The organism is Rhizobium sp. C104 (assembly GCF_022354505.1).
GTDB lineage: Bacteria > Pseudomonadota > Alphaproteobacteria > Rhizobiales > Rhizobiaceae > Rhizobium > Rhizobium redzepovicii.
In genome coordinates this window covers 1,023,928-1,079,854 of sequence record NZ_CP092348.1, presented here as the reverse complement: position 1 = coordinate 1,079,854, position 55,927 = coordinate 1,023,928, and the positions used below count along the sequence as shown (strand labels likewise).

Genomic DNA, 55,927 nt, shown 5'->3' with positions numbered 1-55,927 from the left:
GCCAGTCAAGGTAATGGCGGAAGGCTTGCTCTTCCGCCATTTTTGTTTGACAAAGATGGCAAGATCAAAACGGCAAAAGCCGTGAGGGGAATTCACGCATGGGCGGATTATTTTCCGCGCTCGGCTCCTTCTGGAGCGCACTTGTGCACATTTTGGATCCGCTGTGCGGACCCGTCGGCATCTTCACCTGGCTCGGTCAGTCGACGATCCTTGCCTGTAGCGACACCGGCTGGGGCGACGAGATCGCACTTGGCCTGCAGGTTACCGTTTCGGTGGCGATCGTCACCCTGCCGATCGGCCTCGCCATCGGCTTCCTGGTGGCGCTCGGCCAGCAGTCGGAAGAAAAAGCGCTGCGGCTGGCGGCAGGCATCTACACGACCATCTTCCGCGGCCTGCCGGAGCTCCTGACGCTCTTCATCATCTATTACGGCATGCAGATGCTCATCCAGTCTCTGCTGACCTTCGTCGGCTATGACGGACCGCCGGTCGAGATCAACGCCTTCCTCGCCGGCGTCATCGCGCTTTCGGTCGTTTTTTCAGCCTACTGTTCGGAAGTTCTGCTCTCGGCCTTTCGCGCCATTCCCAAGGGACAATATGAAGCCGGCGACTCGCTTGGCCTGCATCACGGCCGAACGCTACGTCTCATCATCTTGCCGCAGCTGGTGCGCATCGCGTTGCCAGGCCTGACGAACCTCTGGATGGTGCTCCTGAAGGACACCTCCTACGTCTCGATCATCAGCCTTGCCGATATCCTGCGCCAGACGAGCGTCGCGGTGCGCGTGACCAAGGAACCCTTCTTCTTCTATGGCCTGGCCTGCTGCCTTTATCTGGTGCTGGCCATCCTCTCCTCCTTTCTGCTCGTCTATGTCGAGCGCTGGGCCAAGCGTTCGGAGATCCGCCGATGAGCTACGCCGAAACGCTGATCCCGCCGCAGCCCGCACCGCGCGAAGTGATGAAGCCGGTCACGCCGGCGCGCATCGCCGGTTATATTCTCGTCGCCTTCTGGGCGGTATTCGGCGCTTTGCTGATGATCTCCGTGATAAACGGCTGGGATCCGGAAAAATTCGCTCGCTACGGACCGCGTTACCTCCACGGCCTCTGGGTCACGCTGAGCCTCGTTTTCATTTCCGTCATCTGCGGCGCAGTTCTGTCGCTGCCGCTTGCGGCGGCGCGCATGTCGAAGAACCGGGTGCTGAATGCGCTCGCCTATGGCTACATCTATTTCTTCCGCGGCACGCCGCTGCTTGCCCAGCTGTTCCTGGTCTATTACGGCCTCGGCGTATTCCGCCCGCAGCTTGAGGCCGTCGGCATCTGGTGGTTCTTCCGCGAAGCCTGGTATTGCGGCCTTTTTGCCATGACCATCAATACCGCGGCCTACCAAGCGGAAATCCTTCGCGGCGCTGTCGAAAGCGTGCCGCACGGACAGCACGAAGCGGCCGCGGCCCTTGGCATCCACAGGTTCATCGCCTTCCGCAAGATCGTCCTGCCGCAGGCTCTCATCGTCGCCCTTCGCCCCTACGGCAACGAGATCATCCTTTTAATCAAGGGTTCGGCTGTTGTCGCCATCATCACCGTGCTCGACCTGATGGGCGAAACCCGCTACGCCTTCTCCCGCACCTTCGATTACCAGACCTATCTCTGGGCGGCGATCTTCTACCTCGCCATCGTCGAAGCGCTGCGCCATCTCTGGGCCTGGATCGAACGCCGCCTGACCCGGCATCTCAAGCGCTGACCCCTGCGGTCCGGCTTGGCAGCACTCTCGGAGAGATGCTGCCAAGCCATTGATATCAAAAATAAATTGTCCTTTTATGAAGTATCTGTAAAGCTTCCGTTAACCACTCGCATGTTTCCATATCATGTAGCGCTAATAAGCGCGCGAGTGGGGACGAGAAGAAGTGAACACGATGCACAAGGACATGGAAAAACAACTGCAGGGCTATGGTCTGACGACCGCCCAGATCCTCTACCACCTGCCGGATCATCCGGCAATTCTGCAGACTTATGTCTGGCAGGAATATGATCTCGCCCCCGATTTCCCCGAAATGCGCGGATTCCTGAAATTCTGGGAAGAAAAGCTCGACGGACCGCTGCACTCGGTGCGCTACATCCACCGCAAGCTGATCTCGGCAACCGAGTGGCGGGCGCTGAAGGGAGAGTTCATCCTGCACTGATCCGGCTTGCGCAGCATCAGACATGCGCCTCGCCATGGCCGAATTCGCCTTGGTCGCGGACTGGGCTGAGCGCAAAACAGAGGATGCCGAGGTAGAAGACGGCAACGATGACAATGACCGCAAGGCCTGGAATGGGCCCCAGCACGGCATTGTCGATGACATAGGTCCAGGACTGCGCCTGCAGCGCCGGCATGCCCTCCGTCTGCAGTTTCGGCGTCGAGATCTTCAGGCACCAAGCAAGAAACAGGATGGAATACATCCAGACGTAATTGCGTTTGAGCCGGCGGTGCATCGCGTCCCGATAGCTGAGCAGGAAACGCGGTTTGCGCAGGCTGCTGGCGACCACCGCGGCCCATTCTCTGCCGGCCCCCGCGTCTGGCGCCAGAATCTGCGCAAAATAGCTGCGCTCGATCTGGCGGATGCGGGCGCGGTAGATGTCGAAGAAGCGGTAGCGCCGCGCCTCGATAATCAGAAGCAGCGTCACCAGCATCATCCCGAACAGCAGAACGCCGTGATGCGAGGTCGGCGTCGACAGCGACACCGAAAGCAGCGCCGCCACCACGGTGATCGCCCAATTGGATGTCCGGTCGATGCGGTCGCGCCAGCTCGTCATCCGTCCGACTTCGCCGCGGTAATAATGGCTGAGCGTATTGGTAATCTCGCCCGGCGTACCAGGCAGCAGCAACGCCCGCGCAGCCTCTCCTTCCAACACCGATGACGTCCGTTCTTGCTCCGATTTCATGGCTTTTCCTCCCTTCGTCTTGTTTTTGGCCATTCTGCGCCCACAGCCACGCCATTGCAAAACATCGAAAGCCGCCTTAGACGCATGCGTGAAACAAAAGGACGGCGGACTGTTATGGCAAAGAAGATCGACGAAGAAGCCCTTGGCGAGGCCTATAACCGCGCTCTGGCGCTGGAAAAGGCCGGCGATGTCGACGCGGCCGTTGCAGCCTATGAGGAGGTCCTGGCGATCGATCCCGACGACCACGGCGGTGCAGCGGTGCGCATCGCCGCGATGGGTCGGGGCGAGACGCCGGTCAGGGCGCCGGACGCCTATATCGAGACCTTGTTCGACCAGCATGCCGAGGTTTTCGAAGACGTGCTCGTCGAGCAGCTCGGCTATCACGTGCCGATGCTGGTGCGCCAGCGGCTGCAGGCGCTGAAGCTCGGGCCGTTCAAGCGGCTGCTCGATCTCGGCTGCGGCACGGGCCTCACCGGCGGCGCGCTGCGCGACCTCTGCGCGGATATGACTGGGCTCGACATTTCGGAGAAGATGGTCGAGATCGCCCATGAGAAGGATCTCTACGAGACGCTCTTCGTCGCCGAGGTCGAGGACTTCCTCGACGACAATGATGAGGAAGCCTTCGACATCATCACGGCCACCGACGTGCTGCCCTATCTCGGCGCGCTCGAACCGCTGTTCTTCGGCGCAGCCGAGAACCTGACCTCCGGCGGCCTGTTCATCTTCTCCTCGGAAACCCTGCCGGAGGAGACCCTTGCAGGCCGCGCCTACATGGTCGGCCCACACCAGCGCTTCGCCCATGCCGACGCCTATGTGAAAGAACGCCTGGCGGCTACCGGTTTCGAACTCGTCGAGATATCGGATATCAACGTGCGCATGGAAGACGGCCAGCCAACGCCCGGCCATCTGGTGATCGCGAGATATATCGGTTGATACAATAGTTTCACGATCGACGAACTATCTGTTGCGCATTCCTTTCCGACCTGATACTTAGTCGGTCGGTAAAGTTTCCGCCTAACAGGAAAGGTCGCCGCATGTCGCTCGTGTTCTATGGGCATCCGCTCGCCTCCTTCTGCCACAAAGTGCTGATCGCGCTTTACGAAAACGGCACACCCTTCGAAAACCGCCTCGTCGATCTCTCCGACGAGACCTCGCGCGCTGATCTTTTCCGCTTCTGGCCGATCGGCAAGATGCCGCTGCTGCGGGACGAAGCGCGCGACAGCACGGTTCCCGAGACGTCGATCATCATCGAATATCTCGATCACTATTATCCCGGCCCCGTTTCCCTGCTGCCGCTGGAAATCGACCGGGCACTGCAGGTCCGCCTCTGGGATCGCTTCTTCGACAATTATGTCCAGGCGCCGATGCAGACCATCGTCAGCAATCGCCGGCGCCCCGAGGGCAAGGAGGACGAGACAGAGGTGGCCGGCTGCAAGGCAACGCTTGCCACCGCCTATGCGATGATCGAAAAACAGCTCTCGGAGAGCTCATGGATCTCGGGCGAGGCCTTCACCATGGCCGATTGCGGCGCAGCACCCGCCCTCTTCTACGCCGAGACGCTGGTCCCGTTTTTAGAGGAGCAGCCGAAGCTTCGCGCCTACTACGACCGGCTGCTCGCCCGCCCATCCTTTGCAAGGGCGCTGGAAGAGGCCCGCCCCTATTTCAAGTTCTATCCCTACCATGACAGGCTGCCCATCCGCTTCCGGGATGCCGCGGGATGATTGACGGCCAGGCGGGTCTCGACCGCATGTTCCACGCGCTTTCCGATCGCAGCCGCCGCGGCATGATCGACCGCCTCGGCCGCGGCCCGGCTTCCGTCACCGAGCTGGCCGCGCCGCTTGCGGTTGCCCTGCCGACAGTAATGAAACATCTGCAGGTGCTGGAGGAAAGCGGCCTCGTACTCTCCGAAAAATCCGGCCGGGTGCGAACCTACCGCCTGCAGCAGGGCGCGCTTGCCGCCGTCGAGCGCTGGGTGGAACAGCGAAAGAGCCGCTGGAACGCTACCTTCGACAGGCTGGATCAATATCTCGCCGAAGAGCCGGAGACCTTTTCCGAATGACAACACGATCCGCCGAACACACCACCCTCGTCATCGAGCGGCGCCTGAAGGCGCCGGTCGCCCGCGTCTTCCGCGCCTGGTCGATACCGGAGGCCAAGCGCCAATGGTTCGCCTGCCACGGCGAATGGGCGCCGCTGGAATACGGGACTCGACTTCCGTCCCGGTGGCACCGAGCGGAATCATGTCGCCGATACCGACGGACTTTTGCATGCTTTTGACGCCCATTACATCGATATCGTGCCCGATGTCCGCATCATCTATGCCTATGAGATGAAGCTCGGTGAAAGGCGTATCTCCGCCTCGCTCGCCACCGTCGCCTTCGAAGCCGACCCCGAGGGCACCAGGATGATCTTTACTGAACAGGTGGTCTTTCTCGACGGCTACGCCGACAACGGCGCACGCCTCCAGGGCACGGAAATCGGCCTCGACAATCTGGAACTCTTCCTAGATGTGAGCTTCCAATAGGTTGTCCATTCGATCCGGACCGGGAAAGCTGAGGTTGTCGAAGCTTCAGTGATTCTCGGGGGACCGAATGGACATCCATATGAATGCCCGCCTCACGCCGCTCAGTCGAGCGGTAATTGCGCACCGCGTGCTGATGGAAGGACAGCGACCGATGGCCGTCGCTGCGGCTTTCGGCGTCTGCGTGAAGACTGTCTATAAGTGGGTAAGACGCTATCGACGGGAGGGCGAGGCCGGTCTCAATGATCGCAGTTCCCGACCGCACCGCCTGTATCATCCGACCTCGCAGGCCACCGCCGCCCGGATCGAGACGTTACGCCGCCTGCGCATGACCGGCCAACACATCGCCAAGGAGACGGGTGTCTCGCCAGCCACAGTCAGCCGCATTCTCAAGCGCCTTGGCCTGAACAAGCTCAAGGCCTTGGCCCCGGCTGAGCCGGTGCGGCGCTACGAACGCGACCAGCCCGGCGAACTCATCCATATCGACATCAAGAAACTCGGCAAATTCAACCGAACCGGCCACCGCATCACCGGCGATCGCACGGGGCAGAGCAACAGCCGCGGCATCGGTTGGGAATACGTCCATCTGGCCATCGACGACCACTCACGCCTGGCCTATTTGGAAATATTACCCGACGAGACGCGACGCTCCTGTCTGCGCTTTCTCTTCAATGCTTTGCGCTTCTTCAAAGCCCATGGCGTCAAGGTCCAGCGCGTCATGACCGACAACGGCACAAGCTTCCGCTCCCATCGATACGCCAAGGCGCTGCGGCGGCTCAGCATCAAACACATCCGCACCAAACCCTATACGCCGAAGACAAATGGTAAGGCCGAACGCCTCGTCCAGACCGCACTGCGCGAATGGGCATATGCCAAGGCCTACGAAACCTCGCAGCAGCGCGCCGCCGACCTGCCGCTCTGGCTCCACCGTTACAATTGGCATCGCCCGCACGGCAGCCTACAATCCAAACCGCCCGTCAGTAGACTCGGCCTGATCAAGGACAACCTGTTGAGGCTCCACACCTAGAGCGCGAGGCGAACCCGATCCACTGATGCATGTCGCCCGGAAGTGTGCAGCGGTTCCGGGATAGCGACATGCATCAAAACAAAGAGCTAAAGCGCGTCGCATGAATCAAGTTTGATGCGACGCGTTTTAGAGCATTTTCGCTTTTCTGCTAATCACGACGATTTCTTCCCGGAGGCGGCGGCCTTTGCTGACATATTCAAGGCTGCGGCGGCGCGAAAGAGCGTCTTCAACGCCTCCTCGTCGATCTCGTCGCCCTCATGGAAATCGATGGCCCGCCTCGTGTTGCCGTCGAGGCTGGAATTGAAGAGACCCGAGGGGTCCTGCAAAGAGGCGCCCTTGGCGAAGGTCAGCTTCACCGCGTTCTTATAGGTCTCGCCGGTGCAGATGATGCCGGAACGCTCCCACACCGGAACCCCTCGCCACTTCCATTCCTCGACCACCTCGGGCTCGGCCTGCTTGATGAGCGCACGGATTCGGGCGAGCATTTCGCCGCGCCAATCGCCGAGTTCCTTGATCCTCGCGTCGATCAGTTGAGACGGCGAGGCTCCCCCATTTGCGTCCCCGGAATCCCTCGTCTTCATGGCTGCTGTCGCTTTCTTCATAGTTCCTCCCGCCCTCATGCGAGGGGTATTCGTTGTTACATCCGTTCGCCGGGCAGTTGGCTGGCCTGCTCCACCCAGGCGGCAAGCTGGGCGTCATCGATTTCGTCGTCCTCGCGGATATCGAGGTAGCGGACTTCCTTCTGCTTGGAATAGCCGGGCGGCAGAGGCTGCAGCGACGCACCCCGGAAGAATGCCACCTTGACGTATTTCGTGAAGCAATGAATGCCGAGGAACCAGCCCTGCCCTTCGATGCCGTAGAACGGCGAGTTCCATTTGACTGCCTTATGCACGTTGGGCACGGTACGCGTGATCAGTGCATCGAGGCGGCGCCCGACATCGCTTTTCCAGCCCGGCATCGCGGCGATATAGGCCTGCACCGGAGCTTCGCCGTAACCCTTGGCGATCTGCGGATTGCCGCCCGAAAGAAGGGTCGGCTCTGCAGCGGCCGGCTTGGCGGCGGTCTTCTCGGTGAGTGTCACCTGGGTCTTGGACGTCTTGCCGGCCATTGCGTCACTCCTATCTCCCACGCCATCTGGCAGCATAAGGCAGCGGGAAGAGGTAAGGACCGGTCAGCAATAGCAGGCCAAGCGGCAGCGATGCCAAGACGCCGCCCCAGACGGTCGATTTCTCCTGTACCATGGCGATAATATTGACAATAACCGCCACGGTAAAGGCAACGGACAGCCACCGGTGGCGCTGACGCAACCAGCTGTTCCGGTTCAATGGGACCTCCCCCGTTTGCATCAGCCGAAGCGACGGGCGGCCTCACTCCATTCGCGCCAGCACCTGCTCCAGATTTGCAAGGAACTGCGTCCACCCGCTCCTGGCGCCGCCGTAAGCCTGCCGCTGATCCGGCCGGAAACCCGACTGCTCCATGCGCAGATGCGTGCCCGTACCGGTCGGAGTGAGAGTCCAGGTGACGGTGCTTTCAAGACCGTAGGCATCCCAGCTATAGGACAGGGTCTTGTTCGGCTCGACCTCCAGAACCTTGCAGTCGACCGAACCCCAATCAGCGTTGAAGCTGAAGCGATGATCAACGGCCGGCTTGAAGTCGCTTTTCATCAGCCACTCCTGGATCAGGTGCGGCTGCGTGAGCGCCCGCCAGATCTTTTCCGAAGGAAAAGGGATTTCCCGTTCGATGACGACGGAGCGCGTTTCTGTCGATATGTCGGTCATTGATCCATCCTTTTCAGCAAATCTTCGAGATCGTTGAAGCGGTTTTGCCAGAACCCGGCCATCTCGCTGGTCCAGTCGACCAGCGGAGCAAGCGCACCGAGCTGCGCGCTATAATGCGTCTGGCGGCCCTCGTGGCGGTCGCGTACCAATCCGGCCTGCTTCAATATGCCGAGATGTTTTGAGACGACCGGCTGCGAGACCCCGGCCCGGGCCGTCAGAGCCCCGACCGTCTTCTCCCTTCCCGGCACAACCGCTCGAACAGAGCCCGCCGGGTCGGATCAGCGAGCGTTTTGAACAGCGTGTCTTGAACATCGGACATTTTAGATCAATACCTATTCAGCTATGGATTAACGTATAGCTACGCAGGTATGCGTTAGTCAAGGGCTAAAACGAAAAACACTGAATAGGTGAGCTTGCTGACCAGAGCCCGCAACGAACTCGCCGCTGGAGAAAAAACCGTCAGCGATTTAAACATAGCTCATTGACTATACATCGACGCGTCTCCGCTAGCTCACGCGCGCCGGGACGATTTCCGCTAGGCTGGCACGAGGAGCCGAAGTGGGCATAGCCACATACACCTGCACGTCAGTTGGCAACAGGACGCCAAAAGCCGCGAGCGGCTTCCGGCGATGTCGGACTTACCCGCTTCGTTCGACCTCAGGAACCGGAAACGACCTTCAGATTGCCGCCATGGCTGCCGCCTGCGAAAACCTGCTTGCGGCCGAACTCGTTGTTGAAGGCCAGGCGCTGCTGCTCGCGGGTAATGCCGAGTTCGGGGAAGAGCAGCTCGGCGACGCGATAGGCTTCTTCCAGGTGCGGATAACCGGAGCCGATGACCGTATCTATGCCGATGTCCTGATATTCGGCAAGGCGTGCGGCCACCGTCTTCGGCGAGCCCACAAGCGCCGTGCCCGCACCAGCGCGAACCAGGCCGACGCCGGCCCGAAGATTCGGCGAGACCTCAAGTTTGTCGCGGCGGCCGCCGTGAAGGGCAGCCATCCGCTTCTGGCCGACCGAGTTCGAACTCATGAACGAAGCGCTCCTGCGCCTCGCGGATCGTATCGTCGTCGAGATGACGGATCAGCCGTTCCGCCGCCTCCCATGCCTCCTCGTCGGTTTCGCGCACGATGAAGTGCAGGCGGATGCCGAAGCTCACCTCGCGGCCGCGCTCGGCGGCGGCCTTGCGCACCTTGGCGACCTTTTCGGCCACTTGCGCCGGCGGCTCGCCCCAGGTTAGATACTTGTCGACGCGGCCGACCGAGAAATCGATGCCGGCATCCGACGAGCCGCCGAAATAGAGCGGCGGACGCGGGTTCTGCACCGAGGGAAAGCCGAGGCGCGCATTGGTCGCCTTGATATATTTGCCGTCGAAACTTGCCGTGCCCTTGTCAAGCAGTTCCTCAAAGACGGTGAAAAACTCCTCGGCATGGGCATAACGCTCGTCATGCTCGAGATGGATGCCATCACCGGCAAGCTCTGCCGGACTGCCACCAACAACGATATTAAGCAGCAGGCGGCCGTTGGAAATGCGGTCGAGCGTCGTCGCCAGACGCGCGTAATAAGCCGGTGAGGCCGTGCCCGGGCGGATCGCCACCAGGAACTGCAGTTTGTCGGTCTTAGCCGCGAGCGCCGCCGCCGTCACGAAGGACTCCTCGCAGGCAACCCCGGTCGGCAGCAGCACGCCGGAATAGCCGAGACGATCGACAGCCTGGGCGATCTGCGTGAGATAGCCGATTTCGGGCGCGCGATTAAGATCGGCGGAACCGAGATAGGTGCCGTCGCCCGACGTCGGGATGAACCAGAGGAAGTTGATGGGATCGGATGTGGCGGTCATGGAAACGGTCCTTTGCTGTGAAATTCGAAAGTCGGCCCGCGCGGTTTAGCTGGCCCTTGGCAAGCGTGCAGAACGTGCGCCGGCCTGGGAGGATGGCGGTGCGGCGGGAGGGGAATGCCGGGCTCATCTGCGCGTGAACATCTGAAATACCTGTCGATCGATGGCGCGGCCGGATGCCTTGAGCCATCGCTCGTCGGAATACTGGCATAGACTATAAATTATATCGACAATATCAACTTGCCATTGTTGTCCGCTTGGGGAATAATTTTCCCAGTTCCGTCGCTTGCCGGCAAACGCCTGCTGATAGCAGCCTTCCGCCGCTATCCTTCTTGACGTTCGGCGGCCAGCCGCTCCCGGATAAAGCCCGCCCCACCCGCAAGACGCGTTGCCAAGAGGCTCATGGGATCGACCATGCGCCAATAGGGCGTGACCATTGAAACCGGTTCTCCCTTTTGTAGGGCGAGGAAAGACAGATCGGCAATCGCGCGCAGATGTCGCTCCACGGTAACGGGACAACAGGCGTCCGCCCCGTATTCGGCAGCGAGGCGGCGGCGAAGGACGCCAAGCTCGGTGAAAACACCTTGCTGTGCCGATCGAATCTGCTCTGCGACCATCTGCTGCGATGGAATAAGCATCGACTGCATTCCACTGCGGCCTTTGCGCCGCGGCTCGATCGTCGGAGTTTCGCGCATGTCACCCCCGGAAACATTTGCCTGATCTCCATTTAGGGCTGAGGCGAACGGCGACCAGCCTCATATCCGTCTATCGCAAGGAACTCCGTCTTCACGGCTTTTCTGGCCCGGCCGTTTCGGTTAATCCTCAGGGTCTCGCACTCCGGATAAGGACAGGACATATGACTAAAGTCGCATTCATCGGTCTCGGCGTAATGGGTTTTCCCATGGCCGGTCATCTGAAGACGAAGGGCGGCCACGATGTCACCGTCTATAATCGTACGGCCGAAAAAGCCGTCGCCTGGGCAGAAAAATTCTCCGGCAAATCCGCCACCACGCCGGCCGAGGCTGCCGCGGACGCCGATTTCGTCTTCGTCTGCGTCGGCAATGACGAAGATCTCCGGTCGGTGACATCGGGCGAAAGCGGCGTCCTGCACGGCATGAGGCCGGGGTCGGTGCTGATCGACAACACCACCGCCAGCGCCGAGGTTGCGCGCGAACTTTATGCCGCAGCAAAGGAAAAAGGCGTCGATTTCATCGATGCTCCCGTTTCCGGCGGCCAGGCCGGCGCTGAAAACGGCGTCCTGACCGTGATGTGCGGCGGCGACGAGGCCGTCTTCGATCGTGCCAGGCCCGTCATCGACGCCTATGCCCGCATGGTCGGTCTGATGGGACCGGCAGGCTCTGGCCAGTTAACCAAGATGGTCAACCAGATCTGCATCGCCGGCCTCGTCCAGGGGCTTGCCGAAGGGCTGCATTTCGGCAAGCGCGCCGGCCTTGATATCGAAAAGGTCGTCGAGGTGATCTCCAAGGGGGCGGCCGGCTCCTGGCAGATGGAAAACCGCCACAAGACCATGAACGCCGGCAAATATGATTTCGGCTTCGCGGTCGACTGGATGCGCAAGGATCTCGGTATCGTGCTCACCGAAGCCCGCCGCAACGGCGCCAAGCTGCCGGTTACCGCCGTCGTCGACCAGTTCTACGGCGACGTCCAGGCGATGGGCGGCAATCGCTGGGATACATCCTCATTGCTTGCACGTCTCGAAAAATGATTGACGCCTCCTCCGATGCGGCAGAACTGATCGCGCATCTCGAAACGCTGCGTTCGGAGGAGAACGTCGCCGGCATGGCGCGCTTCGGCATCGTGACCACACACGCCCTCGGCATCTCCAATCCCGATATCAGGGCGGTCGTCAGACTGGCGAAGAAGAATCACGCCAGAGCGATCGAACTCTGGCGAAGCGATATCCGTGAAGCCCGCCTGCTCGCCCTCTGCACTGCCGAGCCGAAACGGCTGACGGCGGAAGAAGCCCGGAATTGGGCCAATGATTTCAATTCCTGGGAGATCGTCGATTGCGCCGCCGATCTCTTCGTCGAGGCCGGACTGGACGCACTCATCTCAGAATTCGCCGACGACGAGCGTGAATTCGTCAGGCGCACTGCCTTCGCCATGATTGCAGGCGCCGCCGTCCATCGCAAGAACGAACCCGACACGACCATCCTTGCCTGGCTGCCGCTGATCAAGGCTCATGCCACCGACCCTCGAAACTTCGTGCGCAAGGCGGTCAATTGGGCACTCCGCAGTATCGGCAAGCGCAATCTCGCCTGCCATTCACCCGCCCTCGCCCATGCCAAGGGGCTGGCGGAAAGCCCTGACAAAACCGCCCGCTGGATCGGCAAGGATGCCGTCAAGGAACTGACTGGCGAAAAGCTGCTGGCACGGCTGAAATAAGCGCATTCCGGTTTCGAGGCGAAGGCCCTTGTTCGTCAATGCCGCTTCACTAATGCTGTCGGGATTTTTCGACGAGGAAATCGATCAACACTCGCGCTGCCGGCGGCATGCCCTTGGCGGTCGTGAAGACAATATAAAAGGGCTCTCCTCCGACTGCCAATCCGGCAGCACCCGCACCAGCTTGCCGGCCTGGAGATCGGCCTCGCAGGCGCTTTCGAACAAAAGCCCGAAGCCGAGACCCGCCCGGGCCGCGTCGAGGATGGCGGTCATGCTGCGGCAGGTGAGCCGCGGCTGATGCCGAATCACTCGTTTGGCGTCATTCGGAGCGATCAATTCCCAACCATGAAAGGACACCCATGACGTCATTGCCAACGTCGGAAGGTCGGCGAGCTTTTCCACGCAATTCAAACCGCCGGTACGCTCGACCAGCGAGGGACTTGCGACCAGGATGCGCCGCGCCCGGTCGAGCTTGCGCATCGTCAGGCTCGTTGGTCGCCCTCACATCAAGATCGATCCGTTCGTTGATGAGGTCGGCGCGCCGGTTGGAGCCGATGATGCTATCGATCAATCCAGCTCACTTGAAAATTGAAAATGGGAGTGCCTCGAGAGGCAATGCTGGCAAGAAGCCGCCGTGCAATATGCAGCATACCGCTTCGGTTCACCTGAAAGGCTGTGCTGAAAGACTGCCGGAGGACTGTGCGTAAAAACGCTGCAAGGACGGCCCGGCAGGGAAGACCGGACTCGTCCCCGTAGCTGATCGGAGGTCACTCGGATCAGAAACTGATTTGAAGTGCTCCCGGCCCGAAGACCGGGAGCATCAATAGGCAGATTAGAACGAACGCTGCAGGCGGAAGTAGCCCGAAGTGGAGTCGTCTGCATCTTCCGGATCGAGGTACTGAACCGAAGCCTTGGCGTAGAAGTTGTCGACGATCTGGTAATCAACCGTCAGACCGACCTTCCAGGCATCGCCATCGCTGAAGTCGTCGCCAGCAACGTAGTAGTCACCGTAGTACTGGACGCCAGGAGTGATCTTGAGCTTGTCGGTTGCCTTGATAGCGTATTCGGCAGCGACAGCCCATTCAGCTGCGGAGTAGTAGGAGTTCGGGCCGGAAGAGTATACGGCAGCGAGGCCGAGCGTACCGGGACCGATTTCAACCGTACCCATTGCACGGACAGCGCCGTCTTCGTTGTCGAAGTCCCAGCCGCCGGTGATCTGGTAGCTGAACGCGCCGGCAGTGCCGCCAACGCCGAAGGCAACGCCGACGTTGTTCGGCTCTTCGTCCGTCTTGTAGAAGCCGTCTTCCAGTTCGTCGACGCTGATGCCGGCGTAGAAGGTGCCGCTTTCGTACTGATAGCGGAGGGAGTTGTGCAGCGTTACGATCGAGCCGATGTCGTCGGTTTCACCCGAGAGACCATCGTCCCACCAGCTGTAGAACAGACCGGCGCGGAAGCCCGCGACGTCGAGGTAAGCGGAGTCGAGGATGGCGTCCTGATCCGAGGCGTTGTCAGCATTGAACTGCATGACGATGACGCCGGTCAGCGGACCATACTCGGTGTCGCTCTTGGCCGTGAACTGAACCTGACCGCGGGTCTTGGCATCCCAATCCGAATCGTTGCTGACCGAGCCATTGAGCGGCTGATCACCAACGTCGACCTGGAAACGGATGTAGCCTTCGATCTTGAGGCAGGTTTCGGTGCCCGGGATGTAGAAATAGCCGGTGCCGTAAGCGTCGCAGACGCGAACATATTCAACCGGTTCCGGCTCAGCAGCAACGATAGCGTCAGCTGCAAGAACCGGCGTCGATGCAGCAAACGCTGCTGCTGATGCAAGCAAAACCATTCTGATGTTCATTTACCAATCCATTCCTTTGTCGATCGGGGCTGGCTTCCAATCGGGTAGTCGATTTGAAGCCGGCCCAGTTTGAACAGCCATCTCGGCGTGCGGATCGATCGAACCGCCAAACCGTCATCACATACCAAGCTTTATCAAGCAATTCTTGATACACGCCGGATGGCTGCCGCAAAGCAACTTTCCCCAACAGCGTGATTTTTATACAACAATTTCAATTATATAGAGAGAAAAACACACCAAGCGGCTCCGCGACGGAAATCCTCCATCGCAAGCCGCAAATGCTATACCCCATTTGTCAAATCTTCACCGTTCGACCCCCGTCGAACATTATTGGTGAAGTGCATAAACTCTACCGCCGGCTAATCAACACATACAAGGCAGCGGTTTGGAACATGGTGTCCTGAATTCGATACCAATGAGACGAAATAATGACATAGCGCTCGTTGGCTGTGTTCAACATAGCGCCGTATTCCTTACCAGGCTATGTATTTTTTCGGAATCTTGGTGGGATTCGAGCGTTTTTTCGCTATTTCCTGGGCTTTTTTGCAGTCAGGATGACATTCCGCTGCTACCCTTGCCGGATCCGTGAAATCAGAATGTGGCGGAATCGACCGAGACAGCACACTCTTCGCGTCTCTGGACCGTGCGGCTGCAAGGCCGCACGGCGATTTCAATCCTCGTTGGATTTGGCATTGTCGAGAATCATGTAGTCGAGCGGCAGTTGCGTCGAATACTTGATCTGCTCCATCGCAAAGGCGGAGGAGACGTCGCGAATCTCGATCTTGGCGATCATCCGCTTATAAAAGGCATCATAAGCGGCAATATCGGGCACGACGACTCGCAAGAGATAGTCGACATCTCCGCTCATCCGATAGAATTCCACCACTTCGGGGAATTCGGCGACCACTTCGGAAAAGCGCCGCAGCCACTCGATCGAATGGGTGGCCGTGCGAATCGACACGAACACGGTGACCTTGGTGTTGACCTTCTCCGGATCGAGGATGGCGACCCGGCGCTTGATGACGCCGTCTTCTTCCATTTTCTGGATGCGCCGCCAGCATGGCGTCGTCGAAAGCCCGACTTTTTTGGCGAGATCGGCCACGGCAAGGGTCGAATCTTCTTGCAGCAGACGCAGTATTTTTCGGTCGAGGCGGTCCATTCGCGCAACAGTCCTTTCGAATTATTTTCTTTGTATAACGCGATTCCGCACGACGAAAAGAATTTTGTTTCAGGAAAGCAGCATTTTCGTTCGATCCTGCAGGACTGGGAGCAATTCCTTCTCGAACCATGGATTGCGCTTCAGCCACCCGCTGTTGCGCCAACTCGGATGCGGCAGCGGCAGCACCGCCGGTGACCGGTTAGACAGAAGAGCGTCCCGCCATGCCCGCACCGTTTCGGTCATATTGCCCCGCCTTTCGCCCTCCATGTGCCAGGCCTGCGCATATTGGCCGATGACCAGCACCAGTTCGATCTGCGGCATGGCCGCAATCACCTTTTCCCGCCACAACGGCGCGCATTCGCGACGCGGCGGCAGATCTGCACCCTTGTCGTCATAGCCGGGAAAGCAGAAACCCATCGGCACGATGGCGAATCGATCGCGGTCGTAAAAGCTTGCCCTGTCAACGCCGAGCCATGTCCGCAGCCGGTCGCCCGAAGCATCGTCGAACGGCAGGCCGCTCTCATGCACTCGGAGCCCGGGCGCCTGCCCGGCGATCAGGATGCGTGCGTTCGACGAAATCACAGCCACAGGCCGTGGCTCGTGCGGCAGCCGATATGCAAGGCCTTTTGCCGGCGCGTCACGACAGATGCGGCAGGAGGCGATCTCCAGCCGCAGCATCTCCAGCCTGGCTTCGTCGCTCATCGCTTCACTCCCATCCGACGATCCGCCTGATGAAGCGTAGCGGGCCGTGGAAATCGGAACTCTGGCGCGCATGGTCGCGCACATCGCGCGGCCGCTCGAAAGTTCCGGCCCAGAGGCCCGCCTTGGCAGCCCTCGCCTCGGCCTCCTCCCTGCCATAACCGCCATAGGCGATGGCCATGCCCCGGCGCACCATAGCCGCGTTGATGTCGCCGCCCGTCCCGCTCCGGCAGATGACGAGCAGCCTGTCGTAGCGGTCGCGCCGGCTCCCCTGGCAAAGCGTTCCCGATGCCACGACCATGCCTTGCAGCGCCTCGCGCGCCGCCCGCCCGCAGGCCCAGGCATGTCCCGCCCGCTCGCAGCTTTGGTTAAGCTCCGGTGCATCGATGCCTTCAAGGCGCAAACGTACATCTCCCAAGCTTAGACTGTCGCCATCGGCAGCATGGAAAGCGCCCGCATGCTCAATTTTTGCTGCATCGTTGAACTTGGCGGCGATCAGCGCCAGGAGCGCCAGCAGAGCAAAAGCGGTCACGCCGTCGCGAATCAGGCGCAGGCTCCGTGTCACGCTTTCGCCTCCTTAAAAAACAAATCCTTGGCAAAGATGGCAAACATCTTCTTAAGAATTGCCGGTTAAGCTCTTATCCACCCTGGGATGAAGTTTCAACGTGCACATGAGTACCGGCGTCAGCACATCGACCGACAAGATTATCGTCGACAGGTCGCGCAGCCACCGCAACAAGGCCGTTTCCAAGGCCGTGCGGCAAACGCGCGAACGTCTTCAGTCCGGCCATGCGTCCAATTCTTCCTTCGATCGTGACGTGCTCAAGATGTATGTAGCGTCGATGCTGCAGGGCGCGACGATCATGCCGCTCTTCATCGTCCTCATCACCGCGCTTGGCGTCTATATCACTGAAGATACGCAGTTGCTCTTCTGGGCGCTGCTGACGCTCACCTGTCAAACCGGCAATATCCTGCTTGCCCGGCGCGCGCGCCGGCAGGAAATCACCCCGGAGAGCGCCCGCAAATGGCGCCGCCTGCTGCTGCTCGGCCAGTTCCTGCTCGGCTGCTGCTGGGCGGTCTTCGCGCTGCAGGGCTGCGACACCTGCGAGCCGTCCAGCTTCATCCTTTATAAGGGCGCGACGCTGCTGATCGCGCTCTCCGTCACGGCGATGTCCAATTTCATGCTGACGCCCGCCGTGCTTGTCGCCTTCTCGCCGGCGATCCTGGCGCTTGCCGCCAAGAGCGGCCTGTCGCGCGATCTCCTCGAAATCAGCCTGACGGGGCTCTTCACCAGTACCCTCGTCTTCTTCAACTATATCAGCGATCGGCTGTTCAAGTCGAACCTCAGGATCCTTTCCTACCAGTCGGAGAAGGACGACCTGATCGCCGAACTTGAAGTGGCGAAATCGATGTCGGACGAGGCGCGTCGCCGCGCCGAAGAGGCAAACCTCGCCAAGTCCCGCTTCCTTGCCTCCATGTCGCACGAGCTCAGGACCCCGCTCAACGCCATCCTCGGCTTCTCCGAGGTGATGTCGGCGGAAGTCATGGGGCCGCTCGCCAATCCGACCTACAAGGAATATGCCGGCGATATCCACCGCTCCGGCCAGCATCTACTCGATCTCATCAACGAGATCCTCGACCTCTCCCGCATCGAGGCCGGCAAATACGAGCTCAGCGAGGAGGCGATCTCGCTTCTCGATATCACCGAAGATTGCATCGGCATGGTCCAGCTGCGGGCCCGCGCCAAGAACATCGCCATTTCGGATCAATTCGAACGTCAGTTGCCGGCCATCTGGGCGGATGAAAAGTCTATGCGCCAGGTGGTGCTCAACCTTCTCTCTAATGCGGTCAAGTTCACGCCGCAGGGCGGCGAAATTCACGTCAAGGTCGGCTGGACCGCCGGCGGCGGACAGTACATCTCCATCAAGGACAACGGCCCCGGTATTCCGGAAGAGGAAATTCCCGTCGTCCTGTCGGCCTTCGGCCAAGGCTCGATCGCCATCAAGAGCGCCGAACAGGGCACCGGCCTCGGCCTGCCGATCGTCCAGGCGATCCTTGCCAAGCATGACGGACAATTCCTGCTGAAGTCGAAGCTGCGCGAAGGCACCGAGGTCATCGCCATCCTGCCGGCCAAGCGCGTGCTGCAGAGCCTGCCGGCCGTGGAAGAGGCTCAGGCGGTCGCGCGCAAGCGCAAGAGTTTTGCCTGATTCAGCTAAAGCATGATGCCGAAAAGTGTGAGCGGTTTTCGGACGACATCATGCGGATCCAAAGAAGATATGTTTGCCGAGGACGAAGCCGAGATAGAGGCAGCAGGCGGCAATCATGCAGCTCACCGCGAAGGAGCCGAGATCCTTGGCATGTTTGCCGACGATCGAAATCTCCGGCGAAATCCGGTCGATCACCTCCTCGACAGCGGTATTCATTGCCTCCATCGAAAACAGCCCGAGAAACAGAACCACCGCTACGACGATCTCGCCGGCGGTCGCCCCGACCAGCGCCAGCGCCGCGATCGAAACGACGAAGAAACCGAGTTCCTGGCGGAAGGCTGCTTCTCTCAGAACGCGCAGGAAGCCTGCCCAGGAATAGCTGGCGGCGGCGGTGAAATGCCGAAATCCGGTCTCTTTCGTCACCGCACGCTTCGTCAAGGCGCCCCTCTCCTCTTGCAGACCGGGAAAGGCTTTGCCGCCCCGCTTGATGACCGAATACGCAGATACCGAATCCATCTGGGCGGCGCAAGCGAAGCCGCGTGCGGATAAAGCATGTCGCGCAAAAGCGTGCAGCGGTTTTGCGGCAACGACATGCGTAAAAACAAAGAGCTAAAGCAGGTCGCATGCATCGAGTTTGACGCGACGCGCTTTAGGCGGCGCCGACCGCGGCGTCAGTCTTTGTTGGTCACGCCGGCCTGGGCAAAGGTCGCCATGCCGGAATGGCAGGCAGCGGCTGCTTTGACGATGCCGGCGGCGAGTGCCGCCCCGGTACCTTCGCCGAGCCGCATGCCAAGCGCCAGAAGCGGCGTCTTGCCGAGCATCTCGATCGCGCGCAGATGTCCGGGCTCGGCGGAGACGTGGCCGATCAGGCAATGGTCGAGCGCAGATGGATTGGCGGCTTTGAGGATCGCCGCAGCGGCGGTTGCGACGTAACCGTCGATCAGCACCGGGATGCGCTCCATGCGGGCGGCAAGGATGGCGCCGGCCATCGCCGCAATCTCACGGCCGCCGAGCCGGCGCATGATTTCCAGGGGATCGTCGAGATGATCGCCGTGGAGTTCCACGGCCTTTTCCACCGCCGCGACCTTGCGCTCCAGCATCTCGCCTTGCGAACCGGTGCCGGGTCCGACCCAGTCCCGTGCCGAACCGCCATAGAGCGCATAGTTGATCGCCGCGGCAATCGTCGTATTGCCGATGCCCATTTCGCCGATGCAGAGCAGGTCGGTGCCGCCGGCGATTGCCTCCATGCCGAAGGCCATAGTCGCGGCGCAATCGCGCTCGGAAAGAGCTGCCTCCTCGGTGATGTCGCCGGTGGGATAATCGAGCGCCAGATCGAAAACCTTCAGCCCGAGATCGTAAGCGACGCAGATCTGATTGATCGCAGCGCCGCCGGCTGCAAAGTTCTCGACCATCTGCTGTGTCACGGCCGGCGGAAAGGGTGTGATTCCCTGCCTGGTGACGCCGTGATTGCCGGCGAAGATCGCCACCAGCGGCCGGTTGACGGCAGGGGGCGGCCAGTCCAGGCGGCAAGCCAGAATGCGATTTCTTCAAGCCGTCCGAGCGCGCCCGGAGGCTTGGTCAGTTGCGCGTCGCGTTCGCGTGCGGCCACCAGCGCACGGGCATCCGGCCCCGGCAGGTCGCGGAGCAGGGTACGGAAATCGTCGAACGGCAGGCCTGAAACGCTCATCTGTGCGGCTTTCCTATGAATCCGGGTATTCTTGTTTTCACGCAAACCACTTGTTTGCGTCGGGCAAATCAGCTTCTTTGCGGGTCGCAACCCTCTTAAAGCGGCCAGCCGGGGCGAACAACAGCAAAAGCGCCGCCGCGACCATAAGCCGGGGCCAAAAGCCGAAACCTTGGACAGAACGAAGCAGAATGAAGATCAAGGACCATGCGGTCGATACCGCCCGCGCCGTCGCCTTCCTCAGCCGCATTCCCATGCCGCCATCGCTGTTCAAAACCTACGACGGCAGGCTCGGCCGGCTGGTGCGCGCCTTTCCCTTCGCCGGCATCGTCATCGGCCTTGTTCCCGCACTCGCCCTGCTCCTCCTTCTGGGGCTGCGCGCCGATCCGCTGATGGCTGCCCTGATCGCGCTGTCCACCCAGGCTGTCGTCACCGGCGCACTGCACGAGGACGGCCTGGCCGATACTGCCGACGGCATCGGCGGTGGCAAGAGCCGCGAGCAAAGCCTCGAGATCATGAAGGACAGCCGGATCGGCAGCTACGGCGCGATCGCGCTGGTCCTCTCCTTCGCGATCCGCGCGGCAGCACTTGCCGCCATCGCCCGCCACGCCTCGCCGCTCACTTCAGCCCTTGCCATTCCCGCCGTCGCAGCACTCAGCCGCGGCGCCATCGCCTGGCACTGGCAGCGGCTGCCGCCGGCTAAGGCCGATGGCGTCGCCGCCTCTACCGGCCAGCCGGATGAGGCGGCAATGCAGTTTGCCCTCGCCTCGGCCGGCCTTGTCGCAGCGCTTCTGATCTGGCCTGCCCTCGGCCTGCGTCCGCTGGTCGCTAGCCTGCTTGCCACCGGCATCGCTGCGCTTGCCTTTACCGCTTTCATCCGCCGCAAGCTTGCCGGCCACACCGGCGACACGCTGGGCGCGACGCAGCAAATTTGCGAGATCGCCACGCTTTGCGCCCTTGCCACGGCTCTTTGAAACTCCGATATGTCCTTCATGCAAACACCCTGCATTCACGTCTGCTCCATGGTTTCCGCCACCGGATTTTGCGCCGGATGCGGCCGGACTCTTCAGGAAATCGGCAGCTGGATGAGCTACTCCGACATCGAGCGGAGACGGATCATGGCCTTGCTGCCGGCAAGGCTTGCGGGCGCCGCTGCGCTATCGAACGACATGAAAACAGGCCACGCCAGCGGGCCGGAGCGACCTTCATGATCCGTTTGACCGTCTTCCTCGTCGTGATAGGCATCGGCCTTGCGGTGCTGATCGTCAACAATGACAGCAGCCGGATCCTCGGCCTGCAGAGCGATGACTTCGTCCGCGTCGTCTATCTGCTGCCGATCGCGCTGATGCTGTCGGCCGGCATCTGGGCGCGCCGGAACAGCGTTAGTGAGACGATGCGCCAGATGATAATCTGGCTGGTGATCATCCTGGCGCTCGTGACCGTCTATCTCTATCGTCAGGAAGCGCTCGGCGTCGGCAACCGGCTGCTCGCCGGCCTCGTTCCCGGCCGCGCCGTCGTCGCCACCACAAGCGAAGGCGGCCAGGAGATCATCCTGCACAAGCTGCTGAATGGCCATTTCGAAGCCGATGTCGCCGTCAACGGCCAAACGATCGAGATGCTCGTCGACACCGGCGCCAGCATGGTGGCGCTGTCCCACGAAGATGCCGAGCGGATCGGCATCGACCTCTCCGGCCTCAGCTATTCGATGACTGTCATGACCGCCAACGGCCGCGGCCGCGCAGCACCCGTCACGCTCGACCAGGTGGCAATCGGCCCGATCGTCCGCAACAATGTCGCAGCCAGCGTCGCCGAGGACGGCCGGCTCGACCAGAGCCTGCTCGGCATGAGCTTCCTGGAAACGCTCGGCTCCCTGCAGATGCAGACCGACGAATTGCGCATGCGCGACTGAGCCGCAGCGCTCGCGATCCGCAGTCGGCACGGCTTTACGGCAGCGTTCGCATCTGTCACCTTCAGGCGCAACAACAAGACCACAAAGAGCAAAAAGAAACTCCTAGTCTGGTGGCACCCCGCATGCTCGACCGGCCTTGGCCTGCGGCAAAGGCCCTGACCCATGGGTGCGACAGGAGTTTCGCGATGAATTCACTCTGGCCGATCATCATCGGCGGTATTCTGCCCGCCATTTTCTGGGGCATCACCGCTATCTTCCAGAAGCAGAGCGCCACCGCCGCGACCGGATCCGCCGTCTATCTGATCGCCTTCGGCGCCGCCTGCGCGCTTGCCGGCCTGATTGCCGCGCTGATCTGGCGCCCTGCCCCCTGGACCGCCGAAGGCCTCGGTTTTGCCGCCACCGCCGGCGCCTGCTTCGCCGTCGGCACCGGCCTCATCAGCTTCGCGCTCTTCGCTTATGGCGTCCCGGTGTCGAAACTCGCGCCCATCTGGAGCTGCAACGTGCTGGTGACGCTGGCAATCGGCGCTGCGTTTCTCGGCGAAGCTGCCGAACTCGACATTGTGAGGCTCGTCGCCGGCACCCTCCTCATCCTGTCGGGTGCTTTGCTGGTCAGCAGCGCCTGAGCGGAAAGGGCACAACACAGGCGGGCCCTTCGTCGCCAAAAATGCTCCCGCGTTGCAGCAGGTTCCGCTTTGTTGATATCCTGCGTCAAGGCGCCTGCGCGACCAGCGGAGCTTGAGATGAATCCACGACAATTAAAGACATTCCTCGCAGTGATACGGCATCAAAATCTCACCCGCGCCGCCGCCGAGGTCAACCTCGCCCAATCGAGCCTCAGCGACCAGATACAGGCGCTGGAGGAAGAGCTTGGCGTGGAACTCTTTCTCCGCTCCCGCCAGGGTGTCGCCCCGACGCCGGCAGGTGCGGCGCTAAAAGCCTATGCGGAGGAGATCCTGGCGCTGAATGACGAGGCAAAGGCCGCCGTCTATGCTGCAGCCGGCAGAAGCGAGCAGTCCATCTTCCTGGGCACGCTCGAAACCATCGCCGCCGAAAGGTTGGCACCCTGGCTCTCTCTCTTCCGCAGGCAAAACCCCGGCCTCGTTCTCAAACTCAAGATTGGCGGCAGCGGCGAGCTGCTTGCCCAATTGCGGCACGGCTCGATTGACGTCGCCTTCACCTTCGATCGCGGTGAGCAGGACGAACGCTTTGCGACGCGCCGCATCTCCATCGAACCGCTGGTGTTGATCACGGGCCGCGATTCGCAGGTCCCGTCATTTGAAAGCCTTGCGGCGCTGAGCATGGCGCCCTTTGTCGCGACCGAAACCGGTTGCGTCTATCGCCACCTGTTCGATACAGCCTTTGCAGAGGCGGGCGTGACTGCGCCGCCCATCGTAACGGAAGCTGACAGTATCGCGACGATCATCCGGCTCGTTGCATCGGGCGCCGGTTACGGCCTCGTCCCGCGTATTGCAGTCGGCCCGGACGCTGGGCGCAGCGATGTCGTCGAATTGCCGTGGCCGGGCGAACCGCCCACCGCTTCGCTGGTGATGATGTGGCGGCGCCGGCGCGTGCAGCCGCCGACGCTCGCTCTCCTCCTGCAATCGGCCAGCGAAGAACTTTTGCCCCTCAGACCAGCCGATGCCCGCCTTCGACATGCAGGATAGTGCCTGTGGTGAAACCGTTGCCGATCAGGAAGCGGATCGCATCGGCGATATCCTCCGGCTGGCCGACACGTCCGGTGGGCAGGCGCTGCGCCATCGCATCCAGCGTTGCCTGCTTGGCGTCCCCAGCAACGAAGCTCCAGATCGGCGTATCCACCCATCCCGGTGACACGGCATTGATACGGATTGGCGCCAATTCGACGGCGAGCGCCCTGACCAGACCTTCAAGCGCCGCATTGACGGCGGCGACCACCGATCCGCGCGCTGCCGGTCGATAGGCAGCGACTCCAGAGGTAAAGGTGATCGATCCCGACGGCGGCAGGTGGTCGGCGCCGTATTTCGCCAGCAGCAGCGGCCCGTAAAATTTGCTCGCGACCACGCGCTGCGCCGCGGCAAGCTCGATCGACGGCAGCAATTGATAGGCGCCTTCAATATCGGCGGCCGTGCTGACGATATGGTCGACCGCCCCGGTGATGCGAAAGAGTGCCGCGACTTCCTCCTCCTGCGATATGTCGAAAGCGTGGGTTCCAAGTTTCGGGTTGTCGCCGAGCTGGCGGCAAGCTGCCGCAAGCCTCTCTTGACTGCGCCCCGCGATCGTCACCGAGGCGCCCTCATCGAGCAGGCGCCTGGCAAGCGCGAACCCCATGCCCGAGCTGCCGCCGACGATCAACACCTTCGCACCTTCGATCTTGATTGTAGTCATCTCGCATCTCCATTTGAATGGGAGAGCAGATGCCTCGACTCGAAGCAGAAGAAAAACGGAAGAAACCGATAGCATCATCGGCTTTCCCGATGATGCTGTTCAGGAAACGATCAATTGCGCAGCCGGTAGCCGGTCTTGAAGATCCAGCCGAGCGTGCCAAGGCATATCGCCAGGAACACCGTGATCATCGCCAGGCTAATCGCCGGGTTGACGTCGGCGATCCCGTAAAAACTCCAGCGGAAGCCGCTGACGAGATAGAGCACCGGGTTGAGATGGCTGACCGCCTGCCAGAAGGGCGGCAGCATATTGACAGAATAGAAGCTGCCGCCGAGGAAGGTCAGCGGCGGCACGACCAGCATGGGAATGAGGTTCAGCTGCTCGAAATTGCCGGCCCAGATGCCGATCATAAAGCCGAACAGACTGAAGGTGACGGCCGTCAGCAAGAAGAACAGGATCATCATGAAGGGATGCTCGATCCTGACGTCGACGAAGAGATTGGCCGTAAGCAGGATGATGAAGCCGATGATCATGCCCTTGGTGGCGGCGGCCCCGACGTAACCGAGCAGGATCTCGGTCATCGCCACCGGCGCGGAGAGCACTTCGTAGATCGTGCCGGTGAATTTCGGAAAATAAATGCCGAAGGAACCGTTGCTGATGCACTGGCCAAGCAGCGTCAGCATGATCAGGCCCGGCGTGATAAAGGCGCCGTAGGACACGCCCTCCACCTCCTGGATACGCGATCCCACAGCCGCACCGAAGACGATGAAATAGAGCGAGGTCGAGATGACGGGCGAGATGACGCTCTGCAGCAGCGTGCGGCGCGTGCGCGCCATCTCGAAGAAATAGATCGATTTGATCGCCTCGACGTTCATTTGTCCGCTCCTACCAGCGCCACGAAGATGTCTTCGAGCGAACTCTGCCGCGTCGAGAGATCTTTGAAATGGATATTGTTTTCACCCAGCCGGGTCAGCAGCGCCGCAATGCTTTCCTGCTCGTTGTCGGCGTCAAAATCGTAAGTCAGCCGGCCGCCGCCGGCTTCCAGCGTCAACCCGTTGCCGGTAAAACAATCCGGAAGCCGTTCGAGCGGTTCGGTGAGATCGAGGATGAGCTGCTTGCGGCCGAGCTTTGCCATCAAAGCCGCCTTGTCTTCGACGAGCAGCAATTGCCCGCCGTTGATCACGCCGACGCGGTCGGCAATTTCCTCGGCCTCCTCGATATAATGGGTGGTCAGGATGATGGTAACGCCCGAGGCCCGAAGCTCCTGAACGACATTCCACATGTCCTTGCGCAACGTCACATCGACACCGGCTGTGGGTTCGTCGAGGAAAAGGATATCCGGCTCATGTGAGAGCGCCTTGGCGATCAGCACACGCCGTTTCATGCCGCCGGAGAGCTGGCGCAGCATATTGTCCTTCTTGTCCCAGAGAGAAAGCGCGCGCAGCACTTTCTCGATATGGGCGGGATTGGCCTTCTTGCCGTGCAGCCCGCGCGAAAAGCTCACCGTATTGAACACCGTCTCGAACTGATCGGTGGTCAGTTCCTGCGGCACCAGCCCGATCATCCCGCGTGTGGCGCGGAAATCCTTGACGACATCGTGGCCGGCGACCAGCACCTTGCCGCCGCTCGGATTAGCAATGCCGCAGATGATCGAAATCAACGTCGTCTTGCCCGCGCCGTTCGGCCCGAGCAGCGCCAGGATCTCACCCTTTTCGACGTCGAGGTTGATGCCTTTCAGCGCCTCGAACCCATTGGCGTAGGTCTTGGTAAGATTCTGAACGGAAATGATGGGGGCCATGCGTTACTCTTGAGGATTATCGAAGTATTTCGGCCCGCTATATAATGCCTTCATGACGCTTTGACATCCTTGGGAACGTGAACACTGCATTCGCGCCTTGCCAACACACGGCTGCCCACTGGCGTCGGATCTTTTGCGAGAGCCGCCCCGTTCCGGTGAAAAGAAATATAGCCGCCGTCGATGTCATCATCCGGTGATCTTCGTGCCCGATAAAGGAACCGAGGCCAGCACCGGCATCCGCCCCGCCGCCCATTCCTTGCGGAGCCGTCTTCGGGTGTTCTCGTTGCACCCATTTTCCGCTGCCTCGGCATGTAGTGAAAGTTATTGTTCAGTCACGAAGTGCTTGGAACCGGCCAGCATCCCCTGTTCAGCCGCGTTCGTCTTAGCCGGCCCTGCGCCGGCTTTCTTTTTGGCAGGTCGAAACTTCAAAGGCGTGGGCGGGCGGTGAGCAGTGCTCCCTCACAATTCGTCATAGTTGAACCAGTCGAAATCCGCGATCTTCCCGCGTCCCGACGTATCGAAGGCAAACACACCGGTGAAGGAGCCGGTGAAGGAGCCATGTTCGCCGCGTCCGCCCTCGTCGGAAATCATGCCGGCGTCGAGGATCGGGCCGATCGGCTGCCAAGCGCCCTTGCCCTCGGTCTGCCAGAAGAATTGCAGATCGTTCTCGCGAATTTCCATGGCGAGCTGGACACGGCCCTCAGCAGCGATCGCCACACCGCTTTCGGCGGGGAAGCTGAGGCGTCCGTTCGGATAATCGCCATTGCAGGAGAGGATCGTCACGCAGCGGCCGAGTGTTTCGTGCAGCGTCACGGCAACGGCGTGGAATTTATGGCGGTTGTAATAATGCGTCAGCCCCGCGACCTGCTGATAGGTGTCGGGCGCGAACTCGACAACGGTCTCGGCGCGGAAGCTGTGATGCTCCTGCCGACGGGCGACCAGCGACTGCTCGAACCAGGAGCCGATACTTTCGCGGGCAATCAGCCTGAGATGGCCGGGGCGGTCCGTCAGGTTGAAAATGCGCTCGGGCTCGGGCGTGCGCAGCCATTGGAAATCGGCCGGCAGCGTGCCGCCGTCGAAGCTGTATTCGCTGCGCATCGGCTTTTCCGCAGGCACGGCGCCGAAGAGGCCGGGCACATCGACATCGGGCACCGAGGTGCCATTTTCGAGATAGAGCCAGTCGTCATCGCCCCAGACGCATTTCTGCAGGCTCGTCTCCCGCCCCAGCGTGCAGCGCCGCTTCGGCGGCAGCGGTCGGCCGCAGAGATGGGTGTGATAGGCCTCACCCTCCGGCGTCTCGACATATTGGCCGTGTCCTGCCCGTTGCAGCACCGCGCCGGGATGATCCTTGGAGGTGATGAGATGCATGTTCGGATGCATCTCATAAGGCCCTTCGATGCGGCGCGAGCGCGCCATGGTGACGGCGTGGTCGTAGCCCGTACCACCCTCGGCGGTCGTCAGATAATACCAGCCGTTCTTCTTGAAGAGATGCGGGCCTTCGACGAGGCCGAGCGGACTGCCGGCAAAGATATTCTTGATCGGGCCTTTCAGCGCCTTGGTCGCCGGGTCCCATTCCTGCAGCAGGATGCCGTCGAAGGCCGGCGACTTCGGCGAGCCGCCATAGCTTTCGGTGCGGTGGTTCCATTGCATGTTGACGAACCACTTGCGGCCGTCTTCGTCATGGAACAGCGAGGGATCGAAGCCGGAGGAATTGACATAGACGGGATCGGACCATTCGGCCTCGATCGAGGGCGCGGTGACGATATAGTTCGGTGCATCCTTGAAACTGCCATCGAAGCGCTTGACGTCGGTATAGACGAGCCAGAATTGCCCGTCGGCATAGGAAAGGCACGGCGCCCAGATGCCGCAGCTGTCGGGATTGCCGCGCATGTCGAGCTGCGATCGGCGCTCCAGCGGCCGCCGCACCAGCGTCCAGTTCACCAGGTCGCGCGAATGGTGGATCTGCACGCCGGGATACCATTCGAAGGTCGAGGTGGCGATGTAATAATCCGCGCCGACGCGGCAGATTGACGGATCGGGGTTGAACCCGGGCAGGATGGGATTGCGGATCATGAAGGCCTCCTCCTAGCTATTATTGTGGTACGTACGTCAGATACGGGGCCGAGATATCTCACGTCTCGCCCACATTCCTGTGCTTGTCACAGGAATCCAGCCGCCGCGCGTCTGCGCGGCGAAAGAATCCTTTCACCCCATGGACTTGGGCTGGCTGGATCTCTGTGCCGAACTCCGGGTCTTAATTGCCCCGACCTTCCCTACTCCCGCTCCGCCGACTTCGCCCACAGATTGATATCAGCCTCCCGGGCATAAACATCAATCTCCGCAAGCTCCTCGGCCGTGAATTCCAAATTATCCAGCGCCTTGACGCAATCGACGATCTGCGATGAGCGGCTGGCGCCGATCAGCGCCGAGGTCACGCGTCCGCCGCGCAGCACCCAGGCGATTGCCATCTGCGCCAGCGTCTGACCGCGCTTCTCGGCGATGTCGTTGAGCTTCTTTATATTGTCGATGATCGAGGGACGGATGAAGTCGCGCTTTAGAAAATGGTTTTGCGCCGCGCGGCTGTCGACCGGGATACCGTCGAGATACTTCGTCGTCAGCATGCCCTGGGCAAGCGGCGAGAACACGATCGAGCCCATGCCGACCTCGTCGAGCGCGTCGAGCAGACTGTCATCCTCGACCCAGCGGTTGAGCATCGAATAACTCGGCTGGTGGATCAGACAGGGTGTGCCGAGTTCCTTGAGGATGGCGGCCGCTTCGCGCGTACGCTGCGAATTGTAGGAGGAGATGCCGACATAGAGCGCTCGGCCGGAGCGGACGATATGATCGAGCGCGCCGCAGGTCTCTTCCAGCGGCGTGTCAGGATCGAAACGGTGGGAATAGAAGATGTCGACATAGTCGAGGCCCATGCGCTTCAGGCTCTGGTCGCAGGAAGCGATCACGTATTTTCGGCTGCCCCATTCGCCATAAGGCCCCGGCCACATGTCGTAACCGGCCTTGGAGGAAATGATCAGCTCGTCGCGAAGTCCGGAAAATTCGGTGCGCAGGATCTCGCCGAAGGCAGTCTCGGCGCTGCCGGGCGGCGGGCCGTAATTGTTGGCGAGATCGAAATGGGTGATGCCGAGGTCGAAGGCCGTGCGGCACATGTCGATCTTGCGGTCATGCGGTGTGTCGCCGCCGAAATTATGCCAGAGGCCAAGGGAAACGGCCGGCAGCTTCAGGCCGGAACGACGCGTGCGGTTATATTTCATTTTCGAATAGCGGTCTGCGGCTGGTTGCCAGCTCATCTGAAGGTCTCCTGAACCTATCTAAAGGCGCCTCTCCTTCTTACCCGCGCTTAACGGCGGCCGAAGGCTTAAACATCTCCGCCGTCAATCCTCGGCCTTTGTGCCGAGGATCTGCCAACAGAACGTTGTAGATGCTCGGGACAAGCCCGAGCATGACGAAACTATTGAAACAACCGCGCCGATACGGCAAGCGTACGACGCGAGCTCCGCTATCTCAACAGCGCCTGCGCCTCCTCGATGCCGAGAGCGGCCGGCTGCGTGCAGGTCGTGGTGAGGTCGATGAAACGCCCGTCCTCGCCCGATTTCAGGATCGAGGTCATGACGTCGACCCCGTGCAGCGTGCGGTCGAGCGAGCAGCGCGCGTCGCGGCCTTCGATCAGCGCCATCGCCATGTCGGCAAGGCCGGCGGTGCGGTAGTTGGCGCGCGCTCCGTTCGGGTTTTCCTGATTGATCTTGCCGAATGGATGCTCCCAGTCATCGAGCGGCTTGATGTTCTTGTCGCGGCCGCTTGCCTCGACCGTGCCGCCGAAGAAGTTCGGATCCGGCACGTAGAGCGAGCCGTCGGTGCCGTAGAGCTCCATATTGGCATGGCGATGCGACCAGACGTCCCAACTCGCCGACAGCGTCACGGTGGCGCCGCTGACGAATTCGAGCAGCGCCTGGATCGTCGTCGGTGTCTTCACAGGGATGATCTCGCCATTGCGCGGCTCACTGGTGATGGTGCGGGTCGGCGACGCCATCGAGGTCATGGCGCCGACGCGTTTCACCGGACCGATCAGGTTGATCAGATTGGCGATGTAATAGGGGCCGAGATCGAGGATCGGGCCGCCGCCCGGCAGGAAGAAGAAATCCGGGTTCGGATGCCACATCTCCATGCCGGGGCTCATCACGTAGCAGGCGCCCGACGTCACCCGGCCGATGCCGCCGTCGTCGATGAACTTGCGGGCGAGCTGATGGGCGCCGCCGAGGAAGGTGTCCGGCGCGCAGCCGACGGCAAGGTTCTTTTCCCTAGCGATGTGGCGAAGCTCTTCACCCTCCTCAAGCGAAAGCACCAGCGGCTTTTCGGAATAGACGTGTTTTCCAGCCTCGAGGATCGACTTCGACACCCGGAAATGCGCATCCGGGATCGTAAGGTTGACGACGACGTCGATCTCGTCATTGGCGAGAAGCGCGTCGATCGTCTGCGCCTTGACGCCATATTCCTTGGCGCGCGCCTCGGCCGCCTGCACGTTGATATCGGCGCAGGCCAGCACCTTCAGCCCCTTGAAGAGCGGTGCCAGCGAAAAGTAGGTGGTGGAGATGTTGCCGCATCCGATGATGCCGACGCCAAGTTCCCTGGTCATGATGTGCCTCAATAAGTCTGGAAGGATGCAATCGAGCGGCTGATGTTGCGGTCGATATCTTTGGGATTGTCATGTTCGACGACGAAGTGCTTCGCCTTGGTGGCGCGCAGGGCCGTCATCAGCTTGCCCCATTCCACCTTGCCGTGGCCGACATCGGCCCAGCCGTCTTCGTCCTTGGCCTCGCCAGCCGGCGCGATGTCCTTGACATGCACGGCAGTGATACGCGAGCCAAGCTTTTCGATCCAGGCGAAAGGATCGGCATTGCCGCGAATGACCCAGGCGATATCGGCTTCCCAGGAAATATCAGGCGCCCCCTCGAAGAGGCGCTCGATCGGCAGCGAGCCGTCGGCCAGCTTGACGAATTCGAAATCGTGATTGTGCCAGCCGAATTCGTAGCCGGCTTCCTTGTACGGCTTGCTCATCTGCTGCAGGTGTTTGCCGAAGGCGACCCAGCCGGCAGCGTCGGTAGGGCGCTGCTCAGCGGCCAGATGCGGCGCATAGATGGAATCAATGCCGAGAATCTTGGCAATGTTCAGCGACTTCTGCACGTCCTTTTCCAGGAAATCAGGGCTGAAATGGCCGGTCGCCATCACCAGGCCGTTCTTGTCGAGATCGGCGCGAAGGCTCTTCAGCCCCGCATCGTCGAGATCGGCATAAATGCCGCCGAAGCCCTCGACTTCGGCATAACCCGCCTTGCCGAGCTTTTCGAAAATCGCCGAATAAGGCTGGAAGTTGCGCGCGCTGTACAGTTGGTAGCTGAGTTTCGTCATCATATTCTCCTCGGGCCTCGTGCCCATGCTTGGGAAGGATCAATCCGCCGATTGGCAGGAATGCAGGTCGTAGAACCGGAACTCCGGAAGCGCGCCGCGATCAAGCGGCCGTGCCGGAGTAAAGGTGATGCGGCGGCTGTCGCCGGCTGCAAGGTCGAAGGCATTGTCGGAATATTTGCCGTCCGTACCGGTCTCGATCATCACAAAGAGCGCAAGTCCCCTCGCGGTGACGTTGATATCGATCGCGCCACTCTCCTCGACATATTCGTGAGTGGCGGTCAGGCCCGAAGGCTGCAATTCCAGCGCCTTATAGGTGCCGTTGACATAATGCCCCTCGCCGCCCATGCCGTTCGACGCGGTGAAATGCCAGGCAAGCAGCGTGTCGGCGGGAATTTCGTAGACGTCGATGCTCGCAGCCGTCACCGCCGCATCCGGCGAGCACACGGCTTGCACGTCCTTCAGGTGCAGGCGCTCGCCCTTCATGGTCAGAGCCGAGATCGAAAGATCGATGCTGATATCTTCAAGCGTGTCGTTGACCAGCGAGAGGCGGATCGTCTTGCCGTCCTCGGAAGGAATGGCTGCGACCGCGACCGGCTGGAAGAAGCGCTTGACGAGATAATGCATCGCCTTCCAGCGGCCGCCATAGTCGAGGCTGGACCAGGAGGCGACCGGCCAGGTGTCGTTGAGCTGCCAGTAGATCGTGCCCATGCAATGGGGTTTGAGCGACCGCCAATATTCCACCGCCGTCTTGATGGCGAGGCCCTGCTGGATCTGGGAGAGATAGACGAAATTCGGAAAATCCTTGGGGAAACGGAAATAACGGAACATCGTGCCGGCGATACGCTCGTTGCCGCCGGCATTCTTCTGGTGCAGTTCCATAACGGGTGAAGCGACGTTCATGTCCTTCTCCTCGGCATAGGTCTTGATGACGGGCAGCGAGGTATAGGACTGGAAGCCGAATTCCGAGCAGAAGCGCGGCCGCACCGAGCGGTAATTGTCGAACGACTTGTTCTCGTGCCAGACCGACCAGTAGTGCATGTCGCCTGAGCCGTCGGCATGCCACGCATCGCCGAAATCAAGATAACCCGATGCCGGGCTCGACGGCCACCAGAGCGCGCCGGGCAGCGCCTTCTTCACCGCCTGCTCGATCGTCCGGTTGAGGCGGTCGTAGGAGACGAGATAGCGGTCGCGGTCTTTCCGTGATTCCTCGAACCAGGTGAGCGCTCCCACAAGCTCGTTGTCGCCGCACCAGAGCGCGATCGAGGGATGTGAGGAAAGCCGGCGCACTTGGTAGTCGACCTCAACAGCCACATTGTCGAGGAAGTCCTCGGTCGAGGGATAGAGGTTGCAGGCGAACATGAAGTCCTGCCAGACCATCAGGCCCAGCCGGTCGCACAAATCGTAAAAATGATCCTGCTCGTAAAAGCCGCCGCCCCAGACGCGGATCATGTTCATGTTGGCGGCTACGGCCGATTGCAGCAGATCTTCGGTCTTTTCAGGCGAAGACAGCGAAAACAGCGCGTCGGCCGGGATCCAGTTGGCGCCGCGGCAGAAGATCTCGCGGCCGTTGACCTTGAAGGCGAAGCGGCTGCCTGATGCATCCGGCGTGGTAATCAGCTCGATGGTGCGAAGACCGATCTGCTTCGTCACCTCATCCGTCGGCAATTCGACGGACAGGCTATAGAGCGCCTGCTCGCCGCTGCCGGAAGGCCACCATAGCCGCGGATTGTCGATATGGAAGAGATGGTTGACATGGGTCTCGCCATGGACGCCGACATCGAGGCGCACGCGCTCGCCATCGAGATCGAAATAGACCTGCGCAATACTCGGCCCCTTGGAATAGAGCGTCGCCGTCACCGTCAGATCGACCGAACCGTCAAAATTATGCGTCTGGCGGGTGACGACATGTTCGATGCGCGCGGTCTCGAGCTTTTTCAGCGCGATCGTGCCGTAAAGCCCGAACGGCGCAATGGCGATATTCCAGTCCCAGCCGAAATGGCATTGCGGCTTGCGCAGCATGTTGCCATCCGGGATCGGCGAATTGCCCGTGCTGTAGGGGATATAGAAGGGCTGCTTCTTCTGCCGCTCGGCCCCGACGGCGGGGTTGGAGGCGAAGACAATGCGGATGAGATTGTCGCCAGATTTCAGCATGCTGGACACATCGGGCCGGTAGCGGCGGAAGCTGTTGTCGGCTTCGAGCGCCAGGAAGCCGTTGACGTGGACGCTGGCGACCGTATCGAGGTAGTCGATATCCAGATACCAGTCGCCGTCGACCTCCTGCAGCGTGAAGCTGCGCTCCACCGCCCATTCACGCTCGGCGACCCACTGCACCTTTTCCTCGTTGCGGCCGAAATAGGGATCGGGGATCAGCCCTGCCCGGTGGAGCGCCGTATGTATGTCGCCCGGCAGCATGATCGCGGTTCGAATCTCGCCATCGACGGAGGCGAGCTGCCACGAACCGGAAAGGTCGATATTGGGGTTGGTCGATGAATGCGTCACGATGTCGTTTCCGAATTACGGTTTTGAAATGGACGGCGCATGATCGCCGTCCGGCCATTGTCGTTCGTTGTGACCCTTCTTCCCCGTCATGCTCGGGCTTGACCCGAGCATCCACTCGGCATCAATCGGCAGCCTCGGCATGGGTCCTCGGGTCAAGCCCGAGGATGACGGAGAGCGAAGTTAGCCTCTTGCCAAGCTGGCGCCGGCCTCAGGGAGGGTGGAGCGTTGGTAGAATTCATACAAACAGCCCTACAGCAGGCAGGCGGCCCGATCTCCGGCCCGCCCGCAAATTTCCTTAGAGACGCAGCTCACTCTCGGCGTCGAACACCGAAGCCACCGTCATGTCGAAGCTCAGCTTTACCTTGGCTCCGACGTTGAAGCGGCGCGCACCGTTGACGCGTACCGACATCGTGTGACCGGCATGTTTCAACCACAGGAGATTGTCCGCACCCATCGGCTCCTCGATATCGACGGTCGCGTCATGCTCTTCGCCGCCGACATTCTCGTTGACCTTGATATGCTCTGGGCGAACGCCGAGCACCACCTTGCGGCCGGGCTGCAGCACCTCATTGGCGTCGTAGGCAGCGAGCGAGAAAATGACGCCGTTGGCGGAAAAGGCAATGCCGTCGCCTGATTTGACCAGTTCGCCGCGCAGGAAATTCATCGACGGCGAGCCGATGAAGCCGGCGACGAAGAGATTGCGCGGCCTGTTGTAGATCGTCGTCGGATCATCGAGACTGCTGAATGATGCCGCTCTTCATGATGGCGATGCGGTCGGCAAGCGTCAGCGCCTCGATCTGGTCATGGGTGACGTAGATCATCGTGTTCTTCAGCGACTGGTGCAGGCGCTTGATTTCGACGCGCAACTCCGAGCGCAGCTTAGCGTCGAGGTTGGACAGCGGCTCGTCGAACAGGAAGACGTCGACATCGCGCACCAGTGCCCGGCCGATCGCCACGCGCTGGCGCTGGCCGCCGGAAAGCTCAGCCGGCTTGCGCTTCAGCAGTGGCTGAATCTGCAGGATTTCGGAGGCACGTGCCACCCGCTTGTCGATCTCGGCCTGCGGCACCTTGGCAACGCGAAGGCCGAAGGACAGATTCTTCTCGACCGTCATCTGCGGATAAAGCGCATAGGACTGGAACACCATGCCGATGCCGCGGTCCTTCGGCTCCTCCCAGGTGACGTTCTTGCCCTTGATGAAGATTTGCCCTTCAGAGGCATCGAGCAGGCCGGCGATGCAATTCAGCAAGGTCGACTTGCCGCAGCCGGACGAGCCGAGCAGCACCAGGAACTCGCCGTCGTTGATGTCGAGGTTGAGATCTTTCAGCACGCTCACCGCGCCGAAATTCAGCGACAGATCCTTGATGGAAACGCTTGAGTTGGAGACACTTGAATTCACGTTCATGGGATCAACCCTTCACTGCGCCAGCGGCGATGCCGCGGACGAAAAGCCGTCCCGACACGAAGTAGACGATGAGCGGCACGAGACCGGTGAGGATCGTTGCCGCCATGTTGACGTTGTATTCCTTCACGCCCTGGACGGAATTGACGATGTTATTGAGCTGCACGGTCATCGGATAGGTATCCGGCCGGGTGAAGACCACGCCGAACAGGAAGTCGTTCCAGATGCCGGTCACCTGCAGGATCATCGCGACGACGAAGATCGGCAGCGACATGGGCAGCATGATCTTAAGGAAGATCTGCCAGAAGCCCGCGCCGTCGACACGCGCTGCCTTGAACAGTTCTTCCGGCAGCGACACGAAATAATTGCGGAACAGCAGTGTCAGGATCGGCATGCCGAAGATCGAATGCACGATAACAAGGCCGGTCAGCGTGCCGTAAATGCCGATTTCGCGCAGGATGATGACGATTGGATAGATCATCACCTGATAGGGAATGAACGCCCCGATGATGAGGATCGAGAAGAACAGCTCTGACCCCTTGAAGCGCCAGTTTGCCAGCGCATAACCGTTCACCGAGGCAATGGCGATCGAGATGATGACCGACGGCACGGTGATGCGCACCGAGTTCCAGAAACCGCGTGACAGGCCATCACAGTTCAAGCCTGTGCAGGCCTCCGCCCAGGCCTTCACCCAGGGCTCGAAGGTGATTTCCATCGGTGGCGAGAAGATATTGCCGAGGCGGATTTCCGGCATGCCCTTCAGCGACGTCACGACCATCACGTAGAGCGGCAGCAGATAATAGAGCGCCGCGATGGTCAGCGTTCCGTAGAGCATGATGTTGCGCGACGACAGCGCCGGGCGCGGCTTCGCGCCGCTCGGGCCTTCGCCGAGTCTCGGTGCGACGGCATCGATACCGGCAACGGTGGTGTTGAGAGTTCCTACATCAGCCACGCTTGCGCCCTCCGCCGAATTCGAGATAGGCCCACGGAACGATGATGATCGCGACGGTGACGAGCATCATGGTCGAGGCAGCAAAGCCCTGCCCCAGGTTCTGCGCCTGGAACATGTAGTCGTAGACGTATTTCGCCGGCACTTCCGAGGAAATGCCCGGCCCACCCGATGTCTGCGCCACCACGAGGTCGTAGACCTTGACGATGCCGGAGGCGATGATGACGATTGTGGTGATGAACACCGGCCGCATCATCGGGATCACGATGAATAGATAGGTCTTCCACATCGGGATACCGTCGACGCGCGCCGCTTTCCAGATGTCCTCGTCGATGCCGCGCAGGCCGGCAAGCATCAGGCACATGACGAGGCCCGTTCCCTGCCAGAGCGCGGCGATCAGAATGCCGTAGATGACGATTTCAGGCGTATAGAGCGGATTGAAGGTGAAGCTCGTCCAGCCCATCGAACGCACGACCGACTGAATGCCGAAATCGGGGTTCAGAACCCATTGCCAGACAAGGCCCGTCACGATGAAGGACAGCGCGAAGGGATAGAGGAAGATGGTGCGGAAGGTGTTTTCGAAACGGATCTTCTGGTCCATCAGCGCGGCGAGCATGAAACCGATGACCAGGCTGAAGATCAGCGAGAGCACGCCGTAGAGAGCCAGGTTCTCGATCGCCGTCACCCAGCGGGGTGCCGCCCAGAGGCGCTCGTACTGATCGATGCCGACAAAGCTCAACCGCGGAAGGAGCTTGGAATTGGTGAAGGAATAAAAGACCGTCCAGAACGTGCCGCCGACAAAGATCACCAGCGCTGTCAGGATCATCGGAATGGACGCAATCTTGGCATTCAGATTGCGCAGTAACTTGATTGGCCGGCCTGCTTGCGCTTGACCCGTCATGAACACTTCTCCTCAATTCGCAGCTGCGACCCGTAGCAGAACGGGTTGGCAGCGTTTGCCATCCTGTCCCGGGATTCGCCGGAATGCCGGAGACACGCCGCCGGCCGGACCATTGGTCCGGGGACGATCCGGCTCCTCAAGAGCCGGATCGCAAAGGCAGCGAATCTACCGATCAGTCAGCCGAAGCGATGATTTTGGCGAAACGCTTCTGAGCGTCCTCCGGCGTCATCGACGGGTTGGCGAAGAATTCGGAGAAGAGGTCTTCCTTCTGCTTCTGGCTGTCGGCCGAAAGCAGCTGGTCGGTACCTTGGATCACGTTGCCCTTGGCGAGGATGTCGAGACCCTTCTTCATGCAGTCGTTTGCGGCGGCGAGATCGACATCGCCGCGAACCGGCAGCGAGCCCTTTTTCAGATTGAAGGCAACCTGGGTCTTGGGATCGAGCAGGGTCTTGGCAAGCACGGCCTGCGCCTTGGACTTTTCCTCGTCCTTCAGCAGCGGGAAGTAGAAGGCATCGCCGCCGGTCGAGATGATCTCGTTCACGCCGAGGCCCGGCAGGCATGTGTAGTCGGTTCCGGCCTTCTGACCGGCGAGCGCGAATTCACCCTGCGCCCAGTCGCCCATGATCTGACCGCCGGCCTTGCCTGTGATGACGAGGTTAGTGGCCTGGTTCCAGTCCTGGACGTTGCTGCCTTTGGCCATACGCCGCGCATCGTCGGCGGCCTTGAACACCTTGGCGATTTCAGGACCGGCGGCAACTTCCGCATCCTTGTCCTTGAAAACCTTGTTGAAGGTATCCTTGCCGGCGACGGCGACCATCAGCACGTCGAAGGCGCCTGTCGCCTGCCACGGCTGGCCGCCGACTGCGAGCGGAATGATGCCGGCCTTTTCGAGGGCCGGAGCGGCGGCGACGAACTCGTCCCAGTTCTTCGGAACCTCGACGCCGGCCTTCTTGAAGGCGGCATTCGACAGCCACAGCCACTGCCAGGAGTGGATGTTGACCGGAGCGCAATAGATCTTGCCGTCGATCGTGCAGGAATCGAGCAGGCTCGCCGGGCGGATGATGTCTTTCCAGTGCTCGGCAGTCGCTACGTCGGTCAGGTCGCGCATCAGGCCAGCCTGAACGAGCTCCTCAGCCTGGCGGCCATGGTTGAACTGGGTGGCGCCCATCGGGTCGCCGCCGGTGATGCGGCTGATCATGATCGGACGGGCGGTGCCGCCGGAACCGGCGATCGCGCCGTCGACCCAGTGATTGCCGGTCGCGTCGAACGCCTTCGCCAGCTCGGCCACAGCAGCCGATTCGCCGCCTGATGTCCACCAATGCGTGACTTCGAGATCGGTAGCATTGGCGGCGCCGAGCGGAAGCGCGACCGAAGCGGCAAGCAGAGCCGCCATAATACGAATTTTCATGAGTTTTCCTCCCTCACTGAAACGTTGCCGGAAAAACTTAGATCAATCGATTTCAGCACGCAACCGCCCGCCTTCAAATTTTTCCGCGACAATGGGAATTACTACTTGTGCATGTTTCCTGGCGGCCCGACCATCCCCACCGAACGGGCATTCAGGCGAACGATCTCGCACATGCACTTTCAATTTAAAAAATTGATAATACACAGTAAATTCTGAATAGTTGTATTAAATTCCGCCGCATCCATTTCGCAAGTGCAAAAAATCAGGGCATGAGCCGTGGATTCAACCTATGCACACAATGCCGCAATGCACACAGGAAAAAATTCTCGACATTTCAACTGTATCGTTACAGATTGCGCTTCTTAGGGAGGCGCGATTTCGGCAGGCGGCGGGCTTACGGCGCCTGAAAAAGCCTCTATAAGCGACACCAATTCGCGCGAGGCAGGCCTGCAGGGATGGAAAACAAGGGAAATTTCGGGCAAGCAGCATCGCCAGCGGCGCGCGAACGCCCGACGTTGAAGACGATCGCCTTCATGACCGGGCTCGGCGTGACGACAGTGTCACGCGCCCTGAAGGATGCGCCCGACATCGGGGCGGAAACCAAAGAGCGGGTGCGCATGGTCGCCCGCCAGCTCGGTTACCAGCCAAACAGGGCCGGCGTACGCCTGCGCACCGGCAAGACCAACGTCATTGCCCTGGTCCTCAGCATCGACGAGGAGATCATGGGCTTTTCGAGCCAGATGGTCTTCGGCATCTCCGAGGTCCTGTCCGGCACGCCCTATCATATTGTCGTTACGCCGCACTCCCACAGCAAGGATCCGATGCTGCCGGTGCGCTATATCCTCGATACCGGCTCGGCCGATGGCGTCATCATCTCGCGCATCGAGCCGGACGATCCGCGCGTGCGGCTGCTGACCGAGCGCGGCATGCCCTTCGCCACCCATGGGCGCACCGACGCCGGTCTCACACATCCTTTCCATGACTTCAACAACGAAGCCTTCGCCCACCAGGCGGTGGAACGGCTCGTCAAACGCGGCCGGCGGCGCATCGCCCTGCTGCAGCCGCCGAGCAAGCTCACCTATTACGCCCATATCCGCATCGGCTTTCAGACCGGCCTGCATGATTACGGCGCCGAGGAAGTGCCGCTGCGCGTCAACAGTGACGCGCCACTCGCCGACATTCGCGACGTCGTCGAGGTGATGATGCGCTCACCCAATGCCCCTGACGGCATCGTCTGTTCGGCCGGCAGCGCGGCGATCGCCGTCAATGCCGGCATCGAGGCCGCCGGCAAGGCGCTCGGCCGCGACCTCGACATGGTATCCAAGCAATCGGTGCCGATCCTCAACTGGATCCGCCCGGAGATCATCACCGTCCAGGAAGACGTGCGTCAGGCCGGCCGCGAAATGGCCAAAGCCGTCATCGCCCGCATCGACGGCGTCGAACCGGAACTGCTGCAGAGCATCAGCCAGCCGATCTGGCCGGAGGCTGAAAGATAGGGTGATGGCGCATGGGAGTGAAGACCTGCGGCGTGGCGCGGTGTATATTGCCACGCCGCTAGCCAGTAAAAGCCGCTAGCCGCTTTCGGCCCGAGGCAGTCATTGCGGAAGGATTGAAGTTTGATTCCGTCGTGCTGTGGTAGGCGGTTAGCAGGGGCCGGTTACTTTGTTTGTCACTCGCCAAGCCAAGGACTTTTCCACACGAGCGATGTCGATTCTCGACGCTTTGCCTTTCTCAAGGATCAGCATAGCCGGTGTTGAACCATAGGCACATGCTCTTCGAAGAGCCTTGAGAACAGGGCCATTTATGAGCAGATAATCACCCAGATCAACGCAGTTAGGTTCGCCTGTGTCAATCAGATTGCCGTTGGAATCACACCGCTCAATGTAGTGGAAATTGTTTGCTGCAACTGAAAGCCGATTAACGGCAGCGGTCGCGCTGAACATCTCCCAGAAGAAATATGTGACAATGACGATAAAGCCAACAAGTACGCTGACCTGTAAAGGCCAAGAGCAAGACTAGGGTTGGCTTCATCGTCCCGCATCATGTGCTCCTCGGCTTGGGGCAGACGTAGAATGCTACGGATACTATCGGCTTTGAAGGCGATCGCAATATCAACAATTGGCGCAAACGCGACCGCCGCCAGACTCAAATGAAGAGCTTTCACTCATCGTCAAATATCGGCGTGAGGCCGACCAGGAGGCCCGGTCAGCCCTCCTCCACATTCCTCGGCACGCTCGAAAAAAAGCCAAGATTGCCCGCCATCTCGCAGCGAGCCACGGGGATATCGACAGAATGCAGCAGCAGAGCGGCGTGCCCTATTTCAGCCAATGGGAAACACCCGGCATGACGCTGCCGGTGCTTGCCGAGGGGGCGCAGGCCCTGCTCGGCGATCCGCTCTGGCGCCATTCCGGCGCCGCGACGATCGAGGAATATGCGCGCTGGGCAGTCAATGTCTGCGGCATGGCCTGCCTGAAGATGATCCTTGCCGCCCGCGGTGAGATCCATCCGACCCTTGAGCTTGCCCGCGCCTGCACGGCCTATGGCGGTTATGTCGTCGACGAGATCGATGCTTCGATCAAGGGGCTGATCTACGCACCCTTCGTCCGCTTTGCCGCCGACCGATTCGCGCTGAGCGCGGAGACGGTGACAGGCGTCGAGACGTCTGCCATTCCAGAGCTTCTATCAAAGCGGCGCTTCCTTATCGCCTCTGTGCATTCGGGCATCCGCTGGCCAGAGCGCCAGCCGCCGTCGAAGGGCGGTCATCTGGTGCTGGTGACGGCGGCGAGCGACGAGGCGATCCGCTTCCACAACCCGTCCGGCCATGACGAGGCAAGCCAGGCTGATGTGACGCTGCCGCTTGCCGTCTTCGACCGTTTCTTCGCCAATCGCGGCATATCTGTCGACGCCTGACCCTTTCAAAACCTGACCCTTCCGGAGGCTTACATGACCCCTTCCCCCAACAGGCTGCGCATCGCCGTGCTTTTCGGCGGCCGCTCGGCCGAGCACGAGGTGTCCGTGCTCTCAGCAGCCAACGTCATGGGTGCGCTCAAGCCCGAGAAGTATGACGCCTTTCCTATTTTCATCACCCGCGAGGGGCGGTGGCTCACGAGCAGCTTCGTGGACGGCGCCTTGGCGACACCTTCATCGGGCACGGAAATCTGCCTCGTGCCGGGCGGCTGCGGCCGGGTAATGGCGATCCCTGCTAATGGCGCACCGCATGAGTTGGCGGCGATCGACATGCTGTTTCCCGTGCTGCACGGCCTCCATGGCGAAGACGGATCGGTACAGGGGGTGGCGCAGGTGGCGCGTGTGCCGCTTGCAGGCTGCGGCATCCTCGGCTCGGCCGCAGCGCTCGATAAAGAGATCGCCAAGCGGCTGCTCAGGGCGGCCGGCCTACCGGTCGCCCGCGCCGTGACGATCCATGAAGGGACGACCCCGTCGCTCGCAGCGCTCGAGAACGAACTCGGCCTGCCGCTGTTCATCAAGCCGGCGCGCCAGGGATCGTCGATCGGCGTCGCCAAGGTTCATGCCAGCCAAGAATTCGCAGGCGCTCTTGCCGAAGCCTTCCGCCACGATCGCACCCTGCTCGCCGAGGAGTTTATTACCGGCCGCGAGATCGAATTCAGCGTGCTGGAGGATGCGGCTGGAAAGCTTTTCGTTTCACGCCCCGGCGAGATCGTCCCGGCGGAAAGCCACGGCTTCTACAATTACGATGCCAAATATATCGACGAGAACGGCGCGGCGCTGAAGGTGCCGGCCGAGCTGCCGGCCGAGGTCGAAGCCGCCATGCGCGACGCAGCGGCAGAAGCCTTCCGGGCCGTAGGCTGCGATGGAATGGCGCGCGTCGATTTCTTCCTGACCTCGGATATGCGCTTCGTCATCAATGAGCTCAACACCATCCCCGGCTTCACCGATATCAGCATGTATTCCAAGGCGATGGCGGCAAGCGGCATCAGCTATGCCGAAGTCATCGACCGGCTGGTGGAACATGGCGTGGCGCGCGCGGGCCGGGCCGGCTAAATCATGAACAGGTTGGTGCTCATTTCCGGATGTTCCGGCGGCGGAAAGTCGACCCTGCTTGCTGAACTCGGCCGTCGCGGTCATGCGATCGTCGAAGAGCCTGGCCGACGGATCGTCAAGCAGGAGCTCGAAGGCGACGGCGCGGCCCTGCCCTGGATCGACATCGCGGCCTTCGCCCGCCGCGCGATCGAGATGGCGGCGGCCGACCACGCGGCGGCGCGCGGGCAGGCCGGCTGGACCTTTTTCGATCGTGGGCTGATCGATGCCGCGTCGGCGCTTCAGCACCTGACCGGAGAACCGATCCTGGAAAAATTGAGCGCTTTCCACCGCTATAACACCAGGGTCTTTATCACCCCGCCATGGCCGGAAATCTATCTCACCGACCCCGAGCGCCGCCACGGCTTTGACGAGGCGGTCGCAGAATATAGCCGGCTTGCCGCGATCTACCCAACGCTTGGCTACGACGTCGTCACGCTGCCGAAAATCGCGGTTGCTGAACGGGCGGATTTCATCCTCGATCGCTTGGAAGCAAAGTAACCGCTCCGTCCGCTTTCTCAGCGCCGGCGAAAGACACACCACTGAAAAGACTGCCGGCCGCCGCCGGGTGTCGTGTGCTCCTCACGCCACTCGCGTTCGAGCGCGAAGGCGGACGAAAATTCGGTCGCAAGCGCTGCCGCGTCGTAACGCTGGACCGGCAGACCGCTGCACCGCTCCGGCCCGTCCGGCGCGAAGGTCGCGATGATCATGATGCTTCCCGGCTCCGTACCGGTTTCGAGCGCATGGCGATAGGCCAGCCGCCGCCCGGGATCGGTCAGGAAGTGAAAAACGGCCCGGTCGTGCCATACATCGTACCGGCGATCAGGTTTCCATGCGGTGACGTCGGCAACCAACCAGGTGATTCGAACGGCTTCGTCCCCGAGCCGCGCCTTGGCGACGTCGAGGGCCGGCGCGGCGATATCGAGCACGGTGAGATCGGACCAGCCGCGCTCGACGAGACGGTCGACAAGGCTCGATGCCCCGCCCCCACATCGATCAGCGAAGCCGAGGCCGGCAGTTGCAGCTCATCGAGCACATGCAACGAAGGCCCGGGCGTCTGCTGATACCAACTGACGCTGTCGGCCGCTTTCGTGCGATAGACCTCGTCCCAATGTTCACGCTTCGCGTCCGTCATCCGGCACCCCATCTCTTGCAGAGCCCGATCCTGACCTATCAAGATGTAAGGATTGAGACGTCCGTCAACCGCCTTACGCCTGCGAACTTGATCTCACGAGGCCGAGTGACGATAGACAAGATCGGCAGGAACGGTTCGGGGCGCTGCGGGATCGAGACGCGCCCCAAGCCGCTCCGCAACGGCAACGGATGCGGCATTGCCGGGAGCGATATAGCTTACCAGCGATGGCAACTTGAGCGTCGAAAAGGCCCAGTCCCGCAGCGCCAGGGCCGCCTCGGTCGCATAACCCCTGCCCTCATGGCCCATAGACGAACCACCCCAGTTCCTTTTCCGGAAAGAGCGGCCCATGATTGATCCCCACCTGACCGACGCATTCGCCGCTCTCGGCAAGCGCGATCATCAAAGCCCCATGCCCGAAAAGCTGCCAGAGCGCCACGTCGTGGCAGAACATCCCCCACGCGGCCCTGAGATCGAACGGGCCGCCCATTCCGGCCGACCGCGGCGAAGCCATCAGCCTCGCATAGGCTTCGAAATCATCGATCTCGGGTTTCCGGAGAATTGGCCGCTCGGTTCGGAGAGTGATCGCGCCGGTTCCGGAAATGTCATCGCCTTCTGTTGAACATCTAGCTTTCGAACGCCGGAGCGAACCGAAGCGTACCGCTCGGCGCCGGCCCGTGGAGGACAATGTGTCGGACGAGCCGCGTATCGAGATCGTGATAGCTGAGTCTCCCGTCGCTGCTGAAGCCCGCGCCGCGATAGACGTCGGGATTGCCGATCAGCGCGCATCCGCTGGCGCCCATCTCCTCCAGCAATTCCAGCCCGCTGGCGATCAGCGCCTTGCCGATGCCCTGCCGCTGCCTGTCCGGCTTGACCGAGATCGGGCCGAGCCCGAACCAACCCGCATGGATGCCGTCGATCGTTACCGGCGAAAACGCGACATGCCCGAGAATCTCGCCGTCCTCTTCGGCAACCAGCGACACCGTCAGATCGCCGCTGGCGCGAAGCCTCCCAATGATCGCCGCTTCCGTGCCGTCGCTGTAAGCCATCGGCTCAAAAGCAATCGATGTCAGATCATGGATTGCGTCGATATCATCAGGCGTCTCGATTCGGATGAGCATCTTTGTCAATTCCCAGGCGTGTTGTCTCGCGCAAGCAGTGTCTTACCCCATTGAAACGAAATGTCGTAGATCCGAGAGAATCCTGCGGGAATCCGTTGCCCTCTTCCGCCGGAGATTATCCGAGGATATAAACTAAGGCCCGTGGGCACCGTCCTGCTGATCGAAACATCGGAGCGTAACATCTCTGCCGGCACCGTCCGGAGGCTGTGTGCGTCTTCGCAATCAGAGGTTCTGCGATGAATGATATCGCCGATCACGGTGTTCGTTTCGGACGAATTGCCGCCATGCTGCCAGTCAAGGACATGACCAAGGCCTACGACTTTTACGCCAATGTCCTCGGCTTCAAGAAAATATTCGAGAACGGAAATCCTGTCGGCTTTATGATCCTGAAGCGCGATCAGGGCGAGCTGCATCTCACCTTGCAGCCGACCCACAAGGCTGCGGACTTCAATGTCGCGCATTTGATCGTGGACGATGTCGACGCACTGCATGCGCTTTGCCGACAATATGGGCTGAGGATCATCAAAAGCCTTCAGGACAAGGACTACGGATTGCGGGCCTTTGTGTTCGAAGATCCCGACGGCAACCGCATCGACGTCGGTCAACCGATCTAGCCGGGCCGATGGGCACTGGATGGGGAATGCGGATACAGCCCCATCCAGCGCTGGAAAACACCGGAATTCCGCGGCGAACGCCGGATCAAGACTGGTGCCGGGCGGCTGTGGGCTGTGAAAAAGCCCGACGCAACGGCCGGACTCTTCCTCGATCTCTTCTCGGCAAACCTTAGAAGCTCGCCGCACCGCTGCCCCAGGGGCCGTGGTGGAAATCCTTGCCGTCCAGGCGATCGAAGCCGTGGGCGCCGAAGAAGTCGCGCTGCGCCTGGATGAGGTTTGCCGTGCCCCTGCCCTGGCGGTAGGCGTCGAAATAGGTGAGTGCCGAGGTCAGTGCCGGCACCGGCAGGCCGGCTGAGATGGCGGCGGCAACGACGCGGCGCAGCGCCGGGATCGATTCCTTGACCATGTCGGAGAAGGCGGGCGTGACGATGAGGTTCGCAGCGTCCGGCGCCTTGGTGAAGGCCGAGGTGATCTCATCGAGGAACTGCGAGCGGATGATGCAGCCGGCGCGCCAGATCCGGGCAATGGTCGGCATCGGCAGCGACCAGTTGAACTCACGCGAGGCTTCCGCCATCACCGCGAAGCCCTGGGCATAGGCGCCGATCTTGGCGGCAAAGAGCGCCAGTTCCAGATCCTTGTTCAGCTCGGGACCGTAAGCGATCGGGAAAGAAACGGCCTGCGTGCCGAAGATCTTTTCCGCCGCTTCGCGCTGCGACTTCATCGAGGAGAGGCTGCGGGCGGCGACCGCGGCTTCGATTGCCGTTGCCGGAATGCCCATGTTCTGCGCTTCGATCGCCGACCATTTGCCGGTGCCCTTCTGGCCGGCCTTGTCGAGGATCATGTCGACCATCGGGCCGCCGGAAACCGGATCGGTCGCCGCAAGCACCTTCTCGGAAATCTCGATCAGGTAGGAGTTCAGCCGGCCCTTGTTCCATTCCCCGAAGATGCCGGAGATGTCGGAGGCACTCTTGCCGAGGCCGTCGCGCAGGATGCCGTAGATTTCGGCGATCATCTGCATGTCGGCATATTCGATGCCGTTATGGATGGTCTTGACGAAATGACCGGCGCCGTCATTGCCAAGCCAGGCGACGCAGGGTTCGTCATTGTAGCGGGCGGCAATCGAGGTCAGCACCTTCTCGACGCGCTTCCAGGAGTCTTCCGTGCCGCCGACCATGATCGACGGGCCATGGCGCGCACCTTCTTCGCCACCGGAAACACCCATGCCGATGAAGGTGAGATCAGTGTCCTTGAGGCGGTCGAAGCGCGCGACGGTATCGCGGAAATTGGCGTTGCCGGCATCGATCATGATGTCGCCCTTGGACAGATGCGGGCGCAACGCCTCCATCTGCTGATCGACGGCATCCCCCGCCTTGATCATGATGATGATCGGGCGCGGCGGCCGGATTGCATCGACGAACTCTTCGATCGTCTTGCAGGGAATAATCTGCTTTTTCAGATCGCCGGCGCTTTCGTAGAATTCGTCGGTTTTCTCAGGCGTACGGTTGAAGACCGCAATTTTATTGCCTTTCTCCGCGATGTTGAGCGCCAGGTTGGAGCCCATGACCGCAAGACCGATCAGTCCGATTTCTGCCTTTTCCACGACAAACCTCCGATGTGTCATTTGGACCGGTGTTGTGGCACTGTCTCGGTCAAACGGCAAGTCTCGCAAGGGTCTAATCGGTTCGCAAAAGCAATGAAATGACGCTTGCAATATCCCGACTTGTCCGACAACCACTTGCGCCCGCTCATCGGCAACCAAGTTTTCGCACGACCTGCCCTTGATGCCCTATCTGATGGTATCATCGGCGTTTCGGGAGATACTGTCTTGGCACCGGAAAGACGAAAAGATACGGCGCTGCTCGCTGCCCGTGCCGGCCGCTACCGCGAATATGCGCCGCCGCCGGCGCTGCGACGCCATTTCAACCGGTTCTGGTCGCATGCGCTCCATGACGGACCGCCGGCAAAGGTGGCGATCGTGCCGGACGGCTATTGCGACCTCCTCTGGATCGATGGCCGGCTGGCAGTCGCCGGGCCCGACAGGACGGCGGCCTTTCCCACTCTCCGGCCGGGCACCACGGTCATCGGCGCACGTTTTGCGCCGGGCGCCGCGGCACCCTGGCTGAAGACGCCGCTCTCGGCGCTGGTCGGCTGTTCGGTGCCGCTTGCCGACATCGGCTGGGAGCACGCGGCCGAATTCGAGGCACGGCTTGGCGATTGCCCCGATCCAGCCGATGCCATGGCGCTATTCGGCCGCCTGCTCGAAGAGGCCGTGCGCGATGCGGACGAACCCGCTGAGGATGCCGCCGTGATCTTCGCCGCTGCCGACGGCCGCCGCCCGGCGTCCGGGCTGCTCGGCCGGCTCGACATGAGCGAAAGGCAGCTGCGCCGCCGCTGTCACCACCATTTCGGCTATGGCGCCAAGACGCTGGAACGGATCCGTCGGTTCCAGCGTTTCCTCGACCTCTGCCGCAGGACAGGCACGATACCGCTTGCCCATCTTGCACTCGAAGCGGGCTTTGCCGACCAGGCTCACATGACGCGCGAGGTCGGCGAGCTCTCGGGCCTGACACCTGGCGCCATTCTTGGCCAACTCAGCATGCCGAAAAGGCCGGGCCGACCGTTTTGTTCAAGACGCCGCGGATCGGCCTGTTATGACAGCAAGACCCAATATCGAGGACCTGCAAGCCATGTCGACGATGCCCGCGAAAATCATCCACCAATCAATCGAGCGCGACTGGCGCGACGTCTATGATTTCGCCGGCAAGCCGGAGAACATGCCGCTCTGGGCCTCTGGCCTTGCGAGCGGCCTCGAGCCGAACGGCGCCGACTGGATTGCCCATGGCGCGCTTGGCACCGTTAAAGTGAGCTTCGTGCAGACCAATGAATTCGGCGTGATCGACCACACGGTGACGATCGAATCTGGTCTCCGGGTCTATAATGCGCTGCGCATCGTGCCGAACGGCGACGGCTGCGAGGTCATGTTCACGCTGTTGCGCCTGCCCGGCATGACCGATGCGCAGTTCTCAGCCGATGCCGCCCATGTCGAGAAGGATCTCGCCATGCTGAAAGCCCTGATGGAGAGATAGATGTCCGAGAAGTCAGAAAACCACGATCGCCGCATCGATTATGTCGAATTCAACGTTGCCGACATCGCCGCCGCCAAAGCCTTTTACGGCTCGGCCTTCGGCTGGCGTTTCACCGATTACGGCCCCAATTACTGCGAATTCGACGATGGCCGGCTGAAGGGCGGCTTCACCGATTTCGGCCCCGTTCGACCGGGTGGCCCGCTGGTTGTCGTCTACGCCAGGGATCTCGAAGAGGTGCTGACGTCGGTCGAGAGAGCCGGCGGCACCATCGTCCGGCCGATCACCGATTTTCCCGGAGGCCGCCGCTTCCATTTCCTCGACCGCGACGGATATGAACTCGCCGTCTGGGCGACTGCCTGAAGGTGCCTGGCTGGTTGCGGCCAGCTATTGATCAGCCAGTTGGCTGCTGTGGCTCGATATCCTCCATGACGAGCAGCGCGCCAATCACCGTACCGCCGACATCGCGTAGCGGCGACATGCGACAGCGCACTTGCCCCGGTCCGCCGCTGCCGTTCGGACACTCATAGGCGTATTCGATCTGCTCACCGGCAAAGCAGTCGTCGAGCTTGTATTTGGCGCACGCGGCAAACAGCTCCTCTCCGATGAATTCGGAAAGATGGCGGCCGATGAGTTCCATCGGCTTCTTGTTGAGATAGGCGCAGTTGGCTGGGTTGGAATAGAGGAAGCGATAATCCCTGGTCAGCACCACCACCCGGTCCGGTAGGCTTTCGAGGATCGCCGAATTGAGAAACTGGCCGTTGTCGGTATCAGGCACATAGGCCGGCGGTGGCTCGATGCGCACGTCCTGCGGCGACGGCACGCGCCAGTCCGGGCCATGCGTGCCGAAATAGCGGTCAAGCAGGTAGGAAAGCACCGTCGTGTGCTCGGTAACGCTGGCGCTGTCGTCGGCGTCTTGGCCGATGAGATGAGTCACAAACTGCAGCTGCATGTAGACTTCGAGCAGATTGACCGCTTGATGGGCGAGGATTGCCTCGACCAGCGGCTCGACATGGCCGTCGAGCGCCGTGACGCGCTTATCATCACCCAGGCGTATGGCTTCCTCTATCTGCGTGCAACGCAAGGAAAAAGCTCGAAAAAGCTCCAGCAAGACGCCCAACTCCCATTGGCCCAAGAGACGGTCCGAGACCTATTATGGCTGCACATTTCGAAAAATGCGCCCTTCGGTAGACATTATTCGCGTCCTGGTAGTGACGGGTAACATAAAAATGCACTCAGTTTCAATCCGAGACCATTGCCGCTTTTCACCGCTGATAATTGGGGTGGATATTCTGAAAGCATGTCGCGCAAAAGCGTGTCGCGGTTTTGCAGATAACGACATGCACCAAAACAAAGAACTGACGCGCGAGAGCGAATCCGATAGATCGCGTCGCGCTTTAGGAGCTGAGCGTCTGCTTGATCTGCCAACGGTCGTGATACCAGAGCCACTGTTCCGGATATTCCCGCACCCAGCTTTCCACCTTGTCGTTGAGCAGCTGCGCGGCAGCCGGCAGGTCGAGATTGCCTTTGGCGTCGCGGGGCATTTCCAGCCGCGGCTCGATTTCCAGCCGATAGCGGTTGCCTGGCAGCCGGATGCAGCGCGCCGGATAGACCTCGCAGTCGAACTGGCGCACCAGCTTCGGCAGCAGCGGATTGGTCTTGACGTCGCGCCCGAAGAAGGTGCCCTTCAGCCCCTTGCCAAATTTCTGGTCGACGAGCACGCCCACGCCTTGGCCGACTTCCAGCTGACGGGCGAGCGCGAAGGAGGAGCCGGCATGCGACGGCACCAGCTTGCCCATCCGCGCGCTCCTGAAATCGAAGACCTTCTTGGCGACATAGGGATTGTTCGGCGGCCGAAACAACACGGTCACATGAAGCCCGAAGGCGGCACCGGCCACCGGCAGCAGCTCGAAATTGGCGGTATGGCCGGTAAAGACGATGAAGGGGCGCGGATTGTCGCGCAGATCGAGAAAGATCGGGATGCCCGACACCTCCACCCTGCCCGGCTCGGCATTTGCGGGATCATAGTCGAACAGCTGGTCGAGGAAGACGTATTCGGCCGCCAGCCGGCCCATATTGCCCCAGCTTGCGAGCGCGATCTCTTCGATCTCAGCTTGGCTTTTCTCAGGGAAGGCGTTGCGCAGATTGACGAGCATCAGCTTGTGGCGGCGCGTCCGCTGGCCGAGTCGGCGCGTCATCCTGTCGGCGAAGCGAATCGCGCCATCAGCTGGAAACAGCTTCAGCACATTCAGAAAGCCGAACATCACCTGCGCCACCAGCCATTGCTGGAAGTGCCTGAGCGCCAGAACGATCCGGGTGATGAGGAGCTTCACTTGGGGCTCAATCCATTTTCAGAATGATCTTGCCGAAGATCTGGCGCGATTCCATCCGCTCCAGCGCCCGATCGATATCGCTGAAGCTGACCTCGGTATCGATGACGGGATGGACGAGTCCACGGCCCATCTTCTGCATCGCATCCGCCATGTTCTCCATGCGGCAGCCGAAGGAGCCGAAAAGCTTCAGCTGCTGCTGGAACAGCATCATCAGGTTCATATCCGTGGAAACACCCGAGGTAGAGCCGCAGGTGACGAGCCGCCCGCCGCGCTTCATGCAGAGCATCGAACCCGCCCAGGTATCCTTGCCGACATGTTCGAAGACGACGTCGACGCCCTTCTTCTTGGTGAGCTTGCGCACCACGCCCTCGAAGCGGTCCGTGCGGTAGTTGATGACATGATCGGCACCGAGCGCCTTGGCCTTTTCGATCTTGTCGTCCGAACCGACCGTGGTGATGACAGTGCAGCCGATTTTCTTGGCAAGCTGGATCGCTGCCGTGCCGATGCCGGAGCCGCCGGCATGGACGAGGATCGTTTCGCCAGGTTCAAGCTTGGCATTGTCGAACAGCATGTGCTCGACCGTGCCGAAGGTGACGGGAGCGAGTGCCGCGCCGATCGCGTCGACGCCGGGAGGAGCCGGCACCAGCAGCCGCGCGGGAAGGTTGACCTTCTCCTGCGCAAAGCCGTCGAGATGGAAGCCGTGCACGCCGGAGACATGTTCGCAGAGATTGTCGCGGCCTTCGCGGCAGGGGCGGCAAAGGCCGCAGGTGCGCGCACCGTAGATGGAAACGAGCTGTCCCGGCAGCACGTTGGCGACACCCGGGCCGATCGCTTCCACGACGCCGGAAGCCTCCGCACCGATGACCAGCGGCATCTTGCGCTTGGCGAATGCCATGCCGCGCCAGCCCCAGACGTCGATATGGTTGAGCGCCACCGCCTTGACGCGCAGCGTCACCTCACCGGCGGCAGGCGCATCCGGTTCCGGCAGGTCGGTGATCTCAAGCTTGCGGTCATCGATCAGTTGCAAAGCGCGCATGGCAAAATCCCTCGCCGTTAGAGCGCCGTGCGTCCGTTCGGACGCACAAAGGACGCTCTAACTCTTTAAATCTACGCATCAGGCTTTCCGAAAATCGCCCGATTTTCGGGCCGATGCTGTAGGCTTCATCTCATCTCAAAAATGTGTCGGGAACCGCTTAAGCCGGTTCGAGCGCCATGACAAGGCTGGCATTCTGCCCGCCGAAGCCGAAGGAGTTGGAAAGCACGGCGGAAACCTGCGCTTCCCGCTTTTTGTTCGGCACGACATCGAGAACGATCGACGGATCGGGATTGGTGTAGTTGATCGTCGGCGGCAGCGTCCCTGTCAGCATCGTCTGCAGCGAGAACACCGCCTCGACGGCGCCCGCCGCCGTCAACGTATGGCCGATCATCGACTTGTTCGAGGAAACCGGAATGCCGACGAGCCGCTCGCCGAAGACGGCCGACATCGCCCCATATTCCATCTTGTCGTTCTCCGGCGTCGAGGTGCCGTGCGCGTTGATGTAGCCGATGCCGCTTTCGTCGATGCCGGCATCGGCAAGGGCCGCGCGGATCGTCGCGATCGCCGGGCCGCCGTCCGGCGAGGAGCGGGTGCGGTGGAAGCTGTCTGCCTTGTCGCCGGCGCCCTTCATGATGCCGAGCACCTTGGCGCCGCGGGCGACCGCCGCTTCCAGCGATTCCAGCACCAGCGTCGCCGCACCTTCGGCGATGACGAAACCGTCGCGATCCTTGCTGAACGGCTTGGATGCCTTGGTCGGCGGATCGTTCTGCGTCGAAAGGGCCGACAGCAGCGAGAAGCGGATCAGCGCTTCGGCGCTGAGAGAGCCGTCGGTTGCAACCGTCAGGGCGCGATCGGTGCGGCCCTGGCGGATCGCCTCGATGCCGAGCTGGATCGCCGTAACGCCGGAGGCGCAGGCCGTCGACAGCGTGACCGGAAGGCCGCGCGTGCCGAACCGGTCGGCAAGCCGCTCCGAAATCGCGCCAAACAGGGCCGCCTCATGGAAGGCCGGATCTGGCCGTTGACGCAACGCCGTCAGGAAACGTTCATAAGCATCACCAGGATGCTCGGAGGCCGGCGAACGGTCGGCAAGCTCGAAACGGGCGCTCCATTCCGGCTCGATCGGCGGAGCGGCGAGGAAAAGCGGGCCATTGAAATCGCCGGAAAGGCCGGCATCGGCAAGCGCCTCGATCGTCGTTTCGCGGGCGAAGGCGTAGGAGCGCTCGACGGCATTCGGGGCCGGGATGCCGATGAAATCGACGGTGCCGGCGATCCGCGTCGACAATCCTTCGGTCGGGAAACGGTTGATCTCGTGGATGCCCGAGGTGCCTGACGAAAGCGCTGCCCAGTTGTCGCTGAGGCCTTGACCGAGCGAGGTGATGATACCCATGCCGGTCACGGCCACGATCGGACGGCCGAGGTGATCCCTGTAAGCGGAAGCTGTCATATCTTTCACTCCTCACGCATTTGCGGAAAGGACGGCAACGCCCTCGCCGCGCTGGTGTCCGACCGCGGTCACGACGGCGGCGGTGGCGCCTGCCCGCATCGGCGCTTCATGGGCAGCATCGAAGGCCGGAACCTTGGCCTTGCCGTCGACGGCAAGCGCTGCAAGCGCCAGACCCAGCGTGAACTGCGTCTCGATCGTATGGCCGGTGACGCCGCCAAAGCCACGGATTGCAGCACCGGGCAATTGATGTTCGAGCACTGCCCGCTCGCGGGCGGCAAGATCGTGCATGCCGGTCGAGCCGGAAAAGATCGCCGTGCTTTCGGCGGCAAGCCCGGTGGCGGGTGCTAAAAGCCGCTCCAGCCGGACCTCGAGATTGCCGGCATTGCGGTTGCCGCGGTCGCCCTCGACCGCATCGATGACAGCATAGATATGCGCGCCGCGCGCTTCCGCATGCTGGCGCGATTCCAGCACCAGGAAGGCGCCGGCCGAACCAGTGATCATGCCGCCGCCGTCGCTTGATTTGCGCGACCAGAGCGGCACCCAGTCGCCGCGCGCATGGGCGCCGATCGCTTCGGTGAGCAGGATCATATCCGGCCGCTCCGCTGCGAAGGCGCCGCCGACCAGCGCATGCGAGGATTCGCCTGATTTAATGCGATAGAAGGCGGTCTCGACGGCTGAAATCCCTGCCGCTTCCTCGCCCATGAAGGTACGCGACGAGCCGGTGACCTTATGCACGATCGAGATGTTGCCGGCGAGCAGGTTGGAAAGCTGGGCGAGGAACAGCGTCGGCCTGAGCTCTGTCGTCAGCTTCTCGTTCAGCAGCAATTCGCGGTCGTTGCGCTTCAGCGCCTCGTCGACAATCAGCGTATCGACATTGATGTCGCGCTCGCCGCCGCCGGCCGCTACGATCATGTCCATCGTGCCACAGGCCTCGAGATTGTCTTTGAAGCCGGCATCGTCGAGTGCCAAGCCTGCGGCGAAGACGCCGATGCGCTGCCAGTTCTCCATCTGGCGCTGGTCGCCACGCTTGGCGATCTGCTGCGACCAGTCGATTTCGGGCAGCGGATGCACCGGATAGGGCTTGAACTTCTCAGTCTCGACGATCGCCTTCGGCGCGCTTGCCGCCGAAAGCAGCGCGATATGCGCATCCTTACCGACGCCCTGACAGGTGACGATGCCGATGCCTGAGATGACGACGTCGTTTGCAGCCTTGCTCATCCAACCACTCCCTGCGCCGCGATCGCTTCGAGAAGCCCGATCTCGCCGGCACGTTTTTTGACGATATCGCCGAGCGGCACTTCGGAAAACGGCATGGTGCGAAGCTTCAGCTGCGCATCACAGACCTTCTTGCCGGCGCTGGTGATTTTAGCCTTGGTAACCGCGAAACCCGAACCGTCGTGCTCAAGCACCGCCTCGATGTCGAGCACGGCTTCCGGCTCGACGAACGTGCGCATCTTGGCGCCGTCGACTGACATCAGGAAAGGCATGGCGGCGAAGTTGGTGACGGCAAGCACCAGCATGCCGGAGGCCTGCGCCATGGTCTCGATCAACAGCACACCGGGAACGAGCGGCATGCCGGGAAAATGACCCTCGAAGACAGGGCTCTTGGCCGGCACGACGGATCGCGCGTTCAGCGTGCCCTTTTTCAGGTCCACCGCTTCGACGCGGTCAATCATCTGGAAATATTCCAGCAGCATTCGGATCCTCCGGCCCGACAGGCCAGATCCGCCCGCCGGTGACGCCTAGTTAGGAACGAAACCGCCCAGCCGCCATAGTCAGGCGGCAGGGCGCTCAAAAAAGACGGTTATGTCCTCAGGCCTTGGCTGCTTTGAGCTCGTCGATTTTGGCGCAGAGGTTCTTCAGCACGAAATATTCTTCGGTGGAAACCTTGCCCTCGTTGACTTCCTGCGTCCACTTTTCGAGCGGAATCTTGATGCCGAACTCCTTGTCGATCGCAAAGACGATGTCGAGGAAATCGAGGCTGTCGATACCGAGGTCGTCGATCGTATGGCTCTCCGGCGTGATCGTCGCGCGGTCGATCTCGCTGGTTTCTGCAATAATGTCGGCAACTTTATCGAATGTAGCGGTCACGCGCTGTACCTCATGAAATGACGATTTAAACCTCCTCATAGGCAAATCCATTTCAAAAGCCAATGCTTTCGTCCCGGCGTTGCGGCAATTTGCCGGCGGGGTGTTGCCTAAACAGCAATGGAATGCAGGCCGTTCCCGTCACCCGAGGCGGGGCGATGCCGCTGCAGCCCCTGCGCCGACGGCGCAACAAGCATCCGAATCAAAGCCGCGGACGGCCTCGCCTCGAAGCAAGCGCCCCCGGCCGGAGCCGCAAGCCCGGACAGTTGATCTGGATCAAATCGCAGGCCCCGAAAATTT

53 protein-coding genes and 9 pseudogenes are annotated in these 55,927 nt (G+C 61.2%); 24 read left to right on the top strand and 38 right to left on the bottom strand.

Annotated features, from left to right (window positions below; translation table 11 throughout):
- Window positions 1-98 precede the first annotated feature (98 nt).
- The 3 genes from MF410_RS06540 (at window position 99) to MF410_RS06530 (ending at window position 2,171) form a co-directional block, all read left to right on the top strand.
- A complete protein-coding gene (locus tag MF410_RS06540; RefSeq protein WP_097628505.1) occupies window positions 99-905 on the top strand; it encodes an ABC transporter permease in 807 nt (268 codons plus the stop codon).
- Window positions 902-1,732, top strand: a complete 831-nt coding sequence (locus MF410_RS06535; RefSeq protein WP_097628504.1) for an ABC transporter permease — start codon at window positions 902-904, stop codon at window positions 1,730-1,732. Before MF410_RS06540 ends, MF410_RS06535 begins: the two co-directional genes overlap by 4 nt.
- 172 nt (window positions 1,733-1,904) lie before the next feature.
- Complete coding sequence (locus MF410_RS06530) at window positions 1,905-2,171, top strand: usg protein (RefSeq protein WP_003594110.1); 267 nt, start codon at window positions 1,905-1,907, stop codon at window positions 2,169-2,171.
- A 16-nt stretch (window positions 2,172-2,187) separates the two neighbouring features.
- Here the strand turns inward: MF410_RS06530 and MF410_RS06525 are convergent, their stop codons facing one another.
- Complete coding sequence (locus MF410_RS06525) at window positions 2,188-2,913, bottom strand: DUF2270 domain-containing protein (protein WP_239620276.1); 726 nt, start codon at window positions 2,911-2,913, stop codon at window positions 2,188-2,190.
- A gap of 114 nt (window positions 2,914-3,027) precedes the next feature.
- On the opposite strand from MF410_RS06525, the gene MF410_RS06520 reads away from it, so the two are divergent.
- From MF410_RS06520 to MF410_RS06500, 5 genes and pseudogenes are all read left to right on the top strand, one after another.
- On the top strand, window positions 3,028-3,846 hold the full coding sequence (locus MF410_RS06520) for a methyltransferase domain-containing protein (protein WP_097628502.1): 819 nt from the start codon (window positions 3,028-3,030) through the stop codon (window positions 3,844-3,846).
- Between the two features lie 101 nt (window positions 3,847-3,947).
- A complete protein-coding gene (locus MF410_RS06515; RefSeq protein ID WP_097628501.1) occupies window positions 3,948-4,634 on the top strand; it encodes a glutathione S-transferase family protein in 687 nt (228 codons plus the stop codon).
- The gene (locus tag MF410_RS06510) at window positions 4,631-4,972 is read left to right on the top strand and encodes a metalloregulator ArsR/SmtB family transcription factor (protein WP_097628500.1); all 342 of its coding nucleotides are present in this window, start codon (window positions 4,631-4,633) and stop codon (window positions 4,970-4,972) included. The genes MF410_RS06515 and MF410_RS06510 overlap by 4 nt, the downstream gene beginning before the upstream one ends.
- A pseudogene (locus MF410_RS06505) lies at window positions 4,969-5,437 on the top strand (SRPBCC family protein). Before MF410_RS06510 ends, MF410_RS06505 begins: the two are co-directional and overlap by 4 nt.
- Window positions 5,438-5,504: 67 nt before the next feature.
- Window positions 5,505-6,461, top strand: coding sequence for an IS481 family transposase (locus tag MF410_RS06500; protein WP_096771901.1), 957 nt, complete (start codon window positions 5,505-5,507; stop codon window positions 6,459-6,461).
- A 152-nt stretch (window positions 6,462-6,613) separates the two neighbouring features.
- On the opposite strand, the gene MF410_RS06495 is transcribed toward MF410_RS06500, so the two are convergent.
- The 7 genes and pseudogenes from MF410_RS06495 to MF410_RS06465 form a co-directional block, all read right to left on the bottom strand.
- Window positions 6,614-7,063: a DUF1801 domain-containing protein gene (locus MF410_RS06495; protein WP_097628498.1), complete on the bottom strand. Its 450-nt coding sequence runs from the start codon at window positions 7,061-7,063 to the stop codon at window positions 6,614-6,616.
- Between the two features lie 35 nt (window positions 7,064-7,098).
- Entirely contained in the window at window positions 7,099-7,569 is a 471-nt protein-coding gene (locus tag MF410_RS06490; protein WP_097628497.1) for a DUF1801 domain-containing protein, read from the bottom strand.
- A gap of 10 nt (window positions 7,570-7,579) precedes the next feature.
- Complete coding sequence (locus MF410_RS06485) at window positions 7,580-7,786, bottom strand: hypothetical protein (RefSeq protein ID WP_097628496.1); 207 nt, start codon at window positions 7,784-7,786, stop codon at window positions 7,580-7,582.
- A gap of 42 nt (window positions 7,787-7,828) precedes the next feature.
- Window positions 7,829-8,239 (bottom strand): SRPBCC domain-containing protein, encoded by a 411-nt coding sequence (locus MF410_RS06480; protein WP_097628495.1) that lies wholly within the window; start codon window positions 8,237-8,239, stop codon window positions 7,829-7,831.
- A pseudogene (locus tag MF410_RS06475) lies at window positions 8,236-8,558 on the bottom strand (metalloregulator ArsR/SmtB family transcription factor). Before MF410_RS06475 ends, MF410_RS06480 begins: the two are co-directional and overlap by 4 nt.
- 338 nt (window positions 8,559-8,896) lie before the next feature.
- Window positions 8,897-10,073, bottom strand: a pseudogene (gene ssuD, locus MF410_RS06470) (FMNH2-dependent alkanesulfonate monooxygenase).
- Between the two features lie 320 nt (window positions 10,074-10,393).
- Entirely contained in the window at window positions 10,394-10,765 is a 372-nt protein-coding gene (locus MF410_RS06465) for a hypothetical protein (RefSeq protein ID WP_097628492.1), read from the bottom strand.
- 161 nt (window positions 10,766-10,926) lie between these two features.
- Here MF410_RS06465 and MF410_RS06460 point away from each other — a divergent pair, with 161 nt between their 5' ends.
- Window positions 10,927-11,796 carry an NAD(P)-dependent oxidoreductase gene (locus MF410_RS06460; RefSeq protein ID WP_097628491.1) on the top strand — a complete coding sequence of 290 codons (870 nt, stop codon included), beginning with the start codon at window positions 10,927-10,929 and terminating at the stop codon, window positions 11,794-11,796.
- Window positions 11,793-12,476, top strand: coding sequence for a DNA alkylation repair protein (locus MF410_RS06455; protein ID WP_097628490.1), 684 nt, complete (start codon window positions 11,793-11,795; stop codon window positions 12,474-12,476). Before MF410_RS06460 ends, MF410_RS06455 begins: the two co-directional genes overlap by 4 nt.
- 49 nt (window positions 12,477-12,525) lie before the next feature.
- Here MF410_RS06455 and MF410_RS06450 read toward each other — a convergent pair.
- The 5 genes and pseudogenes from MF410_RS06450 to MF410_RS06430 form a co-directional block, all read right to left on the bottom strand.
- Window positions 12,526-13,032, bottom strand: a pseudogene (locus MF410_RS06450) (LysR substrate-binding domain-containing protein); the annotation flags it as partial.
- 273 nt (window positions 13,033-13,305) lie between these two features.
- The gene (locus tag MF410_RS06445) at window positions 13,306-14,328 is read right to left on the bottom strand and encodes a porin (RefSeq protein ID WP_222134663.1); all 1,023 of its coding nucleotides are present in this window, start codon (window positions 14,326-14,328) and stop codon (window positions 13,306-13,308) included.
- A 670-nt stretch (window positions 14,329-14,998) separates the two neighbouring features.
- Window positions 14,999-15,487, bottom strand: coding sequence for an Lrp/AsnC family transcriptional regulator (locus MF410_RS06440; RefSeq protein ID WP_003540387.1), 489 nt, complete (start codon window positions 15,485-15,487; stop codon window positions 14,999-15,001).
- 69 nt (window positions 15,488-15,556) lie between these two features.
- Window positions 15,557-16,189, bottom strand: a complete 633-nt coding sequence (locus MF410_RS06435; protein ID WP_097625764.1) for a uracil-DNA glycosylase family protein — start codon at window positions 16,187-16,189, stop codon at window positions 15,557-15,559.
- Between the two features lie 4 nt (window positions 16,190-16,193).
- Complete coding sequence (locus tag MF410_RS06430) at window positions 16,194-16,751, bottom strand: thermonuclease family protein (protein WP_097625765.1); 558 nt, start codon at window positions 16,749-16,751, stop codon at window positions 16,194-16,196.
- Between the two features lie 106 nt (window positions 16,752-16,857).
- On the opposite strand from MF410_RS06430, the gene MF410_RS06425 reads away from it, so the two are divergent.
- Complete coding sequence (locus MF410_RS06425) at window positions 16,858-18,393, top strand: HAMP domain-containing sensor histidine kinase (protein ID WP_097625766.1); 1,536 nt, start codon at window positions 16,858-16,860, stop codon at window positions 18,391-18,393.
- A gap of 48 nt (window positions 18,394-18,441) precedes the next feature.
- Here the strand turns inward: MF410_RS06425 and MF410_RS06420 are convergent, their stop codons facing one another.
- Window positions 18,442-18,831, bottom strand: a complete 390-nt coding sequence (locus MF410_RS06420) for a diacylglycerol kinase (protein WP_097626049.1) — start codon at window positions 18,829-18,831, stop codon at window positions 18,442-18,444.
- 233 nt (window positions 18,832-19,064) lie between these two features.
- A pseudogene (gene cobT / locus MF410_RS06415) lies at window positions 19,065-20,080 on the bottom strand (nicotinate-nucleotide--dimethylbenzimidazole phosphoribosyltransferase).
- A 188-nt stretch (window positions 20,081-20,268) separates the two neighbouring features.
- Between cobT and MF410_RS06410 the strand changes: the two are divergent.
- The 5 genes from MF410_RS06410 (at window position 20,269) to MF410_RS06390 (ending at window position 23,650) form a co-directional block, all read left to right on the top strand.
- Window positions 20,269-21,051: an adenosylcobinamide-GDP ribazoletransferase gene (locus tag MF410_RS06410; RefSeq protein WP_097625768.1), complete on the top strand. Its 783-nt coding sequence runs from the start codon at window positions 20,269-20,271 to the stop codon at window positions 21,049-21,051.
- 18 nt (window positions 21,052-21,069) lie between these two features.
- A complete protein-coding gene (locus tag MF410_RS06405; protein ID WP_097626050.1) occupies window positions 21,070-21,288 on the top strand; it encodes a DUF1289 domain-containing protein in 219 nt (72 codons plus the stop codon).
- Window positions 21,285-21,986, top strand: a complete 702-nt coding sequence (locus MF410_RS06400; RefSeq protein WP_097625769.1) for a TIGR02281 family clan AA aspartic protease — start codon at window positions 21,285-21,287, stop codon at window positions 21,984-21,986. The genes MF410_RS06405 and MF410_RS06400 overlap by 4 nt, the downstream gene beginning before the upstream one ends.
- 185 nt (window positions 21,987-22,171) lie before the next feature.
- A complete protein-coding gene (locus MF410_RS06395; protein ID WP_097625770.1) occupies window positions 22,172-22,609 on the top strand; it encodes an EamA family transporter in 438 nt (145 codons plus the stop codon).
- A gap of 117 nt (window positions 22,610-22,726) precedes the next feature.
- Window positions 22,727-23,650 carry a LysR family transcriptional regulator gene (locus tag MF410_RS06390; RefSeq protein ID WP_097625771.1) on the top strand — a complete coding sequence of 308 codons (924 nt, stop codon included), beginning with the start codon at window positions 22,727-22,729 and terminating at the stop codon, window positions 23,648-23,650.
- Here MF410_RS06390 and MF410_RS06385 read toward each other — a convergent pair.
- The 12 genes and pseudogenes from MF410_RS06385 to MF410_RS06330 form a co-directional block, all read right to left on the bottom strand.
- On the bottom strand, window positions 23,613-24,350 hold the full coding sequence (locus MF410_RS06385) for an SDR family oxidoreductase (RefSeq protein WP_097625772.1): 738 nt from the start codon (window positions 24,348-24,350) through the stop codon (window positions 23,613-23,615). The genes MF410_RS06390 and MF410_RS06385 overlap by 38 nt on opposite strands.
- A 110-nt stretch (window positions 24,351-24,460) precedes the next feature.
- Window positions 24,461-25,222 (bottom strand): ABC transporter permease, encoded by a 762-nt coding sequence (locus tag MF410_RS06380; protein ID WP_012557935.1) that lies wholly within the window; start codon window positions 25,220-25,222, stop codon window positions 24,461-24,463.
- A complete protein-coding gene (locus tag MF410_RS06375) occupies window positions 25,219-26,145 on the bottom strand; it encodes an ABC transporter ATP-binding protein (RefSeq protein WP_097625773.1) in 927 nt (308 codons plus the stop codon). The genes MF410_RS06380 and MF410_RS06375 overlap by 4 nt, the downstream gene beginning before the upstream one ends.
- A gap of 459 nt (window positions 26,146-26,604) precedes the next feature.
- Window positions 26,605-28,218 (bottom strand): glycoside hydrolase family 43 protein, encoded by a 1,614-nt coding sequence (locus MF410_RS06370; RefSeq protein WP_097625775.1) that lies wholly within the window; start codon window positions 28,216-28,218, stop codon window positions 26,605-26,607.
- A gap of 200 nt (window positions 28,219-28,418) precedes the next feature.
- Complete coding sequence (gene mgrA, locus MF410_RS06365) at window positions 28,419-29,450, bottom strand: L-glyceraldehyde 3-phosphate reductase (RefSeq protein ID WP_097625776.1); 1,032 nt, start codon at window positions 29,448-29,450, stop codon at window positions 28,419-28,421.
- Window positions 29,451-29,659: 209 nt separating this feature from the next.
- Complete coding sequence (locus MF410_RS06360) at window positions 29,660-30,793, bottom strand: Gfo/Idh/MocA family oxidoreductase (RefSeq protein ID WP_097625777.1); 1,134 nt, start codon at window positions 30,791-30,793, stop codon at window positions 29,660-29,662.
- Between the two features lie 8 nt (window positions 30,794-30,801).
- A complete protein-coding gene (locus MF410_RS06355; RefSeq protein WP_097625778.1) occupies window positions 30,802-31,563 on the bottom strand; it encodes a sugar phosphate isomerase/epimerase in 762 nt (253 codons plus the stop codon).
- A 39-nt stretch (window positions 31,564-31,602) separates the two neighbouring features.
- Complete coding sequence (locus MF410_RS06350) at window positions 31,603-34,062, bottom strand: glycoside hydrolase family 2 protein (RefSeq protein ID WP_239620274.1); 2,460 nt, start codon at window positions 34,060-34,062, stop codon at window positions 31,603-31,605.
- 295 nt (window positions 34,063-34,357) lie between these two features.
- Window positions 34,358-35,465, bottom strand: a pseudogene (locus tag MF410_RS06345) (ABC transporter ATP-binding protein).
- A gap of 4 nt (window positions 35,466-35,469) precedes the next feature.
- Window positions 35,470-36,414 (bottom strand): carbohydrate ABC transporter permease, encoded by a 945-nt coding sequence (locus MF410_RS06340; protein WP_003594053.1) that lies wholly within the window; start codon window positions 36,412-36,414, stop codon window positions 35,470-35,472.
- Window positions 36,407-37,312 carry a sugar ABC transporter permease gene (locus MF410_RS06335; RefSeq protein ID WP_097625781.1) on the bottom strand — a complete coding sequence of 302 codons (906 nt, stop codon included), beginning with the start codon at window positions 37,310-37,312 and terminating at the stop codon, window positions 36,407-36,409. Before MF410_RS06335 ends, MF410_RS06340 begins: the two co-directional genes overlap by 8 nt.
- Before the next feature lie 172 nt (window positions 37,313-37,484).
- Window positions 37,485-38,720: an ABC transporter substrate-binding protein gene (locus MF410_RS06330; protein WP_097625782.1), complete on the bottom strand. Its 1,236-nt coding sequence runs from the start codon at window positions 38,718-38,720 to the stop codon at window positions 37,485-37,487.
- A gap of 455 nt (window positions 38,721-39,175) precedes the next feature.
- On the opposite strand from MF410_RS06330, the gene MF410_RS06325 reads away from it, so the two are divergent.
- The 4 genes from MF410_RS06325 (at window position 39,176) to MF410_RS06310 (ending at window position 43,277) form a co-directional block, all read left to right on the top strand.
- On the top strand, window positions 39,176-40,216 hold the full coding sequence (locus MF410_RS06325; protein WP_097625783.1) for a LacI family transcriptional regulator: 1,041 nt from the start codon (window positions 39,176-39,178) through the stop codon (window positions 40,214-40,216).
- Between the two features lie 796 nt (window positions 40,217-41,012).
- Window positions 41,013-41,630: a C39 family peptidase gene (locus MF410_RS06320; protein WP_097625784.1), complete on the top strand. Its 618-nt coding sequence runs from the start codon at window positions 41,013-41,015 to the stop codon at window positions 41,628-41,630.
- Window positions 41,631-41,663: 33 nt separating this feature from the next.
- On the top strand, window positions 41,664-42,740 hold the full coding sequence (locus MF410_RS06315; RefSeq protein WP_097625785.1) for a D-alanine--D-alanine ligase family protein: 1,077 nt from the start codon (window positions 41,664-41,666) through the stop codon (window positions 42,738-42,740).
- 3 nt (window positions 42,741-42,743) lie between these two features.
- Window positions 42,744-43,277 carry an AAA family ATPase gene (locus MF410_RS06310; protein WP_097625786.1) on the top strand — a complete coding sequence of 178 codons (534 nt, stop codon included), beginning with the start codon at window positions 42,744-42,746 and terminating at the stop codon, window positions 43,275-43,277.
- Window positions 43,278-43,294: 17 nt separating this feature from the next.
- Here the strand turns inward: MF410_RS06310 and MF410_RS06305 are convergent.
- From MF410_RS06305 to MF410_RS06295, 3 genes and pseudogenes are all read right to left on the bottom strand, one after another.
- Window positions 43,295-43,911, bottom strand: a pseudogene (locus MF410_RS06305) (class I SAM-dependent methyltransferase).
- 93 nt (window positions 43,912-44,004) lie between these two features.
- Window positions 44,005-44,512, bottom strand: a pseudogene (locus MF410_RS06300) (GNAT family N-acetyltransferase).
- A 22-nt stretch (window positions 44,513-44,534) separates the two neighbouring features.
- Complete coding sequence (locus MF410_RS06295) at window positions 44,535-45,029, bottom strand: N-acetyltransferase (RefSeq protein ID WP_097625788.1); 495 nt, start codon at window positions 45,027-45,029, stop codon at window positions 44,535-44,537.
- A 236-nt stretch (window positions 45,030-45,265) separates the two neighbouring features.
- Between MF410_RS06295 and MF410_RS06290 the strand changes: the two genes are divergently transcribed.
- On the top strand, window positions 45,266-45,643 hold the full coding sequence (locus MF410_RS06290) for a VOC family protein (protein ID WP_097625789.1): 378 nt from the start codon (window positions 45,266-45,268) through the stop codon (window positions 45,641-45,643).
- Window positions 45,644-45,812: 169 nt separating this feature from the next.
- Here MF410_RS06290 and gndA read toward each other — a convergent pair whose 3' ends face one another.
- Complete coding sequence (gene gndA / locus MF410_RS06285; RefSeq protein WP_179610373.1) at window positions 45,813-47,264, bottom strand: NADP-dependent phosphogluconate dehydrogenase; 1,452 nt, start codon at window positions 47,262-47,264, stop codon at window positions 45,813-45,815.
- Window positions 47,265-47,468: 204 nt separating this feature from the next.
- Here gndA and MF410_RS06280 point away from each other — a divergent pair.
- The 3 genes and pseudogenes from MF410_RS06280 to MF410_RS06270 form a co-directional block, all read left to right on the top strand.
- Window positions 47,469-48,251: pseudogene (locus tag MF410_RS06280) on the top strand (DUF6597 domain-containing transcriptional factor); the annotation flags it as partial.
- Window positions 48,252-48,330: 79 nt separating this feature from the next.
- On the top strand, window positions 48,331-48,729 hold the full coding sequence (locus tag MF410_RS06275) for a polyketide cyclase (RefSeq protein ID WP_097625791.1): 399 nt from the start codon (window positions 48,331-48,333) through the stop codon (window positions 48,727-48,729).
- Window positions 48,730-49,089 carry a VOC family protein gene (locus MF410_RS06270; protein ID WP_003594033.1) on the top strand — a complete coding sequence of 120 codons (360 nt, stop codon included), beginning with the start codon at window positions 48,730-48,732 and terminating at the stop codon, window positions 49,087-49,089.
- Window positions 49,090-49,120: 31 nt separating this feature from the next.
- On the opposite strand, the gene MF410_RS06265 is transcribed toward MF410_RS06270, so the two are convergent.
- The 7 genes from MF410_RS06265 to MF410_RS06235 all read right to left on the bottom strand — a co-directional run bounded on the left by MF410_RS06265 (window position 49,121) and on the right by MF410_RS06235 (window position 55,630).
- Window positions 49,121-49,837 (bottom strand): PAS domain-containing protein, encoded by a 717-nt coding sequence (locus MF410_RS06265; protein ID WP_097626051.1) that lies wholly within the window; start codon window positions 49,835-49,837, stop codon window positions 49,121-49,123.
- Window positions 49,838-50,123: 286 nt separating this feature from the next.
- On the bottom strand, window positions 50,124-51,059 hold the full coding sequence (locus tag MF410_RS06260; RefSeq protein WP_097625792.1) for a lipid A biosynthesis lauroyl acyltransferase: 936 nt from the start codon (window positions 51,057-51,059) through the stop codon (window positions 50,124-50,126).
- Window positions 51,060-51,066: 7 nt separating this feature from the next.
- Window positions 51,067-52,095 carry a zinc-binding dehydrogenase gene (locus MF410_RS06255; RefSeq protein ID WP_097625793.1) on the bottom strand — a complete coding sequence of 343 codons (1,029 nt, stop codon included), beginning with the start codon at window positions 52,093-52,095 and terminating at the stop codon, window positions 51,067-51,069.
- 157 nt (window positions 52,096-52,252) lie between these two features.
- A complete protein-coding gene (locus MF410_RS06250) occupies window positions 52,253-53,539 on the bottom strand; it encodes a beta-ketoacyl-ACP synthase (protein ID WP_012557954.1) in 1,287 nt (428 codons plus the stop codon).
- A 12-nt stretch (window positions 53,540-53,551) separates the two neighbouring features.
- On the bottom strand, window positions 53,552-54,757 hold the full coding sequence (locus tag MF410_RS06245) for a beta-ketoacyl-ACP synthase (RefSeq protein ID WP_131711501.1): 1,206 nt from the start codon (window positions 54,755-54,757) through the stop codon (window positions 53,552-53,554).
- A complete protein-coding gene (locus MF410_RS06240) occupies window positions 54,754-55,236 on the bottom strand; it encodes a 3-hydroxyacyl-ACP dehydratase FabZ family protein (protein ID WP_097625795.1) in 483 nt (160 codons plus the stop codon). Before MF410_RS06240 ends, MF410_RS06245 begins: the two co-directional genes overlap by 4 nt.
- A gap of 115 nt (window positions 55,237-55,351) precedes the next feature.
- On the bottom strand, window positions 55,352-55,630 hold the full coding sequence (locus tag MF410_RS06235) for an acyl carrier protein (RefSeq protein ID WP_003540486.1): 279 nt from the start codon (window positions 55,628-55,630) through the stop codon (window positions 55,352-55,354).
- Window positions 55,631-55,927 lie beyond the last annotated feature (297 nt).

What these genes read in the sequence shown, in the direction of transcription:
- MF410_RS06540 (WP_097628505.1), top strand. Translation starts at nt 99, where the DNA reads ATGGGCGGATTATTTTCCGCGCTCGGCTCCTTCTGGAGCGCACTTGTG.
- MF410_RS06535 (WP_097628504.1), top strand. Translation starts at nt 902, where the DNA reads ATGAGCTACGCCGAAACGCTGATCCCGCCGCAGCCCGCACCGCGCGAA.
- MF410_RS06530 (WP_003594110.1), top strand. Translation starts at nt 1,905, where the DNA reads ATGCACAAGGACATGGAAAAACAACTGCAGGGCTATGGTCTGACGACC.
- MF410_RS06525 (WP_239620276.1), bottom strand. Translation starts at nt 2,913, where the DNA reads ATGAAATCGGAGCAAGAACGGACGTCATCGGTGTTGGAAGGAGAGGCT.
- MF410_RS06520 (WP_097628502.1), top strand. Translation starts at nt 3,028, where the DNA reads ATGGCAAAGAAGATCGACGAAGAAGCCCTTGGCGAGGCCTATAACCGC.
- MF410_RS06515 (WP_097628501.1), top strand. Translation starts at nt 3,948, where the DNA reads ATGTCGCTCGTGTTCTATGGGCATCCGCTCGCCTCCTTCTGCCACAAA.
- MF410_RS06510 (WP_097628500.1), top strand. Translation starts at nt 4,631, where the DNA reads ATGATTGACGGCCAGGCGGGTCTCGACCGCATGTTCCACGCGCTTTCC.
- MF410_RS06500 (WP_096771901.1), top strand. Translation starts at nt 5,505, where the DNA reads ATGGACATCCATATGAATGCCCGCCTCACGCCGCTCAGTCGAGCGGTA.
- MF410_RS06495 (WP_097628498.1), bottom strand. Translation starts at nt 7,063, where the DNA reads ATGAAGAAAGCGACAGCAGCCATGAAGACGAGGGATTCCGGGGACGCA.
- MF410_RS06490 (WP_097628497.1), bottom strand. Translation starts at nt 7,569, where the DNA reads ATGGCCGGCAAGACGTCCAAGACCCAGGTGACACTCACCGAGAAGACC.
- MF410_RS06480 (WP_097628495.1), bottom strand. Translation starts at nt 8,239, where the DNA reads ATGACCGACATATCGACAGAAACGCGCTCCGTCGTCATCGAACGGGAA.
- MF410_RS06465 (WP_097628492.1), bottom strand. Translation starts at nt 10,765, where the DNA reads ATGCGCGAAACTCCGACGATCGAGCCGCGGCGCAAAGGCCGCAGTGGA.
- MF410_RS06460 (WP_097628491.1), top strand. Translation starts at nt 10,927, where the DNA reads ATGACTAAAGTCGCATTCATCGGTCTCGGCGTAATGGGTTTTCCCATG.
- MF410_RS06455 (WP_097628490.1), top strand. Translation starts at nt 11,793, where the DNA reads ATGATTGACGCCTCCTCCGATGCGGCAGAACTGATCGCGCATCTCGAA.
- MF410_RS06445 (WP_222134663.1), bottom strand. Translation starts at nt 14,328, where the DNA reads ATGAACATCAGAATGGTTTTGCTTGCATCAGCAGCAGCGTTTGCTGCA.
- MF410_RS06440 (WP_003540387.1), bottom strand. Translation starts at nt 15,487, where the DNA reads ATGGACCGCCTCGACCGAAAAATACTGCGTCTGCTGCAAGAAGATTCG.
- MF410_RS06435 (WP_097625764.1), bottom strand. Translation starts at nt 16,189, where the DNA reads ATGAGCGACGAAGCCAGGCTGGAGATGCTGCGGCTGGAGATCGCCTCC.
- MF410_RS06425 (WP_097625766.1), top strand. Translation starts at nt 16,858, where the DNA reads ATGAGTACCGGCGTCAGCACATCGACCGACAAGATTATCGTCGACAGG.
- MF410_RS06410 (WP_097625768.1), top strand. Translation starts at nt 20,269, where the DNA reads ATGAAGATCAAGGACCATGCGGTCGATACCGCCCGCGCCGTCGCCTTC.
- MF410_RS06405 (WP_097626050.1), top strand. Translation starts at nt 21,070, where the DNA reads ATGCAAACACCCTGCATTCACGTCTGCTCCATGGTTTCCGCCACCGGA.
- MF410_RS06400 (WP_097625769.1), top strand. Translation starts at nt 21,285, where the DNA reads ATGATCCGTTTGACCGTCTTCCTCGTCGTGATAGGCATCGGCCTTGCG.
- MF410_RS06395 (WP_097625770.1), top strand. Translation starts at nt 22,172, where the DNA reads ATGAATTCACTCTGGCCGATCATCATCGGCGGTATTCTGCCCGCCATT.
- MF410_RS06390 (WP_097625771.1), top strand. Translation starts at nt 22,727, where the DNA reads ATGAATCCACGACAATTAAAGACATTCCTCGCAGTGATACGGCATCAA.
- MF410_RS06385 (WP_097625772.1), bottom strand. Translation starts at nt 24,350, where the DNA reads ATGACTACAATCAAGATCGAAGGTGCGAAGGTGTTGATCGTCGGCGGC.
- MF410_RS06380 (WP_012557935.1), bottom strand. Translation starts at nt 25,222, where the DNA reads ATGAACGTCGAGGCGATCAAATCGATCTATTTCTTCGAGATGGCGCGC.
- MF410_RS06375 (WP_097625773.1), bottom strand. Translation starts at nt 26,145, where the DNA reads ATGGCCCCCATCATTTCCGTTCAGAATCTTACCAAGACCTACGCCAAT.
- MF410_RS06370 (WP_097625775.1), bottom strand. Translation starts at nt 28,218, where the DNA reads ATGATCCGCAATCCCATCCTGCCCGGGTTCAACCCCGATCCGTCAATC.
- mgrA (WP_097625776.1), bottom strand. Translation starts at nt 29,450, where the DNA reads ATGAGCTGGCAACCAGCCGCAGACCGCTATTCGAAAATGAAATATAAC.
- MF410_RS06360 (WP_097625777.1), bottom strand. Translation starts at nt 30,793, where the DNA reads ATGACCAGGGAACTTGGCGTCGGCATCATCGGATGCGGCAACATCTCC.
- MF410_RS06355 (WP_097625778.1), bottom strand. Translation starts at nt 31,563, where the DNA reads ATGACGAAACTCAGCTACCAACTGTACAGCGCGCGCAACTTCCAGCCT.
- MF410_RS06335 (WP_097625781.1), bottom strand. Translation starts at nt 37,312, where the DNA reads ATGACGGGTCAAGCGCAAGCAGGCCGGCCAATCAAGTTACTGCGCAAT.
- MF410_RS06330 (WP_097625782.1), bottom strand. Translation starts at nt 38,720, where the DNA reads ATGAAAATTCGTATTATGGCGGCTCTGCTTGCCGCTTCGGTCGCGCTT.
- MF410_RS06325 (WP_097625783.1), top strand. Translation starts at nt 39,176, where the DNA reads ATGGAAAACAAGGGAAATTTCGGGCAAGCAGCATCGCCAGCGGCGCGC.
- MF410_RS06320 (WP_097625784.1), top strand. Translation starts at nt 41,013, where the DNA reads ATGCAGCAGCAGAGCGGCGTGCCCTATTTCAGCCAATGGGAAACACCC.
- MF410_RS06315 (WP_097625785.1), top strand. Translation starts at nt 41,664, where the DNA reads ATGACCCCTTCCCCCAACAGGCTGCGCATCGCCGTGCTTTTCGGCGGC.
- MF410_RS06310 (WP_097625786.1), top strand. Translation starts at nt 42,744, where the DNA reads ATGAACAGGTTGGTGCTCATTTCCGGATGTTCCGGCGGCGGAAAGTCG.
- MF410_RS06295 (WP_097625788.1), bottom strand. Translation starts at nt 45,029, where the DNA reads ATGCTCATCCGAATCGAGACGCCTGATGATATCGACGCAATCCATGAT.
- MF410_RS06290 (WP_097625789.1), top strand. Translation starts at nt 45,266, where the DNA reads ATGAATGATATCGCCGATCACGGTGTTCGTTTCGGACGAATTGCCGCC.
- gndA (WP_179610373.1), bottom strand. Translation starts at nt 47,264, where the DNA reads ATGACACATCGGAGGTTTGTCGTGGAAAAGGCAGAAATCGGACTGATC.
- MF410_RS06275 (WP_097625791.1), top strand. Translation starts at nt 48,331, where the DNA reads ATGTCGACGATGCCCGCGAAAATCATCCACCAATCAATCGAGCGCGAC.
- MF410_RS06270 (WP_003594033.1), top strand. Translation starts at nt 48,730, where the DNA reads ATGTCCGAGAAGTCAGAAAACCACGATCGCCGCATCGATTATGTCGAA.
- MF410_RS06255 (WP_097625793.1), bottom strand. Translation starts at nt 52,095, where the DNA reads ATGCGCGCTTTGCAACTGATCGATGACCGCAAGCTTGAGATCACCGAC.
- MF410_RS06250 (WP_012557954.1), bottom strand. Translation starts at nt 53,539, where the DNA reads ATGACAGCTTCCGCTTACAGGGATCACCTCGGCCGTCCGATCGTGGCC.
- MF410_RS06245 (WP_131711501.1), bottom strand. Translation starts at nt 54,757, where the DNA reads ATGAGCAAGGCTGCAAACGACGTCGTCATCTCAGGCATCGGCATCGTC.
- MF410_RS06240 (WP_097625795.1), bottom strand. Translation starts at nt 55,236, where the DNA reads ATGCTGCTGGAATATTTCCAGATGATTGACCGCGTCGAAGCGGTGGAC.